This is a genomic window from Methanobacterium congolense (assembly GCF_900095295.1).
Lineage (GTDB): Archaea > Methanobacteriota > Methanobacteria > Methanobacteriales > Methanobacteriaceae > Methanobacterium_C > Methanobacterium_C congolense.
The window spans coordinates 802,501-860,171 of sequence record NZ_LT607756.1 but is presented as its reverse complement, the minus strand read 5'-3'; the positions used below and the strand labels follow the sequence as shown (position 1 = coordinate 860,171).

57 protein-coding genes, 1 tRNA gene and 1 pseudogene (1 of these 59 running past the window's edge) are annotated in these 57,671 nt (G+C 38.7%); 28 read left to right on the top strand and 31 right to left on the bottom strand.

Annotation, left to right across the window (positions count from 1 at the left end; all coding sequences use genetic code 11):
• The 6 genes and pseudogenes from MCBB_RS04130 to MCBB_RS04105 form a co-directional block, all read left to right on the top strand.
• Positions 1–698 (top strand): annotated as a pseudogene (locus MCBB_RS04130) (UvrD-helicase domain-containing protein) (it extends 1,717 nt beyond the left edge of the window).
• Positions 699–757: 59 nt separating this feature from the next.
• Positions 758–1,945 carry a PD-(D/E)XK nuclease family protein gene (locus MCBB_RS04125; RefSeq protein WP_071906575.1) on the top strand — a complete coding sequence of 396 codons (1,188 nt, stop codon included), beginning with the start codon at positions 758–760 and terminating at the stop codon, positions 1,943–1,945.
• Between the two features lie 171 nt (positions 1,946–2,116).
• Positions 2,117–2,428: a HEPN domain-containing protein gene (locus MCBB_RS12410; protein ID WP_084790002.1), complete on the top strand. Its 312-nt coding sequence runs from the start codon at positions 2,117–2,119 to the stop codon at positions 2,426–2,428.
• Positions 2,401–2,724, top strand: a complete 324-nt coding sequence (locus MCBB_RS04115; RefSeq protein WP_084789759.1) for a nucleotidyltransferase domain-containing protein — start codon at positions 2,401–2,403, stop codon at positions 2,722–2,724. The genes MCBB_RS12410 and MCBB_RS04115 overlap by 28 nt, the downstream gene beginning before the upstream one ends.
• A 242-nt stretch (positions 2,725–2,966) precedes the next feature.
• Positions 2,967–3,686 carry a phospholipase D-like domain-containing protein gene (locus MCBB_RS04110; protein WP_071906574.1) on the top strand — a complete coding sequence of 240 codons (720 nt, stop codon included), beginning with the start codon at positions 2,967–2,969 and terminating at the stop codon, positions 3,684–3,686.
• 6 nt (positions 3,687–3,692) lie between these two features.
• Positions 3,693–6,203 carry a DEAD/DEAH box helicase gene (locus tag MCBB_RS04105; protein WP_071906573.1) on the top strand — a complete coding sequence of 837 codons (2,511 nt, stop codon included), beginning with the start codon at positions 3,693–3,695 and terminating at the stop codon, positions 6,201–6,203.
• Positions 6,204–6,260: 57 nt separating this feature from the next.
• Here the strand turns inward: MCBB_RS04105 and MCBB_RS04100 are convergent, their stop codons facing one another.
• The 5 genes from MCBB_RS04100 to MCBB_RS04080 form a co-directional block, all read right to left on the bottom strand.
• Positions 6,261–6,551 carry a hypothetical protein gene (locus MCBB_RS04100; RefSeq protein ID WP_071906572.1) on the bottom strand — a complete coding sequence of 97 codons (291 nt, stop codon included), beginning with the start codon at positions 6,549–6,551 and terminating at the stop codon, positions 6,261–6,263.
• 28 nt (positions 6,552–6,579) lie between these two features.
• A complete protein-coding gene (locus tag MCBB_RS04095; protein WP_071906571.1) occupies positions 6,580–6,861 on the bottom strand; it encodes an ArsR/SmtB family transcription factor in 282 nt (93 codons plus the stop codon).
• A gap of 32 nt (positions 6,862–6,893) precedes the next feature.
• Entirely contained in the window at positions 6,894–7,202 is a 309-nt protein-coding gene (locus tag MCBB_RS04090) for a hypothetical protein (RefSeq protein WP_071906570.1), read from the bottom strand.
• 302 nt (positions 7,203–7,504) lie between these two features.
• On the bottom strand, positions 7,505–8,170 hold the full coding sequence (locus MCBB_RS04085) for an ABC transporter ATP-binding protein (RefSeq protein WP_071906569.1): 666 nt from the start codon (positions 8,168–8,170) through the stop codon (positions 7,505–7,507).
• Positions 8,163–9,227: an ABC transporter permease gene (locus tag MCBB_RS04080; protein ID WP_071906568.1), complete on the bottom strand. Its 1,065-nt coding sequence runs from the start codon at positions 9,225–9,227 to the stop codon at positions 8,163–8,165. The genes MCBB_RS04085 and MCBB_RS04080 overlap by 8 nt, the downstream gene beginning before the upstream one ends.
• A 370-nt stretch (positions 9,228–9,597) precedes the next feature.
• Here MCBB_RS04080 and MCBB_RS04075 point away from each other — a divergent pair, with 370 nt between their 5' ends.
• Both MCBB_RS04075 and MCBB_RS04070 read left to right on the top strand, forming a co-directional pair.
• Entirely contained in the window at positions 9,598–10,074 is a 477-nt protein-coding gene (locus MCBB_RS04075) for a DUF2124 family protein (protein ID WP_071906567.1), read from the top strand.
• Positions 10,075–10,279: 205 nt separating this feature from the next.
• Entirely contained in the window at positions 10,280–11,074 is a 795-nt protein-coding gene (locus tag MCBB_RS04070) for a potassium channel family protein (RefSeq protein WP_071906566.1), read from the top strand.
• Between the two features lie 5 nt (positions 11,075–11,079).
• Here the strand turns inward: MCBB_RS04070 and MCBB_RS04065 are convergent, their stop codons facing one another.
• From MCBB_RS04065 to MCBB_RS04045, 5 genes are all read right to left on the bottom strand, one after another.
• Positions 11,080–12,162: a hypothetical protein gene (locus MCBB_RS04065; protein WP_071906565.1), complete on the bottom strand. Its 1,083-nt coding sequence runs from the start codon at positions 12,160–12,162 to the stop codon at positions 11,080–11,082.
• A 325-nt stretch (positions 12,163–12,487) separates the two neighbouring features.
• A complete protein-coding gene (locus tag MCBB_RS04060) occupies positions 12,488–13,234 on the bottom strand; it encodes a hypothetical protein (RefSeq protein WP_071906564.1) in 747 nt (248 codons plus the stop codon).
• Between the two features lie 101 nt (positions 13,235–13,335).
• Positions 13,336–13,950: a DUF4013 domain-containing protein gene (locus tag MCBB_RS04055; RefSeq protein ID WP_071906563.1), complete on the bottom strand. Its 615-nt coding sequence runs from the start codon at positions 13,948–13,950 to the stop codon at positions 13,336–13,338.
• Between the two features lie 243 nt (positions 13,951–14,193).
• Positions 14,194–14,502: a hypothetical protein gene (locus tag MCBB_RS04050; RefSeq protein WP_071907982.1), complete on the bottom strand. Its 309-nt coding sequence runs from the start codon at positions 14,500–14,502 to the stop codon at positions 14,194–14,196.
• A gap of 880 nt (positions 14,503–15,382) precedes the next feature.
• Positions 15,383–15,904: a DUF308 domain-containing protein gene (locus tag MCBB_RS04045; RefSeq protein WP_071906562.1), complete on the bottom strand. Its 522-nt coding sequence runs from the start codon at positions 15,902–15,904 to the stop codon at positions 15,383–15,385.
• Between the two features lie 282 nt (positions 15,905–16,186).
• Between MCBB_RS04045 and MCBB_RS04040 the strand changes: the two genes are divergently transcribed.
• The 3 genes from MCBB_RS04040 (at position 16,187) to MCBB_RS04030 (ending at position 18,105) form a co-directional block, all read left to right on the top strand.
• Positions 16,187–16,777 carry a zinc dependent phospholipase C family protein gene (locus MCBB_RS04040; RefSeq protein WP_071906561.1) on the top strand — a complete coding sequence of 197 codons (591 nt, stop codon included), beginning with the start codon at positions 16,187–16,189 and terminating at the stop codon, positions 16,775–16,777.
• 106 nt (positions 16,778–16,883) lie between these two features.
• Complete coding sequence (locus MCBB_RS04035) at positions 16,884–17,372, top strand: tetratricopeptide repeat protein (protein WP_071906560.1); 489 nt, start codon at positions 16,884–16,886, stop codon at positions 17,370–17,372.
• Between the two features lie 31 nt (positions 17,373–17,403).
• The gene (locus MCBB_RS04030; protein WP_231916401.1) at positions 17,404–18,105 is read left to right on the top strand and encodes a S24/S26 family peptidase; all 702 of its coding nucleotides are present in this window, start codon (positions 17,404–17,406) and stop codon (positions 18,103–18,105) included.
• A gap of 136 nt (positions 18,106–18,241) precedes the next feature.
• Here MCBB_RS04030 and MCBB_RS04025 read toward each other — a convergent pair whose 3' ends face one another.
• On the bottom strand, positions 18,242–19,048 hold the full coding sequence (locus tag MCBB_RS04025) for a metallophosphoesterase (protein ID WP_071906559.1): 807 nt from the start codon (positions 19,046–19,048) through the stop codon (positions 18,242–18,244).
• A gap of 106 nt (positions 19,049–19,154) precedes the next feature.
• The gene (locus tag MCBB_RS04020; RefSeq protein ID WP_071906558.1) at positions 19,155–19,880 is read right to left on the bottom strand and encodes a TetR/AcrR family transcriptional regulator; all 726 of its coding nucleotides are present in this window, start codon (positions 19,878–19,880) and stop codon (positions 19,155–19,157) included.
• A gap of 204 nt (positions 19,881–20,084) precedes the next feature.
• Between MCBB_RS04020 and MCBB_RS04015 the strand changes: the two genes are divergently transcribed.
• The 4 genes from MCBB_RS04015 (at position 20,085) to MCBB_RS04000 (ending at position 24,130) form a co-directional block, all read left to right on the top strand.
• Positions 20,085–20,603, top strand: a complete 519-nt coding sequence (locus MCBB_RS04015) for a class I SAM-dependent methyltransferase (RefSeq protein WP_071906557.1) — start codon at positions 20,085–20,087, stop codon at positions 20,601–20,603.
• A gap of 21 nt (positions 20,604–20,624) precedes the next feature.
• Positions 20,625–21,008, top strand: a complete 384-nt coding sequence (locus tag MCBB_RS04010; RefSeq protein WP_071906556.1) for a hypothetical protein — start codon at positions 20,625–20,627, stop codon at positions 21,006–21,008.
• Positions 21,009–21,061: 53 nt separating this feature from the next.
• Positions 21,062–21,457: a tRNA (N6-threonylcarbamoyladenosine(37)-N6)-methyltransferase TrmO gene (gene tsaA, locus MCBB_RS04005; RefSeq protein WP_071906555.1), complete on the top strand. Its 396-nt coding sequence runs from the start codon at positions 21,062–21,064 to the stop codon at positions 21,455–21,457.
• A gap of 228 nt (positions 21,458–21,685) precedes the next feature.
• Positions 21,686–24,130, top strand: a complete 2,445-nt coding sequence (locus tag MCBB_RS04000; protein ID WP_071906554.1) for a histidine kinase N-terminal 7TM domain-containing protein — start codon at positions 21,686–21,688, stop codon at positions 24,128–24,130.
• Positions 24,131–24,342: 212 nt separating this feature from the next.
• On the opposite strand, the gene MCBB_RS03995 is transcribed toward MCBB_RS04000, so the two are convergent.
• Together MCBB_RS03995 and MCBB_RS03990 are read right to left on the bottom strand one after the other, a co-directional pair.
• Positions 24,343–24,417, bottom strand: a tRNA-Glu gene (locus tag MCBB_RS03995).
• Between the two features lie 194 nt (positions 24,418–24,611).
• On the bottom strand, positions 24,612–26,912 hold the full coding sequence (locus MCBB_RS03990) for a DEAD/DEAH box helicase (RefSeq protein ID WP_231916400.1): 2,301 nt from the start codon (positions 26,910–26,912) through the stop codon (positions 24,612–24,614).
• 342 nt (positions 26,913–27,254) lie between these two features.
• Between MCBB_RS03990 and MCBB_RS03985 the strand changes: the two genes are divergently transcribed.
• Entirely contained in the window at positions 27,255–28,199 is a 945-nt protein-coding gene (locus MCBB_RS03985) for an ADP-ribosylglycohydrolase family protein (RefSeq protein WP_071906553.1), read from the top strand.
• Between the two features lie 332 nt (positions 28,200–28,531).
• Here MCBB_RS03985 and MCBB_RS03980 read toward each other — a convergent pair whose 3' ends face one another.
• From MCBB_RS03980 to MCBB_RS03950, 7 genes are all read right to left on the bottom strand, one after another.
• Positions 28,532–29,668, bottom strand: a complete 1,137-nt coding sequence (locus MCBB_RS03980; protein ID WP_071906552.1) for a TIGR04083 family peptide-modifying radical SAM enzyme — start codon at positions 29,666–29,668, stop codon at positions 28,532–28,534.
• Between the two features lie 340 nt (positions 29,669–30,008).
• Positions 30,009–31,736 (bottom strand): ABC-ATPase domain-containing protein, encoded by a 1,728-nt coding sequence (locus tag MCBB_RS03975; RefSeq protein ID WP_071906551.1) that lies wholly within the window; start codon positions 31,734–31,736, stop codon positions 30,009–30,011.
• Positions 31,737–31,939: 203 nt separating this feature from the next.
• Entirely contained in the window at positions 31,940–32,623 is a 684-nt protein-coding gene (locus tag MCBB_RS03970) for a class I SAM-dependent methyltransferase (RefSeq protein WP_071906550.1), read from the bottom strand.
• A 95-nt stretch (positions 32,624–32,718) separates the two neighbouring features.
• Entirely contained in the window at positions 32,719–34,128 is a 1,410-nt protein-coding gene (locus tag MCBB_RS03965; protein WP_071906549.1) for a M48 family metallopeptidase, read from the bottom strand.
• Between the two features lie 555 nt (positions 34,129–34,683).
• A complete protein-coding gene (locus MCBB_RS03960; RefSeq protein WP_084789756.1) occupies positions 34,684–35,679 on the bottom strand; it encodes a peptidoglycan-binding domain-containing protein in 996 nt (331 codons plus the stop codon).
• A gap of 533 nt (positions 35,680–36,212) precedes the next feature.
• Positions 36,213–38,792 carry an ATP-dependent helicase gene (locus tag MCBB_RS03955; RefSeq protein WP_071906547.1) on the bottom strand — a complete coding sequence of 860 codons (2,580 nt, stop codon included), beginning with the start codon at positions 38,790–38,792 and terminating at the stop codon, positions 36,213–36,215.
• Positions 38,793–38,964: 172 nt separating this feature from the next.
• Positions 38,965–39,708: a metallophosphoesterase gene (locus tag MCBB_RS03950; protein WP_071906546.1), complete on the bottom strand. Its 744-nt coding sequence runs from the start codon at positions 39,706–39,708 to the stop codon at positions 38,965–38,967.
• A gap of 515 nt (positions 39,709–40,223) precedes the next feature.
• Here MCBB_RS03950 and MCBB_RS03945 point away from each other — a divergent pair.
• Positions 40,224–40,802, top strand: coding sequence for a HEAT repeat domain-containing protein (locus MCBB_RS03945; RefSeq protein WP_071906545.1), 579 nt, complete (start codon positions 40,224–40,226; stop codon positions 40,800–40,802).
• 99 nt (positions 40,803–40,901) lie between these two features.
• Here the strand turns inward: MCBB_RS03945 and MCBB_RS03940 are convergent, their stop codons facing one another.
• Together MCBB_RS03940 and MCBB_RS03935 are read right to left on the bottom strand one after the other, a co-directional pair.
• The gene (locus MCBB_RS03940; protein WP_071906544.1) at positions 40,902–41,750 is read right to left on the bottom strand and encodes a carbon-nitrogen hydrolase family protein; all 849 of its coding nucleotides are present in this window, start codon (positions 41,748–41,750) and stop codon (positions 40,902–40,904) included.
• 89 nt (positions 41,751–41,839) lie between these two features.
• Positions 41,840–42,178: a hypothetical protein gene (locus MCBB_RS03935; RefSeq protein WP_171899083.1), complete on the bottom strand. Its 339-nt coding sequence runs from the start codon at positions 42,176–42,178 to the stop codon at positions 41,840–41,842.
• 894 nt (positions 42,179–43,072) lie between these two features.
• Between MCBB_RS03935 and MCBB_RS03930 the strand changes: the two genes are divergently transcribed.
• The 6 genes from MCBB_RS03930 (at position 43,073) to MCBB_RS03905 (ending at position 46,993) form a co-directional block, all read left to right on the top strand.
• Complete coding sequence (locus MCBB_RS03930; protein WP_071906542.1) at positions 43,073–43,303, top strand: ferredoxin; 231 nt, start codon at positions 43,073–43,075, stop codon at positions 43,301–43,303.
• A 36-nt stretch (positions 43,304–43,339) separates the two neighbouring features.
• The gene (locus MCBB_RS03925) at positions 43,340–43,762 is read left to right on the top strand and encodes a TIR domain-containing protein (protein WP_394327148.1); all 423 of its coding nucleotides are present in this window, start codon (positions 43,340–43,342) and stop codon (positions 43,760–43,762) included.
• Positions 43,763–43,820: 58 nt separating this feature from the next.
• Positions 43,821–44,042 (top strand): hypothetical protein, encoded by a 222-nt coding sequence (locus MCBB_RS03920; RefSeq protein ID WP_071906541.1) that lies wholly within the window; start codon positions 43,821–43,823, stop codon positions 44,040–44,042.
• A gap of 101 nt (positions 44,043–44,143) precedes the next feature.
• A complete protein-coding gene (locus MCBB_RS03915) occupies positions 44,144–45,016 on the top strand; it encodes an AAA family ATPase (protein ID WP_071906540.1) in 873 nt (290 codons plus the stop codon).
• A 73-nt stretch (positions 45,017–45,089) separates the two neighbouring features.
• Positions 45,090–46,256: a vWA domain-containing protein gene (locus tag MCBB_RS03910; RefSeq protein WP_071907978.1), complete on the top strand. Its 1,167-nt coding sequence runs from the start codon at positions 45,090–45,092 to the stop codon at positions 46,254–46,256.
• Positions 46,257–46,438: 182 nt separating this feature from the next.
• Positions 46,439–46,993, top strand: a complete 555-nt coding sequence (locus MCBB_RS03905) for an FHA domain-containing protein (protein ID WP_071906539.1) — start codon at positions 46,439–46,441, stop codon at positions 46,991–46,993.
• Positions 46,994–46,997: 4 nt separating this feature from the next.
• On the opposite strand, the gene MCBB_RS03900 is transcribed toward MCBB_RS03905, so the two are convergent.
• Positions 46,998–47,777 carry a metallophosphoesterase gene (locus tag MCBB_RS03900; RefSeq protein WP_071907977.1) on the bottom strand — a complete coding sequence of 260 codons (780 nt, stop codon included), beginning with the start codon at positions 47,775–47,777 and terminating at the stop codon, positions 46,998–47,000.
• Between the two features lie 223 nt (positions 47,778–48,000).
• On the opposite strand from MCBB_RS03900, the gene MCBB_RS03895 reads away from it, so the two are divergent.
• Positions 48,001–49,452 carry an MFS transporter gene (locus MCBB_RS03895; protein ID WP_071906538.1) on the top strand — a complete coding sequence of 484 codons (1,452 nt, stop codon included), beginning with the start codon at positions 48,001–48,003 and terminating at the stop codon, positions 49,450–49,452.
• A 12-nt stretch (positions 49,453–49,464) separates the two neighbouring features.
• Here the strand turns inward: MCBB_RS03895 and MCBB_RS03890 are convergent, their stop codons facing one another.
• The 3 genes from MCBB_RS03890 to nucS all read right to left on the bottom strand — a co-directional run bounded on the left by MCBB_RS03890 (position 49,465) and on the right by nucS (position 51,345).
• A complete protein-coding gene (locus MCBB_RS03890) occupies positions 49,465–50,199 on the bottom strand; it encodes an ABC transporter substrate-binding protein (RefSeq protein ID WP_171899082.1) in 735 nt (244 codons plus the stop codon).
• A gap of 5 nt (positions 50,200–50,204) precedes the next feature.
• Entirely contained in the window at positions 50,205–50,420 is a 216-nt protein-coding gene (locus tag MCBB_RS11855) for a hypothetical protein (protein ID WP_084789753.1), read from the bottom strand.
• A gap of 166 nt (positions 50,421–50,586) precedes the next feature.
• The gene (gene nucS, locus MCBB_RS03885) at positions 50,587–51,345 is read right to left on the bottom strand and encodes an endonuclease NucS (RefSeq protein ID WP_071906537.1); all 759 of its coding nucleotides are present in this window, start codon (positions 51,343–51,345) and stop codon (positions 50,587–50,589) included.
• A 198-nt stretch (positions 51,346–51,543) separates the two neighbouring features.
• On the opposite strand from nucS, the gene MCBB_RS03880 reads away from it, so the two are divergent.
• From MCBB_RS03880 to MCBB_RS03865, 4 genes are all read left to right on the top strand, one after another.
• Positions 51,544–52,071: an FHA domain-containing protein gene (locus MCBB_RS03880; RefSeq protein ID WP_231916429.1), complete on the top strand. Its 528-nt coding sequence runs from the start codon at positions 51,544–51,546 to the stop codon at positions 52,069–52,071.
• Between the two features lie 196 nt (positions 52,072–52,267).
• Positions 52,268–53,005: a ZIP family metal transporter gene (locus MCBB_RS03875; RefSeq protein ID WP_231916399.1), complete on the top strand. Its 738-nt coding sequence runs from the start codon at positions 52,268–52,270 to the stop codon at positions 53,003–53,005.
• Between the two features lie 81 nt (positions 53,006–53,086).
• Positions 53,087–53,560, top strand: a complete 474-nt coding sequence (locus tag MCBB_RS03870; protein WP_231916398.1) for an HIT family protein — start codon at positions 53,087–53,089, stop codon at positions 53,558–53,560.
• 200 nt (positions 53,561–53,760) lie between these two features.
• Positions 53,761–54,732, top strand: coding sequence for an alpha/beta fold hydrolase (locus tag MCBB_RS03865; RefSeq protein ID WP_071906534.1), 972 nt, complete (start codon positions 53,761–53,763; stop codon positions 54,730–54,732).
• A gap of 89 nt (positions 54,733–54,821) precedes the next feature.
• On the opposite strand, the gene MCBB_RS03860 is transcribed toward MCBB_RS03865, so the two are convergent.
• The 4 genes from MCBB_RS03860 to MCBB_RS03850 are packed head-to-tail and all read right to left on the bottom strand — an operon-like array spanning position 54,822 to position 57,477.
• On the bottom strand, positions 54,822–55,274 hold the full coding sequence (locus MCBB_RS03860) for a metal-dependent transcriptional regulator (protein WP_071906533.1): 453 nt from the start codon (positions 55,272–55,274) through the stop codon (positions 54,822–54,824).
• Between the two features lie 54 nt (positions 55,275–55,328).
• Entirely contained in the window at positions 55,329–55,490 is a 162-nt protein-coding gene (locus MCBB_RS12060; RefSeq protein WP_171899081.1) for a hypothetical protein, read from the bottom strand.
• A gap of 39 nt (positions 55,491–55,529) precedes the next feature.
• On the bottom strand, positions 55,530–57,251 hold the full coding sequence (locus tag MCBB_RS03855) for a ferrous iron transporter B (protein WP_071906532.1): 1,722 nt from the start codon (positions 57,249–57,251) through the stop codon (positions 55,530–55,532).
• Entirely contained in the window at positions 57,229–57,477 is a 249-nt protein-coding gene (locus MCBB_RS03850) for a FeoA family protein (protein ID WP_084789752.1), read from the bottom strand. Before MCBB_RS03850 ends, MCBB_RS03855 begins: the two co-directional genes overlap by 23 nt.
• Between the last annotated feature and the right edge of the window lie 194 nt (positions 57,478–57,671).

Below are 57,671 nucleotides of genomic sequence, written 5' to 3'. Positions count from 1 at the left end.
GAACGCCTAAAGGACGTAAAACTTGGAAGCATGATGTTTCCCTTCTGGAGATCGCCTACAACCTTGTGACCTGGATACCCCAGATGCAGGATGATGTTGAAGGGCTGGTTTATCTGGAGGCTGTTACACGTACCATGGCCCAGACATCCTTCTTCACAAGCTTCGGCGGTGAGATAATATTTGAGGATGAACTGGAGGCAAAATCCATTAAGGAGCTTTACTGGAATGTTTTCACTCCCCTTGCAACCGGTGCAATTGATGTGGATGAGAATCTGCTTGAGACACTGCCTGACAACAGGGTGAACGTCATGTCCATTCACCAATCAAAGGGTTTGGAGTTCCCATTGGTGGTGGTTGATGTAGGTGCAGACTTCCGAACTGACCATCACAAGAACACCTTCAAAAGATTCCCTGTGGAGGGAGGTAAATCCTGCAACCTTGAGGATGAACTGCGTGTTTGCTCACCCCTTGAAAGCTCCATCAGGAGTGGTAAGGATCGAGCCTTCGACGATCTCATAAGGCAGTACTTCGTTGCATTCAGCAGACCCCAGGATGTGCTACTCCTTGTGGGGATAAACCCTGTTAAGGGGGGCTACGATACCAAGAATGAACACAGAAGAATACCCAATGTTGCCACAGGATGGACACGTGACGGATCATGGCACTGGCCTGGCCTTAGGAATATAGTGCACATCTGAACCTATAAATAGTTTAAAAAAAACTTAAAAATCTTAAAAAATTATAGAACGTGTTTAAAATGACTCTTTCAACCCGTAACAAACCCTACATCATACCTGAGTACAATTTAACAGGCGCACTTCTCCCCTACCTGACCTGCGGCCTGCAGTACCGCTACCAGAACAAGGGAACCCTACCACCGTCCATGCCAATCCAGCTGTGGTTCGGTAACTTCATACACGGGGTCATGGAGGAGGCCTTCCTCAGATGGAATGAGATGGACTGGAAGGACTTCCCATGGGACTGGAAGACCCAGATAAGGGATATTGAACTGGAAATTGATAAGAGAATGCGTTCCAGGGGACTTCAACCACCTGCAAACCTCTTCTGCCCCTTCAAAGAGGGTGATGAAGGCCTTGGACTCTGCCCTGACCATGACCATCCGCACAAGCTCGTTGCAAGCATAAGGGCAGAAGCAGCCATAAACACGTGGGGACCACATTTATTTCCCTTGATAGATGACTCTGAGGTCAAATTAAAGGGTATAAGAGACATGCCCCACTACCAGAAGGGCACAAGCCGTTCAAACTACTACGGAATCACAGGTGTTATCGATGTTCTAAGCTCCGTTAAGATGGATGAGGCCTCAGATAAAAATTTAATCATCAAGTACCTCCACAACAACCCTGCATTCCAGTACAAGCTTGAAAAGCTTGAAAAACCTGAGTACGAGATAATCGTGGACTACAAGGGTATGAAGAGACCTGCAGTGCCATCTCCATCGTGGGATCATCATGACTGGCAGGTTTTAACCTACAGCTGGCTTCGGTCAATGCAGCCGGAATCCCAGCCTGTTCTCGTTGGAATGCTCTTCTACCTCAACGAACTCTCACTCTTCAAGGAAGACCTCAAGGAACTTAAAAAAGATGTTGAGGAGGGTAAAACAGACATAAAACCCTACGCAGATGACCTTGAGAACATACTCAAATGGAACCCACATTCAAAGGTACCATCATTATCAGATTCCCTGAAGAAGCTCAGATCAGTACGTATCATACCTGTTGACTACGACAACCAGAGGAGGTCCCTGACTGAATTCGACGCAGTGGTTGGTGAAATTGAGGAGAGCATAATCTCCGAGGTCAACGGCCATGGAATACAAGCTTCATGGAAGGCTAACCCTGATAAGCGTACCTGTGATGCCTGCGACTTCAGAACCTTTTGCAGGGAGAGTAAAACTGGTAAGGGTTTTCCAACAGTGCCTTGAACTTAGGGATACTTAAATACGAAGTGAATATATTTAAATAGGATTATAAGTTTGAAAAACCAAACATATTAACAATAAAAGAAGCAGTTTAGGGTTTAACATGAGAGAAGAAGCATCAAACTGGTGGAAACAGGCTGTTAAAGACCTGGAAAAGCTTCAAAGAATCTTGAAATAGGAGAATATTATGTAACTGCTTTTTTCTCCCAACAAGCAACTGAAAAGGCTTTAAAATCCCTTTATATTCATAAATTAAAGGAACCATCAGGTCCAACACATTCTTTACTTTTTCTTGGAAAAAGTGTTGGAATTCCAGAAGAATTTTATACATCCCTTAGAAAGATAAGTCCAGATTTTGTTATAACACGATATCCCGACGCTGCACATGGGATTCCCTACGATTTATACGATGAAGAGATAGCTAAGGAAAGATTAGAAATATCAAGAAAGGTGTTAAAATGGGCAGAAATGGAATTGAAGAAATAAAAGAGTTCCAAAAAAGGGTTAATGAAGAGTTCAATCCAGAAGTATTCATCCTATTTGGAAGTCGGGCCCGTGGAGACTACTTAAAAGAAAGTGATTACGATTTCATAATTGTCAGCCGTAAATTTGAAGGCATTCATTTTCTGGAGCGGATCTATAGGGTCTTAGAGCTCTGGGACTACGACTGGGATGTTGACATACTCCCTTACACACCTGAAGAGTTCAGCGTGAAGAAGGATCAGATAGGGATAGTTAATGAAGCTGTTAAGCAGGGTATTGTGCTGGAAGAAAGTATTTAAACATTTTTATGATTATTAATTTTCAATTGAATCCTTTTTATTAAAGGCGAATCGAAAAAAATCTGAATCTATTAGTTAATACTACATTTTTTTATTAAATTAATTTAAATAAATATTATTAGTTTATTGTTAATACTAAAACAAATTTAACTCTTAACTCCCCAATGAAAGCATAATTTTTAAATTGAAGTTATTATAATATCTTAAAACCGATAATTCTAAAAATTATGCAGGGGTTTTGTATGGAAGTTTCCAAGGAGAAGATGGATCTCATTGAAAAAATAAGAAATTACAGGGGCTACAGGGAAGTCCAGGAAACACTGGAGTTTGAAAATAAAGCATTAACCCAAGAGAATGAGGAACTTAAACAGGCCTTCAAAGATCTAAAAACAGAACACATAAACCAGGAAAAACTCTTGAAGGATGTTGCAGACCTGAAAAAAGATAGAGAATCTTTGAAGAAAGCTATTGAAGATGAAAAGAATAAATTCAACTTTCTGGTCACAACTCCAGATTCAACTAGCACAGTTTACGGTGAAATAAGAAACAGTCTTTCAAAGGCCAAAAAGGAAGTTCTGGTCTGTTCACCCTGGATCACTTACCTTGTGGAGGAGTTCCAGGGTTTTCAGGGAAGGGTTGATCTGAAGGTTGTAACCAACTTCAGAAAAGAGGACATTGAAAATAAAATAACTGACCCTGATAAGCTCAGAGTTCTCCGCGGACTTGGTGCTGAAGTCCGCTACAACAACGATGTCCACGCCAAAATCCTTGTGATAGATTCTAGGGTTGCAATAATTTCATCAGCAAACCTCACAAAAAAGGGTTTGAGGGTTAACTATGAAGCAGGTGTCAAAATAAATGATCACAACTCTGTAGGGATGGCTAAAGAATTTTTTAAAGGAATTTGGGATAACAGTTCACCTTTAACCGAGGATATGATTGAAAATTTGGGAGATAACTGAGTAAACATGTACAACATCGTTAAAGAAGAGTATCCTCAACTCATGGCAGAAATGAGGGATTACGTAGATTCTGAAATTGAAAATTCTCAAAAAATCAGGGGGAAAATCCTTGTCCGTGACTTAAACAATGGATCTATAACTGTTACACTTGAAGATAATTTAAATATAGGTGAAGGATCCATGGTTTCTGTCAATGACAATTTAATAGGAATTATCAGTGAATCTTCTCTCAGTTCCAAATTTAGAATAGAATTAAAAAATGATATTTCCAGATTAAAGGGTAATTATGTTTCTGTTGATACTGATTTGAAAAATATAATCCCTCGGAGAATTGAAAAAGTCCTTGAAAAGATAGAAAATGACGATCTAGATGATTACGACTTGCATGTTCTAAACTGCATTCTAGGGGATGAAGTTCCATCTCACCAAACTAAGACATACCAACTACCTAATAATTTGAATCACAGCCAGAAAGAAGCCGTGAATCTTTCTTTAAATGCCGATGATTTTCACCTTATTTTAGGCCCTCCAGGCACAGGAAAAACCCAAATTATCACAGAGATAATAAGAACTTTATTGCAGTATGATAAAAAAATTCTAATAACTGCCCATACCAACAGAGCTGTGGATAACCTCCTTGAAAAATTTAAGGACATCAACCCTGAGAAAATATTGAGAATAGGGCAGAATTATTCCGTATCTCCCTTGAACAGAAAATATTCTTTGAAAGAACGGAGGAAAAACCATCCTGATTGGCAGGAAGTTCAGCATTTAGATACAATAATCGAGAAAACATCTGAAGAGAGAAAAGGAATAAAAAAAAGAATAAAAAAAGTTCAAGAGGATATTAACAGAGTTAAATCCAGAAAATACGAGTATTCTGCATCAATTAAAACTATTAAATTCACGATAAGGGAATATGAAAAGAAAAAAGAAGATTATCTCCCTAGAATACCTGGAAAAAATGTGAATCGTGATTCTTCACTAAAAAGAAAGGAAACATTGGAGAAGAACTCTGATAAATATTATGCACTGGCAAAATCCATATTGAATTTAGAAAACATTGAAGAATCATTACCCGATGCTGAAGAGTTCTACGAACTTGAGTCAACTATTAAAAAGATGGAAAGTGAAAAATTTAAAAAACGTTTAATCTCCATTTTCAATAAAAGTAAATATAATGAGTTTTTATCGAATCTGACAGATAAAAAGGTATCCTACAATTTGATGATTGAAAATTACAACGCCTACTGGAATCTAAAGGATGCTCTAAAAAAACAATACAAAAAAACTTATCCTGAGTCTGAGGGTAAAGCTGATGAAGATGCCTTGCAATATGAAATAGAGTTATTAAATAATTTAGAGGACTATTTAAGCTCTAAAAAGGATGAAATTAAATTAAGAATTGAAAATGAAAACTCATCTTTGATCTACGATGCTTACGAAGATTACATCCAGTCTTTAAATCAAAAAAAGGAAGTATTAGATGCAGAATTTAAATATTTAAATACACTAATCAGTTTACAAATAAATTCCATTAATAAGTTAAAAGAAGAAGAGAAAAATATTCAAAAAACCCTTGAAAAATATGAAAAGGACAGATCAAAGCTTCTGAATTTTATAAACAATGATCTACTTCATAAATCACAGTTAGTTGCAGCTACGGTTTTATCTTCAGCTCATCCTATTTTAGATTATGAAATATTCGATTTTATGATAATGGATGAAGCCAGCCAGGTTGCAGCTTACACATCATTATTACCACTCCTGAAGTGTAAAAAATTCATTTTAGTGGGGGATAACAAACAGTTACAACCCATAACTAAAGATGAATTATCTGAAAAACTGAATAAATCCATATTCAACCATTTTATAGAGAAATATCCATCCAACTACTCATTCCTGAACACACAGTACCGGATGAATAAGGGAATAGCAGATCTCTCAAGTAACTTATTCTATGATGGTAAAATCAGAACAGATTTCAGTGTAACAGATCAAACCATTGAATCCTTAAAAAACAGTGAAAACGTTGATATCAACTTTAACAATCCATTAACGTTTATAGACACCGCCAATATGGAATACTATGAAAAAGGACTGGGAGATGGGTGTGAGAACTGTAAAGAAGCTAAGATAGTTGTAGAAGTTGTGAAAAGATTAATGGATAATGGTATTGATCCACATGATATAGGTGTCATAACCCCCTACAAAAAACAGAAGAATCTGATAAATCAGCATCTAAAAACTTTTGAAGTTGAAGTGGATACTGTGTACAGTTTCCAGGGAAAAGAAAAAGAAGTGATAATAATGAGCTTCTGTAAAAGCATAATAGGACTTTTAAATAGATTTCAAAAAAAATTCATTGCTGATCCCAACCAGTTGAACGTTTCAATTACACGTGCACGTAAAAAACTCATAATAATCGGTAACTCAAAAACGATAAAACAAAGCCCATTAATAAAAGAGTTACTGGAAACAATTGGTAAATCCAACACCATAAAATTATCCAATTAAAAGATTAAAAATAGAAAAACAGTCCATCTCTATGAGATAAGGCTTTGAAACAGTTTTTCACTCCCAAGTTATCTTCAGAAGTATTGCAAGTGCAATGAATTCCAGTAATGCTACGAAAAATGCAATTACAAACCATCTTACAAAGAAGATTGCCACTGCCAGGACAATTGTCTGGAACAGGAAGAAAGATCCGAAAAAAAGCAGTCCCAGGGTGTACTTGGATTTCATTCCCTGGTAACTTCTCCAGTACATGTACAGGAGTCCTGTTAAGAGGAGAATATTTCCAATTCCCAGTATTTTGCTGGAGATTATTATGACATTTAAAGATTCTGGTGATATATAAAGCATTCTTGACCTCTTTCACGTTTTAATCTGTTTATTTCTGAAATTGAGTCCATATCTCATGGAAGGTAGGGTAGTTCTCTTCCATTTCATCAGAAAGGAAGTACAATTTCCCGTACTTTTCCCCACTTGATGTAACAACACCTGACTCTTCCAGAACTCCCATATGATGCTGAACAGTCTTATAATCCAGTTCAAGTTTTTCTGCAAGCTGATGAATATTGTAAGGCCTTTCTTTCAGTTCATTGATTATTCTGGCACGGTTTTTACCACCTTTGGTACCTACAATCAGCCACCATAGAAACTTTTTTTGCATGAAAGACCCCTAAATTTGTATATGAAAAATATTCATTCCCAGCTTATTTTGAAAAGTATTGATAACGCTATAAATTCAAAAACAATGAACGCAAACATTACAATTCCTTCATACCAGTGATTAAGTACGTTGATGAAGTAAGTGGCAGTTAACAGTACATTCTGAAGCAGCATCGCCGATGCAAACAACAGAAGGCCCACTGCGTAACTTGATTTTGTGTCCCTGTAGTTTCCCCAGTAGATGTAAAGTAATCCACATAGGAGGAAAATGGTTCCAAAACCCAATATAACTGTTACAGTTACAATAGCACTGGTTAGTAAGTCTGGTGATCCAAATAACATTTTTTTAAAACCTCATGGCCATTATAAAAAAATATAACTCAATTATAACGGCAGTTGATATTGAAATATCTGTGCTTATTTCAATGGATGCATAAACTGTGCTAATAAGTAAGGTAGCACTACTAAAAAAAAGTTTTTCCGAAATTCACTCCATCTTTCTACATTTCATTCCCAAATATTAATACTGATTAAATAAATTTTAATAATTATTTTAGGTTATTTAAACTACATTTTAATCACAGGCCTTAGGGTTCGTTTTTAGATATTAAAAAATTAAAAGAAAATTTAAGGAGTAGGAGCATTTATTTACTCCTTTTAACAAGATCCCCATCACGCATATTAATAACTTCATCTGCAAAATCCGCTGAAATTGGGTTGTGGGTGACCATAACAATACTCACCCCCTCGTTTTGATTTAGATCTTGAAGTATATGCATTATTGAATCCGCATTCCTTGTATCAAGTTCTCCTGTTGGTTCATCAGCCAGAATGATAGACGGATCATTTATTAAAGCTCTGGCTATTGCTACACGCTGTTGTTCTCCTCCTGAAAGTTGCCATGGCCTTTTATCATGTTTTCCTGTTAATCCCATCATTTCCAGAAGTTTTTCAGCTTTTCTGGAATCCTCTTTTATCATTGGCAGCATAACGTTCTCAAGGACTGTGAGCTGGGACATGAGATTAAACCTCTGGAAAATGAACCCTATTTCATTCCTCCGAAGCCTTGCCTGCTCTTTGACAGATAATTTACATGTATCATTCCCATTGATCCTGAATGTGCCCCTGGTTGGCATGTCAAGTATCCCTGCGATGTGGAGGAAGGTTGACTTTCCAGATCCAGAGGGGCCCATTACCGCTGTGAAGGAACCCTTCTTCAGGGTAAGATCCAGTCCTGCAAGGGCGTTCACTTCCTCATCCCCCATTTTATATGTTTTCCAGACATCTTTGAATTCTATTAAGTTACTCATTTCTCAAAGCCTCCACAACGTTCAATTTTGAGGCACGCCTTGCAGGGTAAAGTCCAGCCAGAATACTTAAAAGGGTGGATCCCGCAATGACACCTCCAACTAGCCACAGGGGTATCATATCGGTAATGTAATCTGTGAAATTCAGCATCTTTGCAATTAACAAGATGCCTAAAATTCCCAGAAGAACCCCTGCAATCGATCCCAAGAATCCTAACAATCCTGATTCAAAGAGGATACTTCCCTTCAGTTCCCAGTTTGTAAACCCTATGGCTTTTAAAACTCCTAATTCTCTTGTTCTCTCCATAACACTCATCATCATGGTATTTACCACACTTATGATTCCTACAACCAGAGCTATACCTGCAATAATTCCCATGAAAAGTTGTGCTTTGTTAGCCCATTCCTGAACCTCAGCCACCTTCTCTGATCGAGTTTTAACAGAAACCCCATTTAACTGCTTTTCCAGGTTATCTGCAACAGTTTTTGGATCTCCATCAGTTTGAGCATAGATTGCACTTACTTTGTTTCCAGCCATTTGCTTTGCAAGGGTCTGGTTTATGTAAACACCCAGGACATCTTCATCCACCTGTTCCTCGTTGGATATCCCGGTGATGGTTAACTCTTTATTTTTAATCCTGATCTTGTCTCCAACACCAAGGTGGAGCTTATCTGCAACTGCATGGTTAATAACCACACCTGGTTTTCCATTTTTTATTTTAACCTGTTTCCAATCATTTGTACCACCTACAGTTACGGTACTTCCATTTATTTCCTCTGAAAAGGCAGTTACTTCTCTTAAGCCGTGAAGATCAGAACGGTTCTCTACCTTCGAAACTGTTTGAGAATCCATTGAATAAGATCCACTACTGGATGCAGAGGATATTACCACATCGTACATGTATTCATTTGTTTGATCGTTAACTGCTGAAGCCAAACCCGCAGTTGATCCCAGAAGTGTTAGAATAGTTGCAACACCAATTACTATTCCAAGCATTGTCAATGCACTTCTAAGCTTTTTTCTGCGGATGTTGTTAAGTGCCAATTTATAAAGATCCATTTTTTTTCACCTTAAACCCATTTAAACTTCTATTTTTATATGAATTTAATTCAAATTAATTATTTTTAATATTAAACAAATTTAAAGAATTTTTTTATGTATGAACACTGAATTAACTCATTTGAATTACCCCCTCCGATCTATTGACAATATTAAAGTTATTAAAGCATTTAAAAATAGTTTTTCCGATATTAACCCGATTTTAACTGGATTTTTGTCCCAAATTTTTCCATTTTATTCCCAAATCTTTGGATCAAAATCATGGAAGGTGACTGAAAAATTCAGGTAAATCAAGAAGATGAGTTAAAAAAATAAATAGAAAACATTAAACTCCACCACAACATACAAAACCCTCAAGAGGTGTATTAACATGGAGAAAAAGACAGGAATAGTTGGTTTAACAGGATCATTCCGTGAAGCTGTTGCAGATTTATCTGAAGGTTCCAAGGTGGTTTTCACAGGTTCAGCAGCTGTATGCACTCCCTTCATTGAACTTCTATCCTACAGTATAAGGGACAAAGGCTTTGAAATGGTGTTCATTCCAAATGCAGATGCAAGTAAAGCCAGAAAGATCAAAAAGCAGAAAAACATTGGTATGAGTGTGGTTGATGAGGTTGTAGATCCCGAAAACCCCGCTGTTGTGGTTGTTATGGGCGGTCTTGCAATGCCCAAGTTCGGATGTCCCGCAGAGGATGTTACAGCCATGATCAAGGAGATTTCAGATGAAGATCCGATGATAATTGGTGTCTGTTTCATGGGAATCTTCAAAAGAAGCGGATGGGATGAAAAGATACCCTTCAAGACCATAATCGATACAAGCATGGAAACACAGGTTAAAAACCTTTAAATTACCTTACTTTTTTTAGGAAACCTCTAAGTTAAGGAGTCCATGTCTTTTTTTAGACATATCTTGTAAAAAAAAAGTTACTTATTCATAAATTTAAATATTAAGACTATCCAATAGGAAATATCAACTAAAAAGAGTCCAACATATCATGTAAACGATTCAACGGACTTAGTTCAGGGGTTAAAATATTTAAAAGGTTTTTTCCATGAAAGATATCTTAAAATTATTCATAAGCACAAATTCAAAGTTTGCAAAAGAAAAAAAGGCACAAAAATCGTTTAAGATACCTGAAAGACTGAAACGCTTTTTTGAAGCGTCATTAATGGTTTTAATTCTTTTAGATATTCTCCTACTTACCCTCGTGACGTTCTTTCCTGTAAAAAGTTATATTTATACTGGGGTTGTGTACTTTGATTTATTAGTGGTTCTCATATTGATACCTGATTTTATTAACAGACTCCTAAAATCAGAAAATAAAAAAGAGTTTTTGAAGTACAACTGGACCGACATCATTGGAATGATACCTGTTATCATCATACCACAGGCAGGTTCACTCTTCAGTTACTTCAGATTGATACGAATTTTAGCACTTTTCAAGAAAAACATTGCACATTCATTTGAATTTCTGCATAAAACAAGAATAGACTATGGAATCACTATAATCTTGACAGTACTGTTTTCTGCATCAATTGCAATGTTCATGGTTGAACATGGAGTGAACAGTCACATGCATAGATTTAGTGATGCATTATGGTGCACCCTTGTGACAATAACAACAGTTGGCTACGGTGATGTAACCCCTGTAACACCTGCCGGCAAAGTCATATCCGCCATCATAATGTTCACTGGAATAGGTTTCATAGGATTTCTTACATCCACATTGACATCAAATATTATAGGTATCTCCCAGGAAGAGGAAGAAATTGGAATCCATGAAAAACTGGACAAACTACAGGCAGAAATGGATGAACTGAAGGAGTTAATCAAAGAAAAGAAGTAAATGTTTTAAGAGTTTTTTATCAGCCCAACAACACGGGTCAAAACTTCATAAAACGTTCCAAGCTGTTTTTCATCCATCTCATCTACATCCAATCTGTAGCCATCTGAAACTTTAACAGCAACATCGTCTAATCCGTTTCTGTACTCTTCTATAATCGCATCTCCATGTGGAACTTTGCTTAATATGCTGCTGAAGGTGACAAATGCTGTTTGATGGTATGCACTCAATTTGCAGTATCCACGCAGTATGGATACATTGTTCCCTTCCAGAACAACGTTCAAAGAGAATCCCTTTGTACCCCAGATAATTTTAAGCTGGTTTTCCCCTGCAAATTTCATGAGCGCTCTGTAAAATTCAACCCCCTTATCATCCAGGTTTTCAAAGAAAATGGATTCATCAAGTTTATTTGAAATGATCCTCTTCTTCTGGGCTTCAGCTGTTTGTCCTATGAGCCTTGGAACCAGTGTTTTCAGCCCTTCACCAACGTACTGTTTAACCTCCACTGCAAAGGCCTCTGCAGGGTCCATCTGTTCGTTGAGAAATTCAACCATCCTCCGGAGTTCTGGAGGTATGACATCTGCAAGAAAGACCATTCTGACCTTTCCAGCCTGGAGATTCGTTTTAACCTTAGCCCAGAATTCATCTGGATCCCCCTCGAATCCAAGTTCATGGCACAATATCTCTGCCATGTCCAGATCAGGGAAGTTTAAATTAACGTTGGCGATCATCTCCTCAACCTGGAGATAGACAACTGCGTTGGATGCATAATCCACCATTTGCCCCACCACCTCACGTCTTATACGAGTGTCACTGCTCCTTTTAACCTCAACAAGGGTAGGAACCCCATCCTGATCAAGGAATAGATGATCCAGATAAACAACATTGGAACCTTCATCCGGGGAGTACAGTTCCTGTTCCTTCTTAACTAAAAGCCACTTTCTAGGGTTTTCTTCATCCATTTCGTGTCCTGCAAGTAAATTTGGATAATCTGCAACTAGTTCCTGCAGAATAAGCTCTGAAGGATACTCTCTTTCTTCCATTTCAATCAGTTCGTTATCGTTCTTCAGTAGAAAAATCTTTCCGTTCATGTTAAAGCCCCTATATTCAATTTATACATTATACACGACAAGATTTATAAAGTATATGTAAATAGCAAATATGATCAAATTTTAAGTTGGAAATGGAGATAAAAAAATAAAAATTAATTTAATTTTTGCATTCTGGAATTTCCTTGGGGAAAATTAAAGGAAAGATTTTATGCTTGGAAATTTAACGGTTTAGAATTCCATTTATTCCCTAAAACAAAAATAAAAAAAATATTTTTAAAAACAAACCCAACACTAAACTCACAAAACACGTCAGAACTTCATAAAATCATTTCAGCCCTGTTTTCATCCACACCCGTTGATGAACTTATCCTAAACCATTGAAATTGGATAATCCATACCTGAATAGGATTACTCCACGTGTATACGGTTTCACAGCATTGATTTCTGCAGATAGTGTACTTGTATTTTTAGGAGTTACATTCTCATCGGACTGGTAGGTTTCAAGTCCAGCAACAATTTTTCCAGGGAAGAGGATACTGTAAAGGTTGTAGATCTGGTTATATTTTTTAGCAGTATTTTTTAGACGGGTTGTTCCATATTTGTAATCACCTACATAGAGTTGAGGAACTATGTAGTCACATAACGGGGCAATTAGGTAGTAATATTGATTTCCGTCCCATCCTTCGGGTTTAACAGTGACTGAGAATGTTACGCCGTAGGTGGCTAATCTCATGGTGAGGATTTGTAAAAGATGTGCAGGTATGTTGTATGTTTCCATATCTAATTGAACTCCGATTTTCATCTGCGCAACCTGTGATGCATGATTGAACCCTGGGAATACCCAAGCATGGGTTCTTATCCCTACATCATCAGCTTTTTCTTTGGCTTCAGGTAATACTGATAAATAATTCTTATTTGTTACTAAAACATATATATCAGTTATTCCTGCGCTTTTTAAGTCTTTGAAATTGATTTCTGATATGGGTGTAACGTTGGGATTTATGTAGTAACCCACAATAAAATTGGTGCTGGTTTGGGCAGTAGTTGAATTCCCTGCTGCAAATACACATCCTGAATTTAAACCTACAGAAAGGACAAGTATTAGAAACAATGATATCCAGTTATCTCTAAATTTAAACACCTCCAGATACGAAACCACTATAAATAACTCAACGGTACTTCTTTGGTTGTTATCCACATCTTATTATTCTCTCAAGATGCAAATGTCAATGCAATAGATCTTGCTTGGAATATTATTAAGTAGCTGTATCCCAATAAAACAACAGGGAGACCCAATACCCAAAATAAGAGAATTCCTCCAACTATGCCAATGATAGATCCTGCAACGGTTATAATTAACGTCATTACTATCCACCAAATGATGTAACGTCTCCATCCAATTTTCGCAATTCTACCCAGTATTTCACCATATTTAAACGCTGCACCTAGTTCACTGTCATGATAAGCCATGTTAGCTATGCCTATATATGCAAATATGCTGATTATTAGGGCAAAACTTGTGGCTAAGAGAGGTAATGTTGTAGATCCTGGAAAGGCCTGTGAAAGTGCATAAAAGATTAAAGGTACAATTGCATAGATTATACTGACTACTAAAACTTTTATACCGTCAATAAATAATTCTCCAACACGTTCAAAGCCAGGAAGTTTACCTGAACCTGCCAAAGTTGATTTTATGATTCTTAAATAGTATCCTAAACCAATAAAATTCACAACTGGAATTATCAATATTATTCCCAGTAGGATTAGCTTCAGCAAATTTTTAATAGGATACCACAGAGAATCAATTACGTTTCTATTTACATTCATTTTCTCATTTTAATGTTAATTATAACTCAATATAAAGGTTCTTAATATTTTGAAATGTCCAAATAATGCTTTCAAAGTTATGATTCAATGATAAAAGTGCAGCACTGAATCTGCATACCTGACCACATGTAACTGAGTGACCACTCCAATTGGCTTGAATATCCAGATTCCATGAAAAAAAGTATTGATCATATCTTTAAAATAAAAAAAGAAAATTGTAAGCCAGTAAGTATTAGCTTACTTTTACATCTTGTACTTTATCATGTCCCGCATCATCTTCAAGAGTTCTATCTTTTGGCCCTTCATCTGTGCTTTCATTTCCATTTTCATGTCAATGATTTTCTTCTTTTCCTTCAGTATCTCAAGCTGCTTTTCCACCAGGGATATCTTCATGTCCAGTTTTGCAGCTGCAACTTTCTTTTTATCCTCGGAGGATAGATGTTCCATCATTTCCTTCATGAACATCTTCTCCATCCATGCCTTTTTCCCGTACCCATGCATATGGCTGTGTCCTGAACCATGCATGTGTTCACCTCTCATCCCATGTTCCATATCTACCACCATCTTTGGTTTTAATATTCCACAAGATTCAAATTTTATTTTCATGGATTTACTTCATGGATCCATACTTCGTTATATTAGGATATGATCATCATCTCTTAAATTTTCATGGATCAGTATTACGAATAAAAAAGTAAATACTAACAAAAAAAATAATTGCAATATAAATTCACTGATAATGAATTTAAAAGAGGAATGAAATCTTTTTTTTGGGAAAAAAAGAAAGTTTAATCTAAAGATAGTTAAAAGAATTTTCTAAATAAAATTTTAATGAATTTACAGGACAAAATGGAATATAAAAAAGTTGAAAAGTTATGGAAGATAATTTCACAGGAAATTTATCTTCTCTTGGTTCCTCTTCCCCTTTTACTTCCAGGTTTTTTGTAGTTTGATTTTGGTCTTGATCTTTTGTTGGTTCCTTTGATTTTTGCCATTTTATTCACTCCTAAATGTTTGTTATTTTGATGTTTTATAAAGTACAGAAACATTGGACACATAACTGTACTTAAAATCGTTTTAAAACTGAAATAAGAATTATTAAGCTTCTTTCAGTGTTACACGTGGTGATCAGAAAAATAGGATTCTACTTACAATGATCTCCATTACTTATCATTTGATTTATTTTCTATATAACTTTATATAATTTGTCAGCTCCCCTTAAAAACTATTCTTTTCAGAGTATCATATTTAAACAAAGGGGATGAATGGGGGATCAGAACTTTTTTATAAACAATATGATCATGAAATTTCTTCTGATAATTAAATTCATGCATTAAAAACATTTAAATCTATGCATCCTTATTTTTTAAGACTTAAAAACTAATTAAAAAAAAGGAAAAAATGACTCCTTCAAAAAAAATGAATTAAAGGATTATTCTGGAACTTCAGAAACTGGTTTCTCACCCAGTAGATCAAATATCTCCACTATTCCAGCTATGATCAGGAATGCACCTATGGTTGCAGCCAGTACCAATGGATTCTTCAGGTAAACACTGAAGATCAGGAAGAAAACACCCAGCAGAACACCTAACACCCCAATGGCCTTTCCCTTAAAGCTTTTATCAGAGAAAAGAGCTGTTAATCCACTTATTATTATGAAGAAGCCAACGATGTAAAGGGCAAGGAATGTCAAGAAGGCAAATGCCTTGATGTTTCCAATGAAAACCACTCCCCACAGAATTGCAAGTACTGCAAGGATGATATCTGCTACCGCTGCTGCCACACTTTTCTCCCAGACCTTGAAGCCCTGAACCAAAAGCCAGATCCCCAGGAAGATTATTCCAATACCTGCAAGGTCACTCAGGGTTGAGACACCGATCAAAGGAAAGATTATAACTATCAACCCCAATATCACTGCAAGAATTCCCACCAATACGTTTCTCGTTTCAGTCATTTTTCGTACCCCCCAAAACAATATTAATATCATATTAATTATCGTTATGCAACTTATAAAAAAGTATTGATTAGATCGAAGCAATCCCAAAGTCATGGTTAATCAGAATAAGTATTAAAATCAAATAAACAAATTAATTGCTCAAAAAAGTATCAAGAAAGAGTTATTATAAAATTAAATGAATTTAAATTTGAATTATTTCCAATATCATTATAAGTAAGATTTATATATGAAAAAAATGTAATTCTTTCATTGAATTCAAATAACAGGAGGTTTTTTTGAGTGAAAAAGGTTTTCAACATTTTAATGATATTTATGGTGGTTTCTTTCGTCTTCATGCCAACGTCCTCTGCCTGGACCTGGAAAACACACTCCGATATTGCTGACAGCATCTATTATAAGATGCCACACAACGTACAGAAGAAATTGAGCCTCTCTGCCATGAGGGACGGGTCAAACGATCCTGATGAGAAGTTCCATGATTTCAGATCACACAGTTACCCCTACAGTTACACCAGAGCAACTAACTGGCTTAACAAAGGTAAATACTACTATAGAACCGGTAAATACAAACAGGCAAGTTACTGTTTTGGTGTTGCATCACATTACATATCTGACACCTTCTCAGCACCCCACTGCGTCAGTGGAGAATCCAGTTCAGCCCACACCAAGTACGAAAATCAGGCAAAATCTTTAAAACCTGTGATCACCTACAGAAGTGGAAGTCTAAACACGTTGATGAAGAATGGTTACTCTCAGGGAAAAACAAGCTGGAAGAACTGGAGTAAAAAGAAGAACCGTGCATACGTACAGTACAATCTCAACAATGGAGCAAGTGTATCCTACACAGCCATCAGAAGCTGTGTTTATTAAATGAATGAAAACCTTTATTTTTTTAATAACACAGCAAATGCATATTTTTTTTAACTTCTTCAACCATATAGTAATAGGCATTAAAATTATCATGGAGGATTATTGAATGGGTTTACTTGGACCTGATAAACATTCAGCCTACAAGAAAGGGCTTAAAAAGATGAATAAGGGAGATTTTTCAGGTGCAAACCGGGAGTTTGAACGAGCAATTACATTTGACCCTGAATTTGTAGATGCATGGTGCGATAGGGGTGTTGCCCAGCAGAACCTTGGTAACGAAGAGGAATCTATGAGGTGCTATGAAAAATCCATAGAACTGGTTCCTGATTTTATCATGGCATGGCACAATAAATCAGCCTTACTCTATAAGAATGAAGATTACAGGGGTGCGATGGAATGCATGGACCGCATGCTTGAGATGGAGCTGAAGGAGAAGGATCGTGTTAACATCCTCAACAACAAGGCCATGATACTCATGAAAACTGGAAATTACACTGAAGCCCTTGAATATTACAACAAAGCCCTGGACATCGATCCCAGTAATGAGGTTGTCCTTGAGAACAAGAGGGAACTCAAGGAAAAATTAACAAAATAGAAACTGAATAATTTAACCTGAAAGTGGTAAATTGAGAACCAAAGTAATTGCAATTATAGGAATAATAGTGGTGGTTTTAGCTGCACTGGTTGTGGCGTTCCACCCCACCGAAAATACTGATAAACTGACCATATCCAATGTAACCCCTAACCAGACAGCAGAAGCAGCCCAGCATCATGTGAACGTCGTGGTTAAAACAGATGGAACCGATGTATCCCTTCATGCAACAGCAGCAGACAACTCAGCTGTCCCCGCCAAGATGATTGCACGGATGAACAGCACAGCTGATGCAGATATTCAGAGTGAGACCAGCACAGTGAATAGTGTGAAGGCGGATATCAAGGCCATTGCAGCGAAGTACAACTACACTGCAAATGTTACGATAGTTTCGCAGTTCGGAACGGATCAACTGCCATTCCCGGCAACTGTGGATGGAACTTCAATGATTCCAACCCTCGAGGATGGGCAGGATATCATTGCAGTTAAAACCAAAAGCATCAAGGTCGGAGACATAGTCATAGCAGAACATCCAAGCTACGGCCTCATAGTTAAAAGGGTTGCAAAGATAAGCGGAAGTAAAGTGTACCTCAAAAGTGACAACAGAGAGGTTGATACCTACCAAACCCAGCAGGATATGGGAAATGGAACCTATGAGGTTGTTACTGTGACCAAGAGTCCGTTGGATACATGGCTTTCAAGAAGCAGTGTCATTGGTGTTGTGAAGGTTTACTGAGTTTTAAATAAGTTGGAGGGCTTAAAGCCTTCCATATTCTGATTTTTTTTAATACCCTAACTCTTACAAAAAAATTATTAAAAGGATTTTCAGTTCATTTTTTTTCATGTTCAAGACTCAATTTAAAAAAATAGAGTTAGGTGGTTCTCTTCAGTTTAACCACGATTATCTGGGGCCTTGCAAAGAACCTTACAGGTGCATTAACTGTCCCTATTCCATTGCTGATGATCATGGTGCTGTTCCCAGATTTTTTGATCCCAGAAACATATTCCTGCCCGTATCTGGAGTTATAAAATGGTGCCCATAGTCCAAAGAGTGTGACCTGTCCTCCGTGGGTGTGTCCTGCAAGAACCAGATCGATCTTCAGTTTGTTGGCCAGTGGGAAGTAGTCTGGTTTGTGGGATACGAGTATCACAAAGTCGTTTTGAGTTACAGCTCCAATGGTGGGTCCCTGATAGGGAACATCCGTGTCAAGGTCTCCAACCCCACCTATCCGGATCTTCTCACCATTTTCCTCAACCCACAATCCTTTGTTTCCAATGTAGGTGATGTTTGCATTTTCCATTGCAGTTATGGTGGCATTCTTGGGGTCGTTGTTACCCAACACTCCGTATACACCCAGTGGCGCATTTAGTTTGGACAGCTGGGAGAAGCAGGGTTCCAGATAAGAGGTATCATCTGTAACGTAGTCCCCACCCAAGAGAACCATGTCTGGATCAAGGGCGTTGACCTGATCAACCAGGCTCTGAACCCTTTCTTCGCTGAAGAATTGGCTGCAGTGGATATCGGTTACAAAGACTATTTTTTTACCGTCGAAGTTCTGGGGTATCTGATCCGACTGGATAACAACCTCATTGGTCTCGATCATGTAGGGTTCTATGAAGCTGTAAACCACTGCAACTCCTATGATGAGGATTGTTAGTAATATTAACTTTTTAAACATACAAAAACCTTTGTTGAATAATTGAATTTATTAAATGATGTTAGATAAGTTAAATTATTGAAACAATTACAAAATTGAACTATTAAATTTTGAAGTATCGAAGACTTTAACCTGATTTAGGAGTTCCCAGCATCTGATTCAGCAAGGTCTTTGTGTCATTTAGGAATTTGTCCTGGGGGATACCAGTTTTTCTAAGTGAATTTTTAAGATCTGGGCGCATATTAGGGATGTCCTCAGTTAACAATATCAATAAAACTGCAATCTCTGTTGGATCAACATGAGAGTTTACTGTTCCATCAGCCAGTCCAGTTTTTATGGATTCTAAGACCGTCACAAAAATTTCATTCTGCAGTTTTAGAACTTCACTTGCATAGGAAATATCTGCCGGCTTAAAACCAGCTGAGAAGTTTATAACCAAACTGGAATCATCCACCATCTCTTTCATCATATTATTCGTCATTATATTCTCTAAATGAAACCTTCCAGACTTGAAGTAGTTGTAAAGTTCCAGGTAATCTGGGTAAGTTTGAGAGAATCTGAAATAGGTGTCCATAAATGCGTGGAGTTTTTCAATGCCTGTTTTAAATTTTTTAACTTCCTTCTGGATCATTGAACTCATTATACCATACCACGGAGCACAACTGCAAAAAAAAAGTGCCACCTTGTTGTCGAAGTACAGATAAAGGGTTGCCTTACTCAATTCAACATCCTCTGCAATATCATTCATTGAAACCTCATCATAACCCTTTTTAAAAAAAAGTTTCTCAGCAGAGTCCATTATATCCCTTCGACGCTGCTCTTTCTCCCGTTCCCTCCGGCTTATATTAGACATGAAGATCCACCTATCTATTTCATCAATGCTTATGTTTTGGTTGGTTTTAATGGATATAGTTTGGTTTTAAAGCCATTTATAATTTCATTTCATGAGATAATATGAAAATAATAAACTGATTATTTGGAATAATAAAATTTAGTAAGTAGAAACTAGAGACCATTAAAATAGGGATAGTGAATTTACACAAGCGAGGGATCCATCATGTTCCTAGAATCAATCATTCTAATCATCCTCCTTTTTATCTTTCTACCTGTTTGGATACTCTGGACATTTTTCATAGGCGCTGGGTGGCAGCCAACGTCTAGGAGAGTGGTTAAGAAGATGCTGGATTTGGCGGAACTTGAGCCTGAGGATATTCTCTACGATCTGGGCTCTGGAGATGGAAGAATTCTTAAAGAAGCATGCAAAAGCTATGGAGCATATTCTGTGGGCCTGGAAGCAGACCCTCTGCGTGTACTGTGGTCACGTTTAAATTTGAGATTTTCTGGACTGTCCGATATGTCCCATGTGACCTGGGGAAACTTTTTCAACTATCATATCGGTGATGCAAGTGTTGTGACCATATTCCTCTGGAGAGAAACAAATGAACGATTGAAAGCAAAGTTTCAGGAGGAGCTTAAACCAGGGACCAGAATAGTTTCATACTACTGGAAAATTGAAGGATGGAAACCCCAAAACATAGATAAAAAGGAGAAGATATACCTCTACGTTGTTTGCTGAAAAGACTTAAGATGTGGTACTATGAAAGAAGCCTATGAAACATCATTTAACAAGATATGTCCCTCATGTGGAGTTGGAAATCCCCGTGATGCCTCAAACTGCATTGTATGTGACAGAGACCTCAGTGAAACAGTTTTATTCCTGGAAGATTCCTTCTTTGACCTGGAACTAACGCAGGATGAACTGGTTGAGTACAGGAAGAACTTCTACAGAACCCGGAGAACCGGTAAGGTCGTGAGGTACACTTTGAAGGATATGGAGGAGGTTAAATTTGGACATCCTGTTAAACGATTCATATTTAAATACCATGGTGAGCGTGTTGTTCTACCCCTTGAGGAGGTTAACTACGAAAGATTGAAGGAAACACTTGAATCATTAGGGATCAAATTTAGGAACGTTGAATGAACTTTGAATGATCATTAAAAAAAACTCTAGAAAATGAGATTGGAGGGTTTGTTATGAAATTGGAACCCATTGGAGTGGTGATATCCCCCTACAAAGATAGAGAAGATGCACCGCGCCAGGGAAGGGAATCTGAAGTTGTAAGCAAGATAATAATTTTTGAGGATTACAAGGAGGGTATGGAAGGCCTTGAAGATCGTTCACATCTCATCGTGTTATACTGGGCGAATCGTGCCGATAGAAATATTTTAAAGGTTGTTCCTCCAAGTAAGACTCAAAAAAGAGGAGTTTTTGCAACCAGATCTCCTTCAAGGCCCAATCCAATCTCAATGTGCATCGTTGACCTTCTAGAGATAAATGGAAAAATCCTCAGGGTTAAGGGTCTTGATGCCCTTGATGGCTCACCTGTTCTGGATATAAAACCATATTCACCCGGAATAGATTCCATCTAAATTTATTATTGAATACCCCTTTTTTTATTAATGATTGACTGGATTCAGATATAATGTATCCCCTGTTATTACCATACCCATTTAAAAAAAACTTTTTTTCCATAATAAAGCTAGTATCCAGTGAAATTGATAAAATACTTTAGATAGATGGATCTAAAGTGGAATTATTATAAGTTAAATCAGTGCTTTAAAATCAGTTTTTTCAGTGAATCATCCTGAGGTTAGACAATGGAACTCCAGTACACAACATACACAGCTCTTCTGCTTTTCACAACATGCTTAAACATTTTTCTGGCATGGAACATCTGGAAGAGACAGAGGATCAGCGGCAGCATCTACCTATTTTTCATCATCCTGGCTGCTGCACTCTGGTCGTTTACAGGTGCACTGGAACTTGCTTCAACAACCATTGCAACCAAGATACTCTGGGGAAAAATTTCATACATTGCAATTACAACTGTAGCTCCATTATGGTTCCTGTTCACAGTAACCTACAGTAAAAACCAATTTAAAGTCAAAAAGCAACAGACGATCCTGCTTCTTATAATTCCTACTTTAACCACGTTACTGGCATTCACCAATGAAATGCACGGCCTTGTATGGTCAGGTTTTAGTTATTTAGAAACTTCAGCAGGTTTAATAATCCTCTACAAACATGGAATTGCTGCAATTATCTCAGCGATTTATTCCTACGCCCTCATGATCATGGGGCTCATTGTGATAGGTCAAAACCTTTTCCGTGAACCTTCAATATACAAACAAAGAGGTTTTCTAATGGTTCTGGCTGCATTAATACCCCTTTTAAGTAATTTAATTTACGCTTTAGGTGTGAGCCCATTTTACTTCGATCCCACCCCCCTTGCACTTACAATAACCGGAATACTTGTGTTCTGGAGTTTGTTCCACTACAAACTATTCGATCTGGTTCCACCGGCCTACGAAACCCTGTTCTCCAACATGAAAAGTGGTGTTATGGTTCTGGATCTCAACGAAAGGATCGTTGATGTGAATGATTCAGTCAAAAACATTATTGGACTGGGTTCATCTTCAGTGGGTGAAAAGGTGGAAGATGAACTGGATATGTGGAGTGAAATACATCCCATTGAAGGGCAAAACGATGCTAAAATGGAACTGAAACTTGAAAATAATCCTGAAAACCGTTTTTTGGAGATCTGCTACAACCGGATATACACTGAAGGAATTCCTTCAGGCTGGCTCTACATCTTCGAGGACATAAGTGACCGAAAAATTGCTGAAAAAGAGTTAAAAGAGTCTGAAACCCGTTACAGAACCATATTTGAGAACACAGGAACTGCCATGATCATGATTGAGTCCAATGGAATGATATCCCTTACAAACGCAGAGTTCCTAGAACTGACAGGGTTCAGAAGGGAAGATGTTGAAGGCAAGATGCAGCTTGTGGATTTCGTTTCAGAGGAAGAGAGAAATACTTTAATGGATTACCATCATCTGAGACGTTCTGAAAGGGGTGTGGCCCCAAGAAACTATGAGTTTTCATTCAAAGATGCTGATGGAAAAATTAAACATGTTTTAGCAACAGTTTCAATTATAAACAACACCGATAAAAGTATTGCATCATTTATGGATTTTACTGAGCTTAAGGAAACTGAAATGGCCCTTAAGGAGTCTGAAAGAAAGTACAGAGAATTTGCAGATATGTTACCCCAAACCGTTTTTGAGACAGATGAACACGGCAACGTCACATTCTTCAATGATCATGCCTTTAAAATGTTTGGTTATTCTCAAAAAGACCTGGAAGATGGTTTGAACATCCTTGAAGTAATAGATGAAAATGAAAGACAACGTTCCCTGGATAAATTTGATAAAATTTCCCAGGGGGATCTCTCAGGTGATGAGTACAATGCAAAGCATGCAGACGGCAACAACTTTCCAATCATTCTATATTCAACCCCCAAATGCCATGACAGAAAAAATCAAGGATTCAGAGGCATCATAGTGGACATATCTGATATCAAGGATGTTGAGAATGAACTGACCAAATCCCTCCATGAGAAGGAGGTACTCCTACAGGAATTACATCACAGGGTTAAAAACAACATGCAAATAATTTCAAGCCTTCTTTCACTCCAGGCAGCTTACACCGAAAGTCATGAAGTTAAAACTGTGTTAAGGGACAGTCAAAACAGGGTACAGACCATGGCCATAATCCATGAGAATCTCTACAGTATCGATGACTTCAGCAGACTTGAAGTATCAGATTACCTTGAGAGTATGGTGCAGAGTATTGTAAGTTCTTACTCCCCGGAACCTGAAGGTATAGAACTTGAAATGTCCCTTGAGAAGGTTTACCTGAATCTTGAGACAGCCCTGCCCCTGGGGCTTCTTGTTAATGAGATGGTTTCAAATTCCATGGAACATGCATTCCCAAGATCAGGTGGAAAGATAACCCTGAATTTGAGATCCCATGGCGAAAGGTATGTACTGAAGGTTAAAGACAATGGAGTGGGTCTTCCAGAAGATTTTGATCCACTCAAAACGGATTCACTCGGACTTCAGCTTATAAACAACCTTGTAAAACAGATTGAAGGTTCACTGGAGGTTAAAAGTGAAGATGGTGCAGAGTTCACAGTGAGATTCCGTGAAATCAAGTATAAAGAGAGAATGACCCCCATAAAAACAGTTCCTGCGTAATTAGTTTATTTTTAATGAATTTTAAACTTTGAATTTGGGCCAGTAAAATCAGTTGCAAAACATGAGTCTAGCCTGGAATCATGAAAAAATTCTACCTTAATTTTTAAAGATCTATATTATAGTTTAGTAAAATAGGATTTAAAAAAAGGTTTAAAAAAGTTTAAGAATTAAATTCAGGTAAAATTTTAAAATTAGATCCGATAAGATTAAGATGCTCCTGCCGGGATTCGAACCCGAGTCCCCAGCTCGAGAGGCTGGAATGATTGGCCGGACTACACTACAGGAGCTTTTGAATATATTCTATGAATAAAAATTGATAACAACATTTCCAGTTAATCTATGACATTATTCTGCCCACTGGAAAATGTGAACATTAAAGTGTACCTTCATCATCACATATAAATGTTTCTCCATAACAGGGATGAAAGTGGAACGTGTTGACTAAGTGAGATCCTGAAATTTCTCACAAATTGAACCTACCTCAATCATTCCCATGATCTTCTCCAATCATATCCATCATCCTCTGAAGTAGGAAGAGTGTTCCCCTTTTATCAAGGGGTTTGTTGTCGTTACCACACTTTGGAGAGTATATACATGCTGGACATCCCACCTCACATCTGCAGTCCCTCACAAGTTCAAAGGTCCTGGTGAGTATCTCCCCGAAGAGCTCTGATGCCTTCTCTGCAAGCCCCATACCTCCCTCAAAAGCATCGTAGATAAATATTGTGGCCATTCCTGTGCCTGGATGTTTGGGTGTGGACAGTCCACCCATATCAAACCTGTCGCACATTATGTTGAAGGGTATCATGGATATCAGGGCATGTTCCACACCGTGTATACCTCCCTCAAAAACCTCCTTACCCTCAACAGCCTTTTCAAGCTCATCCCTAACATCATCTGATACTGTGAACCAAAGGCCTTTTGTTTTGAATTTTAAAGGGGGAAGATCCAGTGGTTTGGTTGCATGTACCTTGTCGTAGCTCATGATCTTGTACTTGTGGTAGTACTCACTGACTTCCAGATCACCGAAGAAAATTGAGAAATCGCCCATATCCTTCCTGATGCCTTCTCCAATAATTTCCACATCTATATCCCTCACAACCTGTGTATGATGGGCAACATCCCTCTTAACAACGTTTATAACACGTTTTTCAAGGTTGAAGCTCTGGACAAGATAGGTTTCTCCCCTGTTTATAAGCACTGCCCCCTCATGAGCCTCTCTGTAGGCCTGTTCCCTGTCTAAAACTTCAAGCAGTCTTCCTGCAAACATGACCCGAAACATGTCCGATGAAATACTGTCGAGGCTCACACTGAAGGCAGCCACCTTATCCCCTGCATAAACGAATCCCTCACCATCCCTTTTCACCAAACCATTTTCCTGAAGTTTTTCAATATGGGCCTCAGAACCCTCTCCAAAGATTTCATCCCAGTTTTCATTGTTTTTAAGGGGAATTTCAGCTGAAGCACACATCAGATGCCCTGAAACTATTTTTGGATTGTGAAGATCTATTATGGCGTGTTCGTGGGGTTTGTCGAATATGGATTCTGGGTGTTTCATTAGGTACTGGTCAAGGGGGTTTTCAAATGCAACCAGCACAACAAGGGATTCATCAATTCCACGTCCTGCTCTTCCTGCCTGCTGCCACGTGGACATTATGGTTCCTGGAAATCCAGATATTATGACACCATCAAGGGATCCTATATTTATACCAAGTTCAAGGGCGTTGGTTGTTGTAACACCCTTCAAAATGCCATTTTTAAGGCCCAATTCAATTCTTCTCCTCTCCTTTGCAAGGTAACCTGCCCTGTAGGAGGTGATCTTTCCGGTGAGATCCGGGCGTATCTCCTCCATCTCATTCTTGGACCATAACGCTATGAGCTCTGCCATCTTCCTTGATACGGTGAAACAGAGTGTTTGAAGATCGTTGAGAACAAAAAGTAGAAGTAAATTCTTGGTTTCCTGATGGGAGGATGTTTTGCTTTTTCCCTTGAAGTAGGGATTGTAGAGTACGAAGTGTTTTTTACCGCAGGGCGATCCATCCTCAGATACCAGTTTGAAACTCTTTCCAGTTAATTTGCTGCTGAATTCCTCAGGGTTGGCCAGTGTTGCAGACGAGAGCACGAACTGTGGATCTGATCCATAGAAATTACATATCCTGCGAAGCCTCCTTATTAGGAATGCCACGTTGGAACCGAAAACTCCCCTGTACTGGTGTGCCTCATCGATTACAACATATTTAAGGTTTTTGAAGAATTTCTCCCACTGAAAATGCCATGAAAGTACAAGATGGAGTTCGTAGGGATTGGTAAGCACTATTCTGGAGTTATCTCTTATCCACGGCTTTTTACTTCGATCCGTATCTCCATCGTAGATCGCTGGATTTATAGGTATTTTGAACTCTTTTTCAAGTTCCTGAAGAGTTTTTAGCTGATCATTTGCAAGGGCCTTGGCAGGGTAGATGTAAAGAGCTGTTGCATCTTCATCTTCATTTAAAGTTTCAAAAACAGGCATGTTAAAGGCTAAAGTCTTTCCAGAGGCTGTTGGAGTGGTTATTATAACATTTTCTCCAACCCTCAGGAGTTCCAGTGTTCTGCACTGGTGCCTGTAAAGTTTTATACCCCTTGTTTTGAGGTAGCCCATTATGTTTTGGGGAAGACCTTCTACATCATCATAACGAGCTTCCTGGGGAGGTAGAACTTCTATGTGCTCCACCCTGTTGTGGTAGCGGATATCTGACTTCAACCTGCGAAGAACCCTACCCACCATCTCACTGTTACCCATAACTGTACACTCCCCAAAAAACCTGTTTAAATGTATAATTTGTCCAATTGTATAATTGTCTAACTCTATAAAATCAAAAAAATGATCCATCTTTGTTGAAATCTGTTAGGTTGAAATTATGTATCCATCTGTATTCAGATAGTGTAATCCTAAACATTCCATGAACACTTTCATTTTATGTATACAGTTATTTAAAACTTTAAATGGAAGAATAAATAATAATTTTATTGAAAAATAGGATAATAATTTAGAGAGTACAGGAAATTAAATACCCGCAGCTTTTTGGGATGAAATGATTAAAAAAAGTGATTAAAGATTTATAAATTAGGAAATGGTGATTGAATGGATTTAAATATGGTGGACAGGTTCAGAGGCGCAGTTATTGGACTTGCAGTTGGGGACTGCATGGGCGTTCCCCTTGAATTCAAAGCCCCAGGTACATTTGAACCAGTGACTGATATGGTTGGTGGCGGTTGTTTTGGATTGAAACCTGGAGAATGGACCGATGACACATCCCTTGCCCTGTGTCTTGCAGAAAGCCTTGCAGTTTCAGGGGGATTTGATCCTGTGGATCAGATGACACGCTACAACCGCTGGTACAGTGAGGGGCATTTGAGTGTGACTGGAGAATGCTTCGACATTGGAAACACAACAAAATACGCTCTCCACAGCTTTGAAAGAACTGGTGAAGCCTACAGCGGACCATCTAATGAGAGATCTGCAGGTAACGGATCCATAATGAGACTTGCACCTGTTCCAATCTTCTTCAGTTGGGATCCATACCTTGCAGTTGAGAGATCCGGTGACAGTTCAAGAACAACCCATGGAAATCAACTGGCTGTGGATGCATGCCGTTACATGGGCGGAATTATATACGGAGCTCTCAACGGAGCAGCGAAGGATGAAATTCTATCGGAAGGTTACAGTCCCATTCCATGTTACTGGGATGACAATCCACTGGTAGATGAGATTGCAGAGGTTGCAGCTGGTTCATTCAAGGTGAAGAACCCTCCGGGGATAAAAGGCAGCGGATACGTTGTCAGTTCGCTTGAATCTGCACTCTGGGCATTTGTAAAAAGCAGTAGCTTTGAGGAGGGCTGTTTGATGGCTGTGAATCTTGGTGATGATGCAGATACTACAGGTGCAGTGTACGGCCAGATTGCAGGAGCCTACTACGGTGAATCGGGAATACCCAAAAGATGGGTTGGTGGACTTGCACAGTTTGAAACCATCAACTGCATCCTTGAGAAACTGATGGAAGCATCAGAATCTCATCCATTAAATTGAAATGGTCCTCAACCAAAAGGAAATAAAATCTACAACCCTTGGCTTTGTGGAGGCTTCTTAAGGCATATGCAATGATCTTTGATAAATGTGATCATCAAAGAACTCCATGCCCCCGCGAAGTCAATTTTAAAGGTTTTAACCTTAATTTAGTCTTAATTTTTTTAAAAATTTTAATTACCTTTTTTTCTCATTTTAAAAAAAAATATTTCAAATTATTGAAATTGTCAAATTAGTAAAAAAATCAATGAAAAAGGATGGAGGGTAACTCTAAAAAATAGATAAAAAAAATAGAACATTGCATATAAGGATTTTTTCATGATGTTTGAGTTTTTTCACGATGGTTTGAGCATCAGCTTCATGACACTTGCTTTGGAATTCTTGCCAGGCTGTGACATGCCTGGAATTGGCAGTGATGATGTGAGAAATTCCTTGTTGACCCTGTCTGTCAGTTCCTTGAATATCATCTTGTAGGCTGTGCAGTGGGGATCCACCCCCTCTATCTCCCCATCACGGTTCAGGGCGTTGTATGGACATCCTCCCCTGCAAAATTTGATGTACTTACAGTCTGAGCATTCCTCATCAACGTAGTCCTTGAATCTGTGGAGCAACTTCCATGCCTCTGACTCTGCAAGGTCTTCCATGCTTGGATGGTCCCTTACGTTGCCCATCACATAATCTGGCATTCCAACGAATCTGTAGCAGGGGTATATGCTTCCATCTGGGCCCACGGCAAATGTATCTCCCATACAGTCCACGTAGGTGCAGACAGTGCCCCTTCGCATGAACACCGCCTTGGCAAGGTGGTCGATGTTTTTAACCTCAATTTCATCTGCATGTTCCAGGTACTCATCAAGGAGGTATATCAATAATTCACCATACTCCTCTGGAGATAGTGCCCATTTTTCAGGGTCTTCAGCCCGCAGTGATGGTAGTGCGGGGTGGAGTTTCAGGTTCAAACCATTTTCAAGGAAGTAGTTGAATATCTCCTCCTTGAGTTTGATTGAATGGGACGTGAAGGTGCATATGAAGCTCACACTGAGATCGTTTGCCTTTGCGATTTCATAACCCCTCATGGTCTTTTCGTAGTAACCCTTTCCCCTCTGGAAGTCGTTCACATCTTTAGGACCGTCCAGACTGGAACCCACAGGGATGTTGTACTCACTGAAGAGCTGTGCCATCTCAGGTGTTAGAAGCCATAGGTTGCTTTGAAGTGCAAATGCAGGTTTTAAGTGGGATAAACGTTTGCTCAGAAGTGGGAGTGCTTCCCTGTAAAAATCAAATCCTGCAAGGAGAGGTTCACCTCCATGGAAGGTGAAGGTCACAGGCTCCTCCCTGAAGTTTTCAAGCCATTCAACAACTTCTTTTATTGTTTCAATACTCATAGTTTCTGATTCTTTGTCAACACCCCAGCAGTAGTTGCAGTTTGAGGGGCAGTTCATTGAGGGTATTAACATAACGTGGAATGCCATTTGAACACCGTCTTTTTATAAAATTGTTCTTAATAAGTCTTCTTTTAATATTTTGATACTTTTGAAACTGGAATATTAAAGATTCTTTAAAGATTTAACTTTTTAAAGATTTATTTTCATATTTTTTTTACAAACAATGAATTTACAGCCAATCAAGATTTTAAAAATCCTTTTTTAAATCCTTCGTTTGATAAGTTAATATCCAGTGTAACTTATTTAAACCTTGTTTAAATTTTTTTATTGAAAATTTATCATAATTATATGGGGGGATATGTTAAAATATAGGAGGACATATGATGATCCTATTTTAAACGACGTTCATGAATCTTCAGGATCCATTTTATCTTCCTTGATCATCCTTCAAACTTACCTTCAAGGTTCTAAGACGGTTGATTGCAGCTGCAATTTCAAATCTGCGGGGTCTTGCAAAGTTTGGAGGGTAACGTCCAGGATGGGCTGCAAGCACGTCCAATCCATTTTCGTTTATATCTGCCTCAAGAATATCCAAAAGCTCCCCCAGTGTTTTCTTACCGCCCATGTGCTTTTTTGAGGTATAATGGATTGCATGGGCTATTGTTCTGGTCTGACTCTCTTCAACAAGCTGCTCAACCTGGGACAGATCTACGAAGCTCCTGCCAATAACTGCCGTTGATGTACCCTTGCTGTCGAGTTTCAGCTTCTTTCCCTTGAAAGCTTTTATACTATCCGGTTTTGGACAGCGTTTTTTGAATTTAAAGGGAGATTTAATTTCTTTCATACGTTTCACAGGAAAATCATCTGCAACTCTCTTTGCCTCTTCCGTTACATCATTGGCAGTGTAGCTGTCCATCATTAGCACGTTGTCTGCTGCGTCGAAGTAATCTCCAGATCCACCCATGACCATGATGGTGGACACCCCATGATCAGTGCAGAGCTCCCTTATTCTGTCTATGAAGGGTGTTATGGGTTCATTTTCCTTTGAAACCAGTTGCTGCATTCTCTGGTCGCGTATCATGAAGTTGGTGGCTGATGTGTCCTCATCAAAGAGCAGGACCTTTGATCCAGCTTCCATTGCCTCGATTATGTTGGCTGCCTGGGATGTGGATCCCGACGCATTTTCCGTTGAAAATTCAGATGTGTCCATGATTCCTGGTGGTTCATGTATGAACGAACTGATATCCACTCTTTCAATGTTTCTTGAATCCTCTGCCCGTATTTTGACTGCTGAATCATCTGTAACAACGAACTGACGTCCGTCACATGGGACGTGGTTGTAAACCCCTCTCTCAAGGGCGTTGAGCAGTGTTGATTTGCCGTGGTAGCCTCCACCAACAACCAGGGTTACACCCTTTCTGATCCCCATACCTGTGATAGGACCATGATTGAGTGTTTCGATGGTTACACTCATTGAATCTGGGGATTTGAATGCAACTGCATCTTTCAGAGGACGCTGGGAAACTCCACTCTCCCTTGGAAGTATGGATCCGTCTGCGATGAATGCAACAAGTTCCATACTTGAAAGTTCACTCCTTATGTGCTCTGCATCCTCGTAGGTCTCAACGTGTTCCTTAACATCAACACTTTGAAGGTTGCTGTAGAAACAGGACGATTCTACCAGAACTGGAAGTATATCACGAAACATGGTGGTGGCTGCCTTTCCCATGACCCTTCTGCCGTGTGCTGGAAGTCCCACCTGAAATCTGAGCTCCACATTCCCTTCATGGATGTTGACACACGTCCTTTCAAGAACTTCTTGACCTCCACTGTCGATGCGGAAGGTTCCACTGTGACCACTACCTCCAACTCCTTTAACATTTTTATTTATTGAACTTTTAAAGGCACGTGCTATGTAATCTTCAAGCGCAGTTATTCTCTGACTGTTTTTAAGAAGTTCAGATGGAAATGCGGCGTTTTTGCTTGAAACCTCCACCCTTAAAAGGGACGGGCCTGCAAAGGGGTCGCGCTGAATATGATCCACATGTAATGTGAAGGTTTCAAAATCATAGCTGCCCTTTATGTCATTGTATGCCTTGTATCCTCGTCCATCTATTCTTTTAAGTGTTTGGAAAAGTTTTTCCTTCCTTTGCATATGATTTTCTCCCAATTTCCCTTTGATACGTATGAAATATTTTAAAACCCTCTTAAAAAAGGTTAATTTATATTTATATCTTCTTTTTTTAATTGATTTGTTATAATAAATTGATCTAAAAAAAATTTTAAAATTAATTGAAAAACTAAAATTAATTGAAAAAATTAATTGAATTGAAGGATCGTGGTAATAATGATTGAAGATCACTTTTTTCTGGCCATTATCACAAATCCGCTGGCTTTATTTCCATGATAGGTTGTGAAAACTGTTTCTTTAAACATTTCAACAGTGAATCTCGGCTTGATAAGTTTCATCAGCTCTTCTTGGGTGTAGTGGTGGGCCCTGAAGATTTCAGGGCTTTCAGGACTGCCATCTCCCGTTACAATGAATGTTCCCATTTCACCCGTCTTTTTAAAATCCTTCAAGTATCTTGCCCTGTAAATGGGATTATCCCAACTCTGCCCGAAATCTGCAAGGTAAAGAATTCCATCTTCCCTTAAAACTCTTCTGGCTTCATCCAGAACCATTTCCCTGTGTTCTGGATCAACCAGGGCCGTCATGAAAGCCTGTATCAAACATACATCAAATGATCCATCTGGATAGGGTAGATCCCGTGCATTTGCAACGTCAAAACTCACCCTGTTTTTGTAGATGGAATTAAATCTCGTTGAAGCTTTTCTGGCATTTTCCACAGCCTCCTGATTGATATCAAAACCAACAACATCATATCCACATTCCTGTAACTTAAAAGCCATCCTTCCCCATCCACATGCAAAATCAAGAACTTTAGAACCCTTTGGAACCATCTTACAGAATGATTCGTCCAGTTGGACTGTGGAAGGAGTTTCCCTTCCCTTGAATTTTTTCCACCATGCTTCAGAATCCATATTATACAATTGATCATGGTTATAGAAATGATTAATGGAACATGATTCCAAACCTTAAAAAATTATTCAATCGTGTGTTATGATTCAAAATATCTTCAAAGTCCAAATGCTGATTTAAATCCCATCAAAACATCCTTTATTGAAGTTAAAAGGGGATTTTTGATGTTGGAGGGATCGTTCAATCGTTCAAGTCTGTCTATCCTGAAGTAGAGTGGGGGATGAGTGTCAAATCGCAGCCAGCTTGGAATTCTACTTGAGGGTTTTCTCTCATAGGCCAAACGTGCGTAACCAATCTTACGAAGGGATTCTGCAAGAACCTCAGGTTGACCTATTTTCATTGCAGAGACAAGGTCCGCACGGGCTTCAAAGAACTTGGCAACAAAATATATTGACCATATCACAAGGAAAAGGTAAAGAAATGGTGATAAAACCACAACAGGGAACAGAACCGTCAGGCGGAGGATGAATTCCCCTATTATGATTCCAAAGAGTATTAATGGGTCTCTGCCCTGAAGATGGCCTAGTTCATGGCCAATAACACTGAGTATTTCATCCTCTTCAAGGTGCACGAGTAAACCCGTTGTTATGAGCACCACACCCCTCTTGGGACTTGGACCCGTTGCCGCAGCATTGGGGATCATGTTGTTTGAGATGACGATGGCGGGCATGGGAAGTCCAAATCTGTCAACTGCGGTCTTGACTATGCTGTAAACATCCACAACTTTGCTTGATTTGTGAAGGGGGTTGCATTTCATGCCGTAACTTTCAAACACCTCCTCTCCCAGTTCACAGGTGGGTTCCATTCCAAGGGCAATGGATCTCTTGTAGATCTCACTTTTCATGTTCATGATCATCTTTTTGGTGAATTTTTCCTGGAATTCACCAAATTCTCCATTTGAAAGGTTGTACTGGACTATGTGAACGTATGGATTCTCTTTGGTGATCTTCCAGTGACCTGTTCGCTTGAATATCTTGTCAGAGAGAAGAACTATGCAGAACTGTATGAAGATAAATGCAAAAACCCCATAAACACCAAACAAAAGGAATAAAATTACCATGATTGAAAAAAAGAGGATGTAAATTAGGAGCATGTTGCTTGTGAGCATCCTGATTGAAAGTCGCCTTCTGAGGGTTGGAGGTTCCTCTGGAATGATATCCTCACCTTCAACCCATGAGAAGTACAGAGTGGATCTCGTCACCTGCTCCTCGTAGATCTTAACCACAAGAAGAAGATCCTCCCTCACCTCATCCAGAACAGTTTCAGGTGTGTTGGGAGATCCTTCAACCTCAATCTGGATGGGACTGGAGGATTTTAGGAAAAAATTGGCAGCCCAAAATCCTTTGCCATCTGTTGCCGTGAAAAAGAGCCCTTGTTTTGTTTGCCGGATGTTTCTGAAGTTTTCAGGCTGCTGGCGCAGGTAGTAGGATCTTATAAAATGCAAAATCTTATCAATGTAAACCGGTGATATTTCGACATCCAGGGAGTAGGACCTGTTTTCAGACATTTATTAACCTCTAATTAACAATTAAAGATCCTGATGTTAATAATAATATTTTATGGCATTTGTAGTACTTATTTCATAATTTCAAGGGTTTTAAGTCCATAAATATTTAATTTTGGTTCACCCTTCAATTTCAATGCTCCAATTTTTATCAATTATTATTCTGGAAAATAAGGGTATTATAAGTTTCTCAACACACTGAACTTTTGAATTTAAAGATGGATTACTCTTTAAAATAATGTAAATCGCTTAAAAAATGCATATTTGTCCTAATTATATTTTAAAAGTAGATTAAAAATAATTGTGTGATTAAAAACGAGTTATGAACTATTTAAGAATTAAAATATGATCTTTAGTTGAAATATGAGTTTTAAGTATAAAATTAAAATATTCAAGTTATACAAACCTTGGATACTACGAACCCAAATAAAAGGGAGAGTTGTATAGGTATAAAACCTACAAACTCCTCTTATTTGACTGTGCTTTCACAAACTGATTTTTTTTAAGGGGGTAAAATCTTCAAAATGATCTGCACAGTTTGTAGTTACTGTTTGCTGTTTAACTGCTTGCTATCACTGTCATTCCTGGCTTGCTTGAAGTGGCATAGAACAGGGTGTTGTATCCGTAGCTACTGTATGGAACATCGTACCATCCACTGCTGCCGTAGAGCTGAACTGATCTGTGTCTGGATGAGTAAGATGTTGAGTACTGAACTATCCTTGAGGTTATACCTGCAGCTGAAAGTTTGCTGTAGAGGTAAGCACTCATTGCCCAGCAGTCTCCACTTCCACTGCTCACCATTCCAGATGCTGTACTTGCTGAATGACTGTAGCCGTAGTTTGCACCGCTTGCAAGGATCTCAGATAGTGTGGATCCTGAGCTGGAACTTGTACTTGTGGTTTTGGTTGTAGTTTTGGTTGAAGTCTTTGTACTTGTTGTACTGGATGTGCTAGTTGTACTTGTGGTACTTGCTGATACATCACTGCCTTCTGAGTCATATGTTGGATCTGAAGAGCTGTCTGTGGAACTGTCTGAATCACTTGATGTTGAATCACTGGAACTTGTTGTTGAACTTGTGGAGTCTGTTGAACTTCCTGTGGAACTTGTTGAGGTTCCGGATGTTACTGTGAATGGATTCTTTCCTGTGAGTTGAGTCATTGCACCTACTGTTTCGTTGGCAACCCATCCATCAACTGTTATGTTTGAGTCTGTCTGGAAGTATTTAACAGCCAATTTAGTGTATGGACCAAAGGATCCATCGATTTTTCCTGTGTAGTAGCCCTGATTTTGGAGCCATTTCTGTAGTGTTACAACCTGATCTCCAGTTGCACCTATTTCCAAGCCATTGTCGGTAACCGCGTTTGTTCCGACTGTATTTTGATCTGTACTTTGAGTTACATTGGTATTTTGGGTTTCAGCTGCCCCTGCAAATGGCAGGACAGTGAACATCACACACAATGCAAAAATTGTTGCATATGTGGTTTTTCGCTTAATTTTATCGCCTCCGTGTCCAGATTGTTGAAAAGAACAACAATCGCCTCCGGACAAACACATGTTCACTTCAACATCATATATAAATATTACGGTTTATTTTTAAGAAATAGGCACGTTTAGAAACTATTTAAGCAAAAAAAGCAAGTTAAAAGCTTTTCCTTCAAGCTAAAATTCGATCTTAACAATTCATGCCCCATTTAATGATTGGGGAACAAAATATGACCCTATCTAAAAAATAAAAACAATTCAGGACACTTGTAACAAAATAAGGGCATGACAACGGATTTATAAATGGGATACGTACCGTAAATTCAAAAAAATGAGGATTGGGGGCAATTAAAAAAGAAATAAAAGGGATTTTTGCTATTAGAATTAAATCAAATGGATTAAAAGATTTTAAGCATAAAATTCATTTTTTATGAAAAAAAAGTCATTTAAGATGACGAATTTAAGGAATCATCCATAAAAAATGGCCCTTTTTATTACCTTAGAAAGGAGCATTAATAACAGTTCAATGTGGTGAGACCGGTATCCAAGCAGAGAATTTTAGATGAAATCAGATTCCAGTGGAATGGATCCCTACTCACAGGGCATCAATCACCTATCTCCTTTATTATCGCCTGGTGCATTCTCCTTATAAACTCCATTCGATCCTCGTACTTAAGAACATCCAGGTAACTCTGGGCAACAAGGTTGAATGCAAATGGTGAGGGTATTCTGGTGTTTATCTGTTTTATGTTCATTCTACCATCTTCTATGATTTCAAGAACCTTTTTCGCATTTTTAACATCCATGAAGTCCTCCATGACCTCACGTCTGGCTTCCTTGAGGATTGAGAAGTTTTCATCAAGATCCTTAACGAACTTCAGGAGTATCTTACCCTTCACCTGTTGGCGTGAAACACTCTTCTCATGGCCCTTGTACCTGCGCAGTATCATGAGGGATCTGCCTGCACAGTGCCTGAATCTCCCTGCCAGGGTTTCTGTTTTATCTATGGCCTTGACAAGGATGTCTTCGATGTTTTCAGAGCTGAGTTCTTTGAAGGCATCCAGGCCACCAATCTTACCCTCAGAGCTCAAATAAAATCCATTGTCTGAAACAGATATCATAACATCCCTTTTATATTTCCGTGCGATGATGTAAGCCACGGCCCTTGAAAGGGCGTCGTTCACTCTTCTTCCAAATAGGGAATGGAAGACCATGAACTTCCTGCCACCGAATCCTGTGTAGAACTCCACGAGAAGGGTTCTGGCACTTGGGATCACGGCATAGAGGTACTGCTCCCTGAAGTAGCTGTAGATGGAGTTTGCAGCGTTGTAATCCACGTAGAGGTACTCGTGTATGAAGTCTATGATCTCCTCCCTGGATTTTCCTGCCTGGAACTTCACCTCCATCATGGCCCTGAAGTTCTGTATGGACATTGCAAGGTCGAATGCAAGGGGCAACTGTTCAGAGAACCATGAGGGAATGGTTGGAGGTCCAGATGAAGGTGTTACGTTAACAGTCATTCCACGTGCGTAGTTGAATCTGTATATGTTCCCTCCAAGAACGAAAGTGTCTCCCTTTCGGAGTTTTTCCATGAAGTCCTCCTCTATGTGTCCCACAACCTCTCCGCTGCATTTGACCCTTGCAGAGGATCTGTCTGGTATTGTACCGATGTTGGTTGAGTAAAGCATTCTTGCAAGTTTTCCACGTTTGCCCAGCATTTTGGTGTCCCAGTCAACCCAGATCTTGGCGTAAACGTACCTCTCCTCAAGGCTCGTGTACTCCCCTGCAAGGTAGCTCAGCACACTGTAAAAATCATTCTCTGAAAGGTTGCGGTAGGGATAACTGCCCTTTATGAGGTTGTAGGCCTCTTCAATGCCCCACTTCTTTTCTATGGCCATGCCGTAGATCTGCTGGGACAGTACATCGAGGCAGTTTGAGGGGATGTGTATCTCATCGATCCTTCCCTCAACTGCATTCTTAAGTATCAGTGCACACTCAACAAGGTCATCCCTTTCAACAACGATTATCCTGCCCTTGGATTTATCATGAAGCCTGTGTCCGCTTCTCCCTATACGTTGAAGTGCACGTGAAACAGATTTTGGGGAACTCACAAGGATAACGAGGTCAATGAAACCAATATCTATGCCCAGTTCAAGGGATGTTGAGGATACAACAACCTTGAGCTCACCATCCTTGAGTTTGTTCTCAGCTTCAAGCCGCAGCTCCTTGGAGAGGGATGAATGATGAGCCATTATGTTACTTGAACTGTACTTATCTGGGAACTTCTTTTTAAGGTTGAAAACAACACTTTCAGTTCCGCTACGGGTGTTGGTGAATATAAGGGTTGTTTTGTGGGAGCTTATAAGCTCGTCGAGAAGGTTGTAGAGTGACCCGTTTATCACCTCTGGATCCTCCTCCACTATGTCCTCAACTGGGCTTAAAACCTTCATATCAAGCTGTTTAAGGTAGTTAACATCAACAACCTTGCAGTTTCGAACCGCACCGTACGCGTAGCCAACAAGAAAGGCTGCAACCTTCTCAAGTGGATGCACAGTTGCACTGAGCCCAATACGTGCAAAGTTTCCTGCAAGGTTCTGAAGCCTTTCAAGTGTTAAACTCAGGTGTATTCCACGTTTGTTATCTGCAAGAGAATGTATTTCATCCACAACAACATATCGAACATCCTCCAGCTTTTCCCGGAACTTCGGGGCACAGAGAAGTATTGACAGGGTTTCAGGGGTTGTTATGAGAATATGGGGAGGTAACTTGAGCATTTTGGACCGTTCGTACGGGGTTGTGTCCCCTGTTCTCACAGCCTTTCTGATACCTAGCTTCTTCCCAGATATTTCCTCTATTTCACTGAGTGGTTCCTCGAGGTTCTTCTCGATGTCGTTGTCAAGGGCCTTCAAGGGTGAGATGTAGATACAGTAAACCTTATCTTCCAGTTCACCCCTATCTGCCAGGGTTGTTAGCTCACTTATAACAGAAAGGAACGCTGTCAGGGTTTTACCTGAACCTGTTGGTGATGAAACCAGAACATTCTCATGGTTGTGTATGTCCATGATCGCACGTCTCTGGGCCTCTGAAAAGGTTTTAAATTTGGATTTGAACCATTTTTTAACCCAGGGATGCAGTATGGCGTAAATTTCCTTGTCCTTGTAGGTTTTATCCTGTTTTTCTATCATTTTATCCTTTGTTTTATCCAATTAGAATTTATTAAAAGTATTGTAACTGATACGGAATTTTAAAAGTTTAAAAGTTTAAATTTGATTCAATGGATTCATGATCAATTTTTTAATAAATTTAGTTTCTTGAAGTTTTTTAAAAAATTCAGTTCCCACCAGTACACATGTTTTTTCAGTAAAACTGTTCTTTAACCCGGATTATGTCCCTTACCCTTCCAAAGTAGAGCACTTCAAAATTTTCAACTCCAAATACCTCAAAATCATTGACATCCACGGTTCTGTCCCTTAAAAATGGTGACAAGGCCTTTTCATGTAATATGTCCGATCCTTCAGTTACGAAGTTGAATGAAGGCATCACAACGAGATTTTTACCCTTAAAACTGCCTTTAAGGAAGCATTTAATCTTTTCAAGACGTTCCCCACTTTTAAGGCCTACACATGGGTGTTCATGACCTATTATGAGTGTTTCTTCACCAATATCTTCCAGATCATCTGGAACCTTGTCACCATGAAGTATAAGATAGTTTCCAATTGAAAATCTGTCGTAAACTTTCAGATTCGTTCTTTCAGCTATGAATCTGGTGAAGTTGTCGTGGTTACCCTTTATGAGCACCACTTCCTGGAAGTTGTCCTTTAGAAATCCTATGAAGTTTGATATCTCCTTCCATTCCTGATGTGTGATCCTTCCAAACTCATGTTTCAGGTCGCCGTTTATTATCACACGGTTGCAGTGGGTTTTCCTTATGATCTCCTCAAGTCTCGTCAGGATCTTCTGGTACTGAAACCTTGGAACCATTATACCCTCTGCGTTGAGGGCCTCCTCGTATCCCAGGTGAAGATCCCCTAAAATCAAAGTATCTTCAATTAAGAAGGCCAAATCTATGATTTCAGCCCCATAAATATGATTTTTATTCATTTAGCTGGTTTCTCCCTAAGATTTAGTTTCGTTAAAAGGTTAATTCTCACCAGAAGATTACTGTCCTGTTTAAAGTCCAATAGATGATTCAAAAGAAAAATACATGCAAAATCTTATTCATTCTATAAAGTTTTTTTATGAATATTCATTTTTTTTATAGAGTTTATGGAAGTTATAAAAGTTATTAAGTTATAAAGATTTCATTGTATCTTAAACTTCAAATCTATTATAAATTGTTTACATGATACTGAAAAATATTTTTTTATTGTATTATTTTTACAGGGACGGATCATAATATTTTAGTTCATGATCCAGATGTTGTTTTAGTTAAGGTAAGTCTAGAGCACGATCATGAAAATAGTATTATACTAAAAAAATCACTATTAAGTACAGGAAATGGTTTTAAAGATCAACTCAATTAACCCAATTCTTAGAGGAACATCCAATTGAATGAATTGAAATGGACATGGAAAAAGTGTAGAACATGTCCTTAAAGTAAAATGCTGGTGATTCAAATGTCAGATTCTGATAACTCAATTAACATGAAGGATATCATTGAAAAATTAAATGATGAAAACCCGGAAATCCGAATTGAAGCTGCAGAAGCCCTTGGAAACTGCGGCAAGGAAGCCCTTGATCCCTTGATCAAAACCCTCAACGATGAAAACCCAAATGTGAGGTTTCAGGCCTCTAAATCCCTTGGAAAAATAGGAAAACCCGCTGTTAAACCCCTTATCAATGCCCTGAAGGATGACACAGGAAACATCCAGAAGTACGCTGCATTCATCCTTAAGGACGTTGGAGATAGCAGTGTCGTATCTGACCTCATAGATGCCCTTAAATCTGAAGAATGGGCAGTTAGAAAGTTTTCAGCCAAATCCTTAGGTGAGATAGGTGATGAAAAGGCTGTGGAACCCCTCATAGAACTCCTTAAGGATGAGGACTGGGGAGTCAGGGTTGCTGTTACAAAGGCCCTGGGAGATTTAGGTGATGAAAGAGCCATAGACCCTATTAAAAAAGCCAGACGTGCTGCAACAGGTGACAAGGATTATAAAAAGGTTGCAAACAAATCTTTGAAGAAGATAGGTAAATGAATGGATTTATTTGAATCTAAATCCTATTCATTTTTTTTATATCCATTTTAAAAGCTGAATCAAGACATTTAATCTTATTAAAACAGTTGAATTAAACATTTAATCCTTATTTTGACCAGAACCTTCGGTAACCCTGTATATATCTTTGCGCCGGTTTTCCAGGAGTGGAAGTTGATTTCTGACATCTATGATTCGTGAGGAGTTCACTTCTGCGTAGATTATCTCTTCAGAGGCTCCAGCTTGACTCAGTACCTCCCCCCATGGATCAACAACCATGGAATGGCCATAAGCAATGTATGAGAGTTCATGGTTTCGTGCAGGGGATGCCGCTGCAAGGTAAACCTGATTATCAACCGCTCTGACCCTCATCAAAGTCTCCCAATGTGCAGGACCCGTTGTCATGTTGAAAGCCCCTGGAACCAGGATGAGTTCAACTCCTTTATCCACCATGAGCCTTGAAAGCTCTGGAAACCTTATGTCGTAGCATATTACAACCCCAATTCTACAGAGATCAGTTTCAACCACTGTTACTTTGTCTCCTGCAGTGAGGGTTTCAGATTCCCTGAAGCTTATCTCTCCGGGAACATGGATGTCGAAGAGGTGCATCTTCCTGTGAACATCCATGACCTCACCATCCCTGTTGAAGATGAAACTGGAGTTGTAGAGTTTTCCATCATCAAGTTCTGGTATGGAACCTGCAACAACGTAGACCCCGGAATTTCTGGCTGTCTCGGATATCATTTCAAGTGTTGCACTGTCTTCAGCAGATTCTGCGTACTCCCTGAATTTGCTATTGTCGTATGGACAGTTGAACATTTCAGGCAGCAGAATCAAGTCTGCATCGTTCCGGGCAGCTGATTCTATCATATCCACTGCTTTCTTCACGTTCGTTTCCTTGTTGTCCACCACGTTCATCTGGCAAACTGCGAGTTTGAAATGGTTTTTCATGGTAGTCTCCCAATCAGATTACACTGATCTGCAATATTAGGGGGTTCTGAAGACCCTGGAATTAAATTTGAATCTTTAAAATGAATCCATTAATTCTTTGGATGTAAATATTCATTTATTATATTTGAAATTTGTTGAAAATCAGCTTCTTTTAGGTTAAAAGTTGTTGAATCATCAGTACTTTCAAAGTTTAAGTCCTCAGCATGAGATTTTTTAATGTTACTTTGAATCTGCATAAGTTTAAGGTAATCATTTCTTACCACGAAGGTTGAAACTTGACACATACCCTCAGGATCGTAGTTATATTTTTCAATGAGAACCTTTGCAATATCCCTTAAATCTTTTTCAGAGGGAGATTTGCACCGGGATTCCTCATTATCAGAGTTATCTTTTAGAGTCATGGATAATAATAAGTCCCCATTATCCATATAAATGTGTCGATAAGAACAAATAAACGTTTATTCTAAGATTAAAAAGTGTAGGAATCTTCTTAAGATTTAAATGGAGAATGGAGATGTTTGGAGATACAATTGATATCTGGCTGTCATAATTGGACTATAAACTCAGATCCTTTTGGTAGATGTCCTTATGGGTAGATGTAATATTTTGTTTTGATATCCCCAATTCATAAAAATCCTCTCCCTCCCAAGGAGGCGGTATTTTGGGAGAGGGCGGTTATGGTCCATGTAAATCTACACGACTATCATAAATTCCTCCCGATGATATATAAAATTTTTTTCCAAATTCCCTCCATTTTTTAACCTAATCTCAAAATAAGAATAATTAAAACATTTCTCACGAGCAATGATATGGTAAGAGAAGTTGAAACTATCTACTCTACTGATATCATTTAACAACCATTTTAAAATGAGTACAGAAACATAATTTTTACAGAGTAATAACAATTAAATGAAATAAAAAAACAATTCTCCGTGGCGTGACCAGCAGCCAAATAGAGATCCTGATTTACACCAATAGATTGTACATTATACTTCAAATCCAAATTTAATCAACAATTAGGTAATAGCAGTAATATGCTTTGATTAAAATTGAATCTTAATTTTTTTTATGAGAAATATCTTATAGAACGTTGACTCAAATTATTCCTTAAGAGAAGTAAGAAAAAGTTTTATCAGCGGATTTAAAAACTTCATTCAATGTAAGTTATAATCGTCTTATAAATCAATTAGTATTCCTAGAATTAATTATGTAGTCCTAAAACTAATTAAGTAGTCCTACTTCCTTTAAGTAGAACATGTTTTAAGACTGTATGAAATTGAAGAACTTAAAAACAGATTCACAAAAAATGGAGATGAAAAGATATGTTTAAGGTAACCCTTGAGAGAAACAAATGCACATCCTGTGGAACCTGTGAAGACACCTGTCCAGAATACTTTGAATTGGCTGAAGATGCCTTTGCACACATCAAAGGTTCCAAGAAGGCAGAGGTTGAGGAGCTGGAGCTCGAAGAGGAAGACTGCTTTATGGATGCTGCAGAGAACTGTCCTGCAATGTGCATCCACATCTACAAAGATGGGAATGAAGTACTCTAAATATTTTAAACCTGATCCATTTTTATTGAAGGAGAGATGAAAGTGTTTGAGGAAGAGTTGAACACCTACAAATTGTTCATAAGCCACACCTCCAAGGAAGATGAGGAGTACACAAAATTCATCGATAAACTCAATGATTCCTACGATTTTCAGTGGGAAAATCATTCAGTTTTGGGTGAAACTTCAAAAGAAGATATCAAGAAGCAAATTGAGCCTGTTGATGTGGTTGTGATCCTGTCCGGCCTCTACTCAATGAACAGAGATACTATCCAGGTTCAAATAGACGTTGCAAGGGAACTTGAAAAACCCATGGTTGTTATCAGGCCATGGGGTATGGAGAACGTGCCGGGGAACCTTGAATCAATTGCTTCAGGGGTTGTTGGTTGGAACACACATTGTGTTGTGGACAACATACGTAAAAGTGGACCCTACGATGATTATGATGAATACGATGACTGAATATCCCTGTTTTTTTAGAGTAAAGGATAAATCAGGAAAATAGGAGGTTTAAAGGAGCATGAGCTGTTACATACGGCACATGAAGGAATTTCTGGGAGAAATTGGGATAAATCCAGGTTCAAAGGAAGAGAGAAAGGAAGTTGACCTTGCAGTTCGCAGGGCCATTGGCAGAGATGCTTCAGAAAGGTGCAACGAAGTCTGGAAGGAAGTTAAAACATGGCTTCATGATGAGGATAAAAACCGTGAACTTGCCCTTAAACTTGAAAAAGAGTTTGTTTAAACCTTTTGAAGAGCTTTGAATTCGATCTGGGTGAAAACTTTAGGTTAATCATTCCATGGAAAATCATTTATAATACACAGATGCATAGATCGTGAGTAACCATGAAAGATGAAGACATAACTATAAAAGCCTTAAAAGAGGTTTTAAACGAAAGTAACTACGTTCCAGATGATAGTATTGTCACAACTATTTTTCTAGCCTTGAAACTGAAAAAACCAGTATTAGTTGAGGGACCACCGGGTGTGGGTAAGACAGAGCTTTCCAAGGCAGTTGCAAGGGCCTTTGGAAGGGATTTTTTCAGGGTGCAATGCTATGAGGGCATAACCTTCGAACAGATCGTTGGGGAGTGGAACTACCAGAAACAGCTTTTACACCTTGAAATGTCCAAGTTAACAAAAACTGAAGGACTTGATACTGAAGACGATGTTTTCAGTGGTGATTTTTTTATTAAAAGACCACTTCTATGTGCTTTTATGAATGATAAACCTTCTGTTATACTCATAGATGAGATCGATAAAGCAGATGAAGAGGTTGAAAGTTTCCTTTTACAAGCACTGGGAGAAGGGCAGATAACAGTCAACGACCTTGGAACCTTCAACCTGCAAAACGATCTAATGGTCATAATGACATCCAACGCCCGGAGAATGCTCCTTGATGAAACCAAGGATCGATGTCTGTTCTTATACATAGATTACCCGTCCTTCGAGCGAGAGTTATCAATTGTGAACTCAAGGGTGCCTGACGCATCAACAGAACTTGTTAAAAAAGTTGTGGAAAGGATCCAGAGCATAAGAAAGCTAAATCTGGCTAAAAAACCATCTATAAGGGCTACCGTGGACTGGGTGAAAACCATACTCGCACTGGGGAGCCCTGAAGGAAATGATGAAACACTCAAAAGAACCGTTGGCGTTGTCTTAAAAAGTGAAGATGATAAAAAAAAGGTTTTGAAGGAGATATTCCACTCAAGAGAATGAATAAACCTATAAATTATATTATCTTTATTTTTATTTAAACATTCTACTCATAAATGATTGGAACATGTTTTATATGGACAAAATAGTCAAACTTTCAGGACTTTTAAGGGAAAAAGGCATTCCTGCAAGTGTAAGAAGTACACAAACAGCAACTGAAGCCTACAAAATTCTAAAAAAAGATTCTAAGGAAAATGAGAATGTACTGCGGGACGCACTTGCAGCCATCTACCTAAAGGACAAAAGACAGTTTCCAACCTTTAAAGAAACCTTTGATTCTATTTTCAGCCCTGAAGAATCAGACACAGCTAAAGAAACTGAAGAAAAAATCACGGACTCCTCCAAAAAGCGTTCCAATTCAAAAATGTTCCTGAAGGTTTATAACTACTCCTTCAAGGTGCTGGAACCTGAGAAGGGTAAGCCTGAAAAATCTGATGTGGATGGTATTGATTACATGCCACCCCTGGATGAAAATCTCCAGAATCCTTTTGATGAATCTGAACTTCTTCAAAGGGACATAACCCAACTGAATTCATTCGAACCAGAACTCCTGGATCTCTGTCAAAAGCTTGGAAGAAAGATAGCCAACAGAAGAGCTCGCAGACTCAACGAATCCCGTAACATGAGACCAGACATCCGCAGAACAATGCGTAAAAACCTCAAGTACGGTGGAACACTTATAGATCTTGTCAGGAGCAAGCCCAAGATCAAGAAGAGCGAACACATCTTCCTGAACGATATCAGTGGTTCCTGCGACTGGATAAGCAGTTGGTTCTTCTGTATGGTTTACACAGCTCAAACATCATTCCACCGTGCTAAAACCTTTGATTTCGACAATAAAACCATTGAAACAACTTCAGCCCTTGAAGAGCCCAAGTTACTTGATGCCTTCGTTAAAGTCAGGGACCTGAGACAGAAAAGCAGCATGATACACGGCACCTCAAACATGTACACTGCATTTAAAAGCTTCCAGAGTCAGGTTAATATAAACAACAAATCCTACGTCCTGATTTTAAGTGACTGCCGTGACTGGGCCGGACCAAAATCTGGTAAAAAACCCTTGAGTGCAGAAGTCCTTGAAGAAATAGCTCGAAGGGCAAAGAGAGTTGTTGTACTTAACCCAGAACCCAGAAATAAGTGGAACGTTGTTGACAGCTGTGTTTCCTACTACGAAGATGCTGGAGCAGATTTCTTCGAAGTTAGGAACCTTGTTCAGCTTGCAGATCTCGTTACGAAACTATGAAAAAGTGTCATCCAAGGTTAATTTATACAAAAACTCAGAAGAACTATTAAAATTGGATTTTAAACTGTTTAAAATCATTATTAGTTCAAAAAACTGATTTTTAGTGGGCATGGTAAAAAGTAATAATCATGAGGGCCATAAATAAAACTAAGTATTGAAGAGAATATTGGGGAGTGCCATCCATGTCACTACTTGATCAATTCTGGAACCCTTCGTTGTTGAATCTCAATACATTCATGATTTTTTCAGTTTTTAATATGAATTCAATGGGATATTGGCTCCAGAACCAGTGGTTAGACATCCTATTTGCATTATTACTTGCTTTAATACTGGGTTTAGCCGTTGAAAAAATATACAAACATTTTTCACCTGAACCCAAGATCTTGAAGAACACTTTAACACGTTTCACCATCCCCACACGGAACCATGGAGAAATAATCCTCCCAAACTCTGAAAAAATTCCAATAAGGAATGATGAAACAGTACTTGGAAGAGAAGATTTTTTAGGAGCTACATCTCCAGATGATTTGTTGTTCGTTGGTAAAGAACACTTAAAAATCATCAGAAAATTTGATAACTTTTTTATAGAAGATATGAAAACAAAAAATGGTACCAAAATAAATGGGAAAGCTCTTAAAATTCATGAAAGGCTCAAATTAAAGGATGGGGACAGAATAGTTGTTGCGAACATTCTGAATCTTAAGTACCATGAAAAAAAAATTGATCACATGAATTGAAAGGTTATTCACCTATGTATCTGACCATCTTCAAGAGATCCCGAGCATTTTTTATTTTTTCTGTAAGATCCAGTTCAACATAGGCCTTTTTACCCCTGCTGTAACTTGAGGAAACTATTAACTGTTTTTTACCAATCAACTTAATGCCATCAACAGGTGTGTGGCCCACTATCATGGCATTACAATTTACAACCTTCAAGAAACAGTCTAAATCCTTTTTGGAGTAGTCCCCATAACGGTTCCACAGTATCTGGAATAGATTGGTGTTTCCAAGGTAGCCACCCTCTGCAATGTTCACAAGGTCTTTAACACTTTTAACATCCTTAGGTGGTCCAGCATGACTTATGAACACTTTGTTTCTGGTTTTAACCGCTACTGGAAGTTTTTCCAGAAACTCTGCGTATTCATCCAGTTTTTTCCTCCACCCAGCTTTAAATTTTTCCTTGAGGAGAACTTCAAAGCTCAGGGTTTGGTTAACTCCTCCCTTGTAAATTGAAACATCTGAAATTGTTGCCCATTCATGGTTTCCAAGTAGTAAATGAAATCTTCTGAAGGTTTCACAGTGGGACTTCACATAATCCAGAAGTTCCAGGGATCTGTCGTCCTCAACACCCATGGCATGTATGAGGTCACCTGTTATTATGAAGTAATCATTATCATCCTTAAAATCTTTCCATATCTGAATAAATCTGATAAAATCATCTAAGTTACCATGTAAATCTGTTACAATAAGTGCACGACCTTTTTTAGGTAGTTCTATAAGTTTTCCATTGTACAGACCCATAATATTTATTTGTGTTTTATTAGTATTAGTATTTGTAGGAAGATATTGGAAAGTTGATCCATTCAGGGGGATCACAACATTGAAGTTTGGAGTTGAATTGAAGGATTTCATGGAAAGCTTCTTCAAAAATGGTATGAAACCTCTTTACTAAAGGTTTACATAGTTTGTATTAAATATAATGAAGATTAAGGAATTTTATAGAAGTAGGGATTTTGTGGATACCATGGATCATAATGATAAGCTTGACAGAAACTCAAAAACGATTGCTAGACTCACAATTTTGACCCTTGCCCTTCCAATGTTCATATGGTCCTTCAGTGCAGGTATTGTGACCATATCCCTCCCAACAATCTCCCAGTACCTTGACGTGGGCACAGGACTGGTTTCATGGGTTGTTGTAGCCCATCTCATCATTTTAATAAGTTTTTTATTGATATTTGGAAGACTTGGGGATTACGTAGGTTATAAAACTGTTTTTCTCTGTGGAATTATATTATTCACAGTTGGATCCTACTTCTGTGGAATATCCCTTGACATCTTCCAACTCATAGCTTCAAGGGTACTTCAGGGTGTTGGTTCGGCAATGATGCTCTCAATGACACCAGCCCTTGTATCGACCAATTTTAAGCACCATAAAAGGGGCTGGGCCTTTGGATACATCTCACTTGCAACAACCCTTGCACTCGCACTTGGATACGGTGCTGGAGGTATCATAATATCCCACCTAGGGTGGCACTGGATCTTCTTCAGCACCGTGCCCATGGGAATCTTTGCAGCTTACATGGTCCAAACTGTGCTTCCCCCGGGTGAAATAGTAAAAAATAGGCCTAAATTTGATTTAACAGGTTCAATTCTAATTTTTATTACAATTGTGAACTTCACATTAGCACTTGAACTCGGAAAAACGTTAGGATGGACATCTCTCATTATTATGGGAATGATTGCACTGTCAGTTGTACTTGCAGTGACGTTCTTTGTATGGGAATCAAGACAGACGTGTCCACTCTTCGATGTTTCACTCTTAAAAAATTTGAAGCTGACATTTTCAATAGCTGCAGCTTTTCTAATAAGCACAGTCCTTACTGGAACGATTTTTCTCATCCCATTCTTCCTGGAACTTGTTATGGGTTACAGTACAGATTTTACAGGCCTCCTAATACTTGCACCAACCCTTCTCATCTTATTTGCAAGTCCCATCTCAGGGCGTATCTCTGATATGTTTAGTTCAAGAATTCCCACCATCATTGCAGGCATGAGCATGATAGTGGCACTGGTACTGTTTACACTCTTCAATCCAACCGTTGGGATCTTGTTTATATTCATTGCCCTTGCTGTGAGATCCCTTTCAGAGGGGATATTTTCACCTGCAAACACCAAACAGGTGATGAGTCACAGCGATACGGGAAAAATGGGATCTGTTTCAAGTTTACTGAACACTGGCAAATATTTAGGTCTTGTGATGGGGGTTGTGTTGTTTGAAACAGTTTTTGAAGCAACCATAAAAACAAGTTCCTCAAATATTGAGGGCATAACATCAACTGGAGCATTCCAGATGAGTGCACCGGTAAATACACTTCTAGCAGGTTTTCACAGTGCCTTTATCATGGGGGTTGGGATGAGTATCATGATACTGATCTTCATCCTGCTCTCCAGTGAAAAGACCCATAACCCATGAAACAATGAAAAATCATGATGGAAGGTAATCCAGATCGAAGATATCGTTCTGGGTGATGGTGACATTTTTATCAATGTATCCAATTTTTTTTTGAATATCAACGATTTTTAAAGTGTTTGTCTTAAATTCATCCGTGGGAACTGCCACAAATTCAACATGAATCAATGCATCTTCCTCAATTTTAAGGGTTACCCCTAATTTTTCTGAAAGAATTTCTGCTGTTTCCCCCTTGTGGGTGTTAACGTAATCCGTTGATTCAACATGTACCTTCAAAAATTTCCTTAAAAGTTCTGGTTTTTTGTTTATGAAATCATCACTTGTAACAACAACACAACATGGATAATGGGACCATATATCCCCAGAATACATTACCACATCTCCACCACCTGAAAGATGTGAAATGGAAATGTAGGGTTCCCATCCTATGAATCCATCAATTTCACCAGTTTTAAGTGCTTCTGGCATGATAGGAACTTCCATTTCCTGAATCTTAACGTCAGTTATGTTCAGATTGTCCTTCCAGAACAGGTAATTTATGAGAACATCCTGTATTGAACCACTTTTGGGTATCGCTATTTTTTTGCCTTCAAGATCTGCCACTGAGGTTACATTAAGATCTTTGGAAACCACAATACCACTTCCTTCCTGGTTTACAGCCGCAACAACTTTTATATGTTTTCCCTGGCTTATGGCAGTTGTAACAGGTGTAACTCCACAGTATCCCACATCGATCTTTCCACTGTTCAATGCATTTACCTGGATGAACCGTCCCTGAATGGAACCAGTTGTACGTGCAGTCCTTCCTTCTCAAACATGCCCCTTGCATCTGCAACAAAGAGCGCAGAATCATGGTTCGTTGGAAGGTAACCTACAGTAACAGTTTCCTGTGAAACTGTGTAATAGTTGTAGGTGCATAGAATCAGGCATAAAACTAATATCATTGAAATGATGAGGGTGTATTTTTTCATTAAAAACCATTTCCTTTAATTAGATTTAATGAACTCATTTGATTTAGTATTTTACAAGGTTCATTCAATTCATCACTTTTGTTGTTCGTTTAGAGGAAGATAAAATATTTTATTTAAACTGAAATACATTTATGAATGGAATGAATGGAACATGTTATGTTATTGTTTAACTGGAGCTGAAAAAGTCCAGTGTCAAATTTTTACCTCCACCAAGTTCCATTGGAGGATGTAACTCCTTGAATTCAAGTTGGTATTCTTTTAATAATTCCATTGCATCATCTGTTACCGATGGTGCAACCAGTACCCCCCTGACGAATTCCTTGTGATCCGTGAAACAGTCAAGGTATTTTTTCAGCTGTTTCACTGCGTTAACACCTGCACGTCGGCTTTTAAGTTCAAGAACCATTAATGCACCATTTTTATCCTTTCCAAGTATGTCTATGAAACCGTTTTCTGTCTGATACTCCCTGCTTGTTGGTCTGAAACCCTCTTCAATGAGTTCTGGGCTTTCAAAAACCATTTCCCTCATGTTCTCCTCATAGCCTGCAATTTCAAGTTCCTTGGAATCTTCTCCAATGAAGTAGGATGCCATGTAGGTGCAGTGGATCTCCACTTCCAGACTTTCAGGAGGGTTTCTTCTTGAACCTGTGATCTGAAGGATGCCGTTTTCTAGACTGGCCTTGCAGTTGGATTTGGGGGGCTGCCAGTTTACAGGTTCCAGGTTTCTGTCCTGATGGACCATGAAGGATCCGTCTGGTTTGATTATGATGAACCTGTCACCGGATCCCAGACGGCTCTTGGCCCTGCCCTGATATAAAACCTTGCAACAAGCCATCAGAACTACAAAAGCTCGTTTTGATATTCCCTCATTTATGATCTCATATGTGCGGTGTATATCTGGATTTTTCTCTGATAAAAATTTCATGGAATCATTTTTAACAGAACTAATGGAAATACCTCACCCATAATATGATTTAAGTGATTTTTAATAATTAATTGGTGATCAAAGCTTTGAAGTCCAGGGAATCAAATTATATAACCCCCCAAATATAGATAATAACAATGTTTAAGATTGTTCAAAACCAAGTAAAGCCCTTAAGAGATTCAGGTGTTAGATTTGGATATGAAATCCCACATACGGACCCTACTAATATACATACTGCTTTTAATTACTTTGTTGATACTGATAAGCAGTTTAATCTACAACTTATCCCAAAACCCCCTTAAAAGCTTTTTTTATGCAGTTGTAACTGCATTTATAATAAGTTTTATTTTAATATACATTCAAAGGATGTTAAAATCAAAAACAAAAATGGAAGAAAACACCATACTAATAAAACCCCATCTTCCAATTGCAAAACTTATTTTACCCAATGAAAATGTGGTGGCAATAAAAGGCTATGTACATGTACTTGGAAGGGAAGATTTTCTGGGTTTTGTTCCACCTGAAAAACTTCTATTTATAGGTAAAAGCCAGTTCAAGCTCTCAAAATTTGATGATGGAGTTTATATTGAGGATAAGGAAAGTAAAAATGGAACAAAAGTAAACGGACGTGAAATAAGGGGCATGGGAAAAATAAAACTGGAAAATGGGGATGAAATATGTATTGCAGGGTTTTTGAAACTCCAGTACTTAATAGAAAAGTTATGAAGTTAATTCATTTCATTTTAAAGTACATCCCCCAAAGCAACACTTGTTTTGAATCTTTTTTTTAATAGAGAATTTTAATAGAGAAAAATTATAAGGATCCTGACAATTTATCCATAAGAATTGAAATACAATAGAATATTACTGAAAGATAAGTACTGAAAGTGAAGGATTTGATGAAATGTTTCCCACATGGATCATGTCAGGAATTTGGGGTTTGTTTGCAGGCTCAGCTTTGATCATTGGTGCTGTTGCAGGGTACTTCTTTAAAATTCCACAACGTATCATAGCAGCCATAATGGCCTTTGGTGCAGGCGTTCTAATGTCTGCAGTTTCATTCGAACTTCTCAATGAAGCTTACACCGTTGGAGGAGTTTACAACGTTATCCTGGGATTTCTGCTTGGAGCAAGCATATTCACGGCTGCAAACGTTTACCTCGCACGAAGTGGTGCCAAGCATCGTAAACGTTCAGGCAAAAAAATGTTATCTGGAAACGGTTCTGAAAGCAGCGGCCCTGCAATTGCAGTAGGTTCAATAATCGATGGAATACCTGAATCCATTGCAATAGGGCTCACCATGATCGAGGGAGGTGTTGTGAGCACTGCAACGGTTGTTGCAATTTTCCTCTCCAACATACCAGAGGGCCTTTCAAGTTCTGCAGGACTCAAAACAATTGGATGGAATGCAACACGGGTATTTCTCCTCTGGATTGGAGTGACCATATGTACAGGTTTTTCATCCCTTGCAGGTTACACAATATTCGGACAGTTCGATCCTGCAATTATATCCATTGTTTTATCACTTTCAGCAGGTGGTATCCTTGCAATGCTCGTTGACACCATGATACCCGAAGCCTTTTCAGAAACACACAACCTTGCAGGCATGATAACAGTAATGGGTTTCATAATTTCATTCATTCTATCTAAGTTAGGTTGAAACTTATTCTAAAGGATAATACTACTTTAAGGAAGTGGTTGTTACTTCAATGAACTTGGTAACTTCATTCAAATTATTTACATGAATTCACATACTATAAACATGGGATGTCGTTACTGTAAAATTTTGGAAAAAGAGAACTTTGGGGATCTCCTTTTAGAAACCCGTCACTGGATAGTTTTTCTAGCACCCAACCAGAGCCTCGTTGGAACCTGTGTCGTTGCATTGAATAGACATCTGGAGGGTCTATCAGGTCTTGAAATGGAAGAATGGGAGGATTTTGCACCTCTGGTAAAAAGGATGGAACATGCCTTGAAGTGTGCCTTCCACGCCACCATGTTCAACTGGGGCTGTTTGATGAACGCATCTTATCTGAAGGATCCCCCTGAACCACACCTTCACTGGCATTTAATACCCCGCTACAACCATGAAGTTAAGGTAAATGGTGTAATATTTGAGGATGTGTACTTCGGCCATATGAAACCCCAACCCCCTAAGAACATATCCCTCAAAACCAGGAAAATGATTTCAGAGAAAATAAAGGAAAACCTTTGAGTTGAATGGGGATCATATCAAAAAAATGGATTCATTTTTTAATGAATTTGTCCATAAAGGCTTTGATAAAAAAATAAGGATTAAAATTGATTAAAGAAAGGATCTAGAGTTAATTTAAAGAATTAATTTAAAAATTTATTAGAATTTTTATTAAAATTTATTAGAAATTAACGATGATTTAAAGGAGAGCTGGAATTCCCATGTTAGAACCCTCACTTGAATACCTGAAAAACTTTGAATTTGAATCTGGAGATGTTTTAGAAGAATTGAAGATGGAGTATGCAACATTTGGAACTGCCAAAAGGGATGATAATGGCAACGTAACAAATGGAGTGCTCTTCATTCATGGATCCTCTGGTGACTACGGATCCGTGAAACGTTTCAAACCTATCATGGGGCCCGGGAAGGCCATTGACACTGACAGGTACTTCATAATCTGCACAAGTTCCCTGGGATCTGGAGGATCGTCCAAACCATCAAATTCCGGTTTTGGTCCTGATTTTCCAAAATACACAGTGAAAGACATGGCACACGCCCAGTACCGCCTTTTAAATGAAAAGTTAAACATCAAACATCTTAAGGGTGTTGTTGGCACATCCATGGGAGGTTTTCTGAGTCTGGAATGGGCTATTAGGCATCCAGATTTTATGGATTTTATCATCCCCATTGTAACAGGCCCATCTGTTAGGGGTAGGAACCTTGCAATGTCCGTACTCTGCAACTCAATGATAGAGAACCATCCAGATTATCAACACGGCAGGTACAGCCACAACCCTAAAGATGTCCTTGAAAATGTTAGCAAGCTGGAGTTTTTATTTGTCTTTGCAGATTCGTACTACCACAAGGAGTTCAGTGATGATGAGGAACTGCTCCTTGCTTTTAATGAGCAGGGTGTTGAAGGTGGAAAAGTGGATGCCAACGATGTTGTGTGGAGAAACCATGCTGCAATATCCTACAACCTGGAACCAGAGTTATCCAAGATCAGGGCAAAAACCCTGATCATTGGCATTAAAGGGGATAACTTCTTCCCACCAGAACTGGATGCCATTCCACTTTCAAAAGCTATAGCTGATTCTGAACTGTTTTTGTATAGATCTAGGCTGGGACATCTTGGTATCAATGAAGTTGAAAAAATGGAAACCCCAATTGAAAGATTTTTATCCCAGTTTTAGAACCAGTGAAGATAAAAGTAATGCATATACAAGTAATGCATAATTCATGTTTATGAAAATTACATAAAAATCATTTGAGGAATACGTGATCAATCATCAGGCAGTTTTCCATGTTCCTCATAGTACCTGAATGCTTCAAAGAAATCTGGAGCATCAGGATAAATATTTGTGAATTCAGCAAATTTTTTGAGTTTGTTTATAGTTGCAGAATCCAGAACATGTTCCATTGAGCAGGCCTCTTCATTTGCAGTTTTAAGATCCACACCCAGGATGTTTAAAAAGTTTTTAAGGATGTCGTGTTTGTGCATGACGTTCTCTGCTATTTCCAGACCCTTTTTGGTGAGGTTTATATCTCCATAACGTTCATATGAGACAAGTTCACTTTCTGAAAGTTTTTTTATTGCTTCAACAACACTTGGAGGTTTAACGCTAAGATTTGATGCAATATCTTTAACTTTTATGGTTCCAGTGTTCTTTTGAAGGTTGTACATGACCTCCAGATAATCTTCTATGCTCTTGGTAAGTTTCAGGGAACTGCTCATTTAAATCAACCTCAGTTCATTCATTACCCTTTTATTAGATTTAATTCTTTTCCCTTATTCTTGAGAATCATCATCTGCATTAGTATCATTGTCCTTTTCAGATTCTTTAGTAACCCATTTCACCTGAACAGAGCTCTGATTGCACATCCCACATCCATCACAGTCATGCGTGAATGTTTTTTTAAATCTTTTTTTTAATGAATCAATGATTTTCATTTTATCACCATACCTTATCAACCATATAATATTGATTTTTTAGCCCAATATAAGGTGTAGTACTGTTCCAACAACCAGTGCCATTCCCAGCATGAGTGCCAGAGTTTTCAGGGTGTCCTTGATTCCAAGTTCCTTCAGGAGGATAACAAGGGTTGCGATACATGGAAAGCTCACTGCAAGAACTGTTGATGCAACAACCAGCTGGTTGATTCCAAGGTTGAGGGGTGCTAGCATTGCAGTTGCAAGGTCCTTTCGGAGTAATCCCATTACAAGGGCTCCTATTGCATCACTTGGAAGTCCGAAGAGGTTTGAGAGTATTGGTGAGAGTGCTGCAACGATAACGTTCATTATGCCAAATATGTAGAGGAGGTTGATTGCAAGAACTCCAAGGAACACGAATGGCACGGCTTCAATAACAAAGCTCTTAACCCGGAACCACGTCTTCTTCAGGAGGGTGTTCAGGTGTGGGATCCTGTAGGGTGGTATTTCAAGGAAGACCTCTGGACTTTCACCCTTGATGAGTTTGTTCAAGAGCATTCCAACAAAGACGTATATGAGGAACAGGGTTCCGTAAACTATTGCAATATACTGCAGACCGTATGGACCTAAAAGACCAATTATAACTGCAGTTTGTGCCATGCATGGTACTGAAATTGCTATGAGTGTTGCTGCTATGAATTTTTCACGTTTACCTTCGAGTATCCTTGTTGACATGACAGCTGGGAAGTTACAGCCAAATCCGAGTATTATTGGTATTATTGAGTAGCCATGAAGCCCTATTTTATGCATCAAACTGTCTATGAGCACTGCAAGTCTTGGTAGGTATCCAAAATCCTCAAGGACTCCAAGCATGAAATAGAAGAACAGTATGTATGGAAGTACCACTGCAAATTCCACGTATACACCAGTTGTTAAGATTCCGAAGGATGTTGCATCTTGGTATCCTGTTCCCACAAGGATTGATTGGATTATGCTGTTTGGGAACCATGAGGAGATGAGATTGGTTATGAAAGGTCCGTAGTAGTTGTAGTAGAATGGATCCATGATGTGCTCGATCATGAGGTTGCTCAGTCCCACAACAACCTCCAGAGTTATGTATAGCACCAATGCTGCAATGATAAATCCAAAAACTGGATGTACCGATGCATCTTCCAGCCTTTCAAGTACGGTTGGATGTCTGTGCTCTATTCTTTGAACATCCTTCAGGAGGTTACCTATGAATGCCCATCTCTCATCACCCTTCATGGACTTGATCTTGGAGCTGTAATTTTCCATACTTCCTGAAAATTCATTTAATTTGGCGACTGTTTCATTTATTCCCTCACCTGTTACTGCTGTTGCAGGTATAACTGGTACTCCCAGTGATTTGGAGAGTTTTTCAAGATTTATATGAACTCCTTTCCTCTTTGCTGCATCCCACATGTTGAGAACCAGCACAGTTGGGATTCCAGACTCAAGGATCTGCAGTGTCAAAAACAGGTTTCTCTCAAGGTTGGTTGAATCAAGAACGTTAACAACGAGATCAGGTTTTTCATCAAAGAACATGTCCCTTGCAACTTCTTCAGCCTGACACGATGGTGTGAGTGAGTAGGTACCTGGGACATCTATCATGTCTGCCTCTTCCTTACCCACATTTATTTTTCCCTTGGTGTAGCCAACCGTTGTTCCAGGGTAGTTGGATGAAACAACATGAACCCCTGTGAGTCTTGAAAATACAACACTTTTACCCACGTTGGGGTTACCCATTAAGAGTATCTTCATGGATGGCCTCCACCATTATCTTTGAAGCCATGCCCTGGCCTATGGCTATTTTACATCCGCCCACCTCAATTACAACAGGCCCATGGAAGGGTGCGGAGGATACCTTACGAATTGATTTACCTTCCCTTAAATTTAAGGATTCGAGACGTTTTTTAAAATTAATTCCGCCTTTTATTTCTTCTATAACTGCATTTTCGCCTACTGAGAGTTTTGTAAGTGAGATCATTAACATTCCTTCTTTACGTAATATTATGATAAATTTTGATTCCTATAATTTTTAGAAGTGTTAGGTAAACCTAACCCCATTAGGTAAACCTAACATTTTTATAGTATATAAATCTTTGCGTTTAGGTAGAAGATCTGATGAAGAAGTGAAGTGAAATGAGGTGTAAATCTTTATAAAATTCGTATGAGTAAGAT

Excerpts from the sequence above, each read along its gene's own strand:
- MCBB_RS04070 (WP_071906566.1), top strand. The coding sequence starts at position 10,280 with ATGAAAGATATCTTAAAATTATTCATAAGCACAAATTCAAAGTTTGCA.
- MCBB_RS03990 (WP_231916400.1), bottom strand. The coding sequence starts at position 26,912 with ATGGGTAACAGTGAGATGGTGGGTAGGGTTCTTCGCAGGTTGAAGTCA.
- MCBB_RS04095 (WP_071906571.1), bottom strand. The coding sequence starts at position 6,861 with ATGCAAAAAAAGTTTCTATGGTGGCTGATTGTAGGTACCAAAGGTGGT.
- MCBB_RS03905 (WP_071906539.1), top strand. The coding sequence starts at position 46,439 with ATGTCACTACTTGATCAATTCTGGAACCCTTCGTTGTTGAATCTCAAT.
- MCBB_RS04020 (WP_071906558.1), bottom strand. The coding sequence starts at position 19,880 with ATGTCTAATATAAGCCGGAGGGAACGGGAGAAAGAGCAGCGTCGAAGG.
- MCBB_RS03940 (WP_071906544.1), bottom strand. The coding sequence starts at position 41,750 with ATGAAAAACCATTTCAAACTCGCAGTTTGCCAGATGAACGTGGTGGAC.
- MCBB_RS04100 (WP_071906572.1), bottom strand. The coding sequence starts at position 6,551 with ATGCTTTATATATCACCAGAATCTTTAAATGTCATAATAATCTCCAGC.
- MCBB_RS03935 (WP_171899083.1), bottom strand. The coding sequence starts at position 42,178 with ATGGATAATGGGGACTTATTATTATCCATGACTCTAAAAGATAACTCT.
- MCBB_RS04085 (WP_071906569.1), bottom strand. The coding sequence starts at position 8,170 with ATGAGTAACTTAATAGAATTCAAAGATGTCTGGAAAACATATAAAATG.
- MCBB_RS04045 (WP_071906562.1), bottom strand. The coding sequence starts at position 15,904 with ATGACTGAAACGAGAAACGTATTGGTGGGAATTCTTGCAGTGATATTG.
- MCBB_RS04000 (WP_071906554.1), top strand. The coding sequence starts at position 21,686 with ATGGAACTCCAGTACACAACATACACAGCTCTTCTGCTTTTCACAACA.
- MCBB_RS03900 (WP_071907977.1), bottom strand. The coding sequence starts at position 47,777 with ATGGGTCTGTACAATGGAAAACTTATAGAACTACCTAAAAAAGGTCGT.
- MCBB_RS03985 (WP_071906553.1), top strand. The coding sequence starts at position 27,255 with ATGGATTTAAATATGGTGGACAGGTTCAGAGGCGCAGTTATTGGACTT.
- nucS (WP_071906537.1), bottom strand. The coding sequence starts at position 51,345 with ATGAAATTTTTATCAGAGAAAAATCCAGATATACACCGCACATATGAG.
- MCBB_RS03965 (WP_071906549.1), bottom strand. The coding sequence starts at position 34,128 with ATGTCTGAAAACAGGTCCTACTCCCTGGATGTCGAAATATCACCGGTT.
- MCBB_RS03915 (WP_071906540.1), top strand. The coding sequence starts at position 44,144 with ATGAAAGATGAAGACATAACTATAAAAGCCTTAAAAGAGGTTTTAAAC.
- MCBB_RS04125 (WP_071906575.1), top strand. The coding sequence starts at position 758 with ATGACTCTTTCAACCCGTAACAAACCCTACATCATACCTGAGTACAAT.
- MCBB_RS03925 (WP_394327148.1), top strand. The coding sequence starts at position 43,340 with ATGAAAGTGTTTGAGGAAGAGTTGAACACCTACAAATTGTTCATAAGC.
- MCBB_RS03955 (WP_071906547.1), bottom strand. The coding sequence starts at position 38,792 with ATGATAGAAAAACAGGATAAAACCTACAAGGACAAGGAAATTTACGCC.
- MCBB_RS03975 (WP_071906551.1), bottom strand. The coding sequence starts at position 31,736 with ATGCAAAGGAAGGAAAAACTTTTCCAAACACTTAAAAGAATAGATGGA.
- MCBB_RS03920 (WP_071906541.1), top strand. The coding sequence starts at position 43,821 with ATGAGCTGTTACATACGGCACATGAAGGAATTTCTGGGAGAAATTGGG.
- MCBB_RS03950 (WP_071906546.1), bottom strand. The coding sequence starts at position 39,708 with ATGAATAAAAATCATATTTATGGGGCTGAAATCATAGATTTGGCCTTC.
- MCBB_RS04025 (WP_071906559.1), bottom strand. The coding sequence starts at position 19,048 with ATGTTTAAAAAGTTAATATTACTAACAATCCTCATCATAGGAGTTGCA.
- MCBB_RS03930 (WP_071906542.1), top strand. The coding sequence starts at position 43,073 with ATGTTTAAGGTAACCCTTGAGAGAAACAAATGCACATCCTGTGGAACC.
- MCBB_RS11855 (WP_084789753.1), bottom strand. The coding sequence starts at position 50,420 with ATGAAAAAATACACCCTCATCATTTCAATGATATTAGTTTTATGCCTG.
- MCBB_RS04050 (WP_071907982.1), bottom strand. The coding sequence starts at position 14,502 with ATGGAACATGGGATGAGAGGTGAACACATGCATGGTTCAGGACACAGC.
- MCBB_RS04015 (WP_071906557.1), top strand. The coding sequence starts at position 20,085 with ATGTTCCTAGAATCAATCATTCTAATCATCCTCCTTTTTATCTTTCTA.
- MCBB_RS04105 (WP_071906573.1), top strand. The coding sequence starts at position 3,693 with ATGTACAACATCGTTAAAGAAGAGTATCCTCAACTCATGGCAGAAATG.
- MCBB_RS03980 (WP_071906552.1), bottom strand. The coding sequence starts at position 29,668 with ATGGCATTCCACGTTATGTTAATACCCTCAATGAACTGCCCCTCAAAC.
- MCBB_RS03855 (WP_071906532.1), bottom strand. The coding sequence starts at position 57,251 with ATGAAGATACTCTTAATGGGTAACCCCAACGTGGGTAAAAGTGTTGTA.
- tsaA (WP_071906555.1), top strand. The coding sequence starts at position 21,062 with ATGAAATTGGAACCCATTGGAGTGGTGATATCCCCCTACAAAGATAGA.
- MCBB_RS03910 (WP_071907978.1), top strand. The coding sequence starts at position 45,090 with ATGGACAAAATAGTCAAACTTTCAGGACTTTTAAGGGAAAAAGGCATT.
- MCBB_RS03895 (WP_071906538.1), top strand. The coding sequence starts at position 48,001 with ATGGATCATAATGATAAGCTTGACAGAAACTCAAAAACGATTGCTAGA.
- MCBB_RS03960 (WP_084789756.1), bottom strand. The coding sequence starts at position 35,679 with ATGTGTTTGTCCGGAGGCGATTGTTGTTCTTTTCAACAATCTGGACAC.
- MCBB_RS04035 (WP_071906560.1), top strand. The coding sequence starts at position 16,884 with ATGGGTTTACTTGGACCTGATAAACATTCAGCCTACAAGAAAGGGCTT.
- MCBB_RS04110 (WP_071906574.1), top strand. The coding sequence starts at position 2,967 with ATGGAAGTTTCCAAGGAGAAGATGGATCTCATTGAAAAAATAAGAAAT.
- MCBB_RS03865 (WP_071906534.1), top strand. The coding sequence starts at position 53,761 with ATGTTAGAACCCTCACTTGAATACCTGAAAAACTTTGAATTTGAATCT.
- MCBB_RS04080 (WP_071906568.1), bottom strand. The coding sequence starts at position 9,227 with ATGGATCTTTATAAATTGGCACTTAACAACATCCGCAGAAAAAAGCTT.
- MCBB_RS03870 (WP_231916398.1), top strand. The coding sequence starts at position 53,087 with ATGAATTCACATACTATAAACATGGGATGTCGTTACTGTAAAATTTTG.
- MCBB_RS04075 (WP_071906567.1), top strand. The coding sequence starts at position 9,598 with ATGGAGAAAAAGACAGGAATAGTTGGTTTAACAGGATCATTCCGTGAA.
- MCBB_RS03880 (WP_231916429.1), top strand. The coding sequence starts at position 51,544 with ATGAAATCCCACATACGGACCCTACTAATATACATACTGCTTTTAATT.
- MCBB_RS03945 (WP_071906545.1), top strand. The coding sequence starts at position 40,224 with ATGTCAGATTCTGATAACTCAATTAACATGAAGGATATCATTGAAAAA.
- MCBB_RS03860 (WP_071906533.1), bottom strand. The coding sequence starts at position 55,274 with ATGAGCAGTTCCCTGAAACTTACCAAGAGCATAGAAGATTATCTGGAG.
- MCBB_RS04090 (WP_071906570.1), bottom strand. The coding sequence starts at position 7,202 with ATGTTATTTGGATCACCAGACTTACTAACCAGTGCTATTGTAACTGTA.
- MCBB_RS03875 (WP_231916399.1), top strand. The coding sequence starts at position 52,268 with ATGTCAGGAATTTGGGGTTTGTTTGCAGGCTCAGCTTTGATCATTGGT.
- MCBB_RS03970 (WP_071906550.1), bottom strand. The coding sequence starts at position 32,623 with ATGGATTCTGAAGCATGGTGGAAAAAATTCAAGGGAAGGGAAACTCCT.
- MCBB_RS04065 (WP_071906565.1), bottom strand. The coding sequence starts at position 12,162 with ATGAACGGAAAGATTTTTCTACTGAAGAACGATAACGAACTGATTGAA.
- MCBB_RS04055 (WP_071906563.1), bottom strand. The coding sequence starts at position 13,950 with ATGAATGTAAATAGAAACGTAATTGATTCTCTGTGGTATCCTATTAAA.
- MCBB_RS12060 (WP_171899081.1), bottom strand. The coding sequence starts at position 55,490 with ATGAAAATCATTGATTCATTAAAAAAAAGATTTAAAAAAACATTCACG.
- MCBB_RS03850 (WP_084789752.1), bottom strand. The coding sequence starts at position 57,477 with ATGATCTCACTTACAAAACTCTCAGTAGGCGAAAATGCAGTTATAGAA.
- MCBB_RS04010 (WP_071906556.1), top strand. The coding sequence starts at position 20,625 with ATGAAAGAAGCCTATGAAACATCATTTAACAAGATATGTCCCTCATGT.
- MCBB_RS04115 (WP_084789759.1), top strand. The coding sequence starts at position 2,401 with ATGGGCAGAAATGGAATTGAAGAAATAAAAGAGTTCCAAAAAAGGGTT.